The sequence below is a fragment of the Okeania sp. SIO2C9 genome (genome assembly GCF_010672455.1).
Classification (GTDB): Bacteria; Cyanobacteriota; Cyanobacteriia; order Cyanobacteriales; family Microcoleaceae; genus Okeania.
Genome location: NZ_JAAHGO010000017.1, coordinates 1 through 57,671, shown reverse-complemented (window position 1 = coordinate 57,671; position 57,671 = coordinate 1). Strand labels below are relative to the sequence as shown.

Below are 57,671 nucleotides of genomic sequence, written 5' to 3'. Positions count from 1 at the left end.
ATAACCCCTACCAAAGTAAGCAAGAGCATATTTGGGATTGAGTTGAATAGCTTGGTTCAAGTCAGCGAGCGCCAAATCATATTTTCCCTGCTTATAGTAAACAGCACCCCTGCCATTGTAAGCTTCAGCATATTTGGGATTGAGTTGAATAGCTTGGTTATAGTCAGCGAGCGCCAAATCATATTTTCCCTGGTTATAGTAAACAGCAGCCCTGTTGTTGTAAGCATTAGCATATTTGGGATTGAGTTGAATAGCTTGGTTATAGTCAGCGAGCGCCAAATCATATTTTCCCTGCTTATAGTAAACCAAACCCCTGTCACTGTAAGCAGTAGCATATTTGGGACTGAGTTGAATAGCTTGGTTCAAGTCAGCGAGGGCCAAATCATATTTTCCCTGGTTATAGTAAACAGCAGCCCTGTTGTAGTAAGCAGAAGCATATTTGGGATTGAGTTGAATAGCTTGGTTCAAGTCAGCGAGGGCCAAATCATATTTTCCCTGCTTATAGTAAACCAAACCTCTGTGTTTGTAAGCAGTAGCATATTTGGGATTGAGTTGAATAGCTTGGTTCAAGTCAGTGAGTGCTTTTTCATATTTTCCCTGGTTATAGTAAACCAAACCCCTGTTGTTGTAAGCAGTAGCATATTTGGGATTGAGTTGAATAGCTTGGTTCAAGTCAGTGAGTGCTTTTTCATATTTTCCCTGGTTATAGTAAACCAAACCCCTGTTGTTGTAAGCACTAGCAGATTTGGGATTGAGTTGAATAGCTTGGTTATACTCAGCGAGCGCCAAATCATATTTTCCCTGGTTATAGTAAACCCAACCCCTGTTGCTGTAAAGAATAGCAGGTTTGGGATTGAGTTGAATAGCTTGGTTATACTCAGCGAGCGCCAAATCATATTTTCCCTGGTCATCGTATACCAAACCCCTGTTGTTGTAAGCTTCAGCAAATTTGGGATTGAGTTGAATAGCTTGGTTATACTCAGCAAGCGCCAAATCATTTTTTCCCTGCTTACGATAAACATCACCCCTGCCATTGTAAGCAGTAGCATATTTGGGATTGAATTGAATAGCTTGGTTATACTCAGCAAGCGCTTTCTCGTATTCTCCCTGGTTATAGTAAACAGCACCCCTGCCATTGTAAGCAGTAGCATATTTGGGATTGAGTTGAATAGCTTGGTTATACTCAGCAAGCGCTTTCTCGTATTCTCCCTGGTCATCGTATATCAAACCCCTGCCATTGTAAGCATTAGCATATTTGGGATTGAGTTGAATAGCTTGGTTCAACTCAGCAAGCGCTTTCTCGTATTCTCCCTGGTTATAGTAAACAGCACCCCTGCCATTGTAAGCAGTAGCATATTTGGGATTGAGTTGAATAGCTTGGTTATACTCAGCAAGCGCTTTCTCGTATTCTCCCTGGTTATAGTAAACAGCACCCCTGCCATTGTAAGCAGTAGCATATTTGGGATCGAGTTGAATAGCTTGGTTCAAGTCAGCGAGCGCCTTCTCGTATTCTCCTTGCTTATAGTAAACAGCGCCCCTGTTATTGTAAGCTTCAGCATCTTTCGGATTGAGTTGAATCGCCTGGTTATACTCAGCGAGCGCCTTTTCATATTTTCCCTGGTTATGGCGATCGCTCACCCCATTATAGTAATTTTCAGGTTTATTGAAAAAAATGCCTATTCCTGCGCCGATAATTCCGATAATGGTGGCAACTATTCCGATTTTTAACAACTGATTATTTCCTTGGTAAAAAGTTTTGCTGCTTTTTATAGCAGTTAACATTTCTGTTGCAGTCTCGTAGCGATCGCTCAATTTTTTTTCTATCGCTCTACCTAAAATATCGGCAAATTTTGAGCTAATATTCCGTACATTTTTGCGCCAGGGAAGTTTACTATTGGGTATTTTTCCTGTTAAAAGATAAATTGCTGTTATTCCTAAACTATATATATCGCTTGCATGGGTAGGTTTACCTTTTTTTTGTTCGGGAGAAACAAAGCCTGAATTTCCAATACCCAGGACAGTATAAGTCATGTTTGGGTTAACTATGGTGTCAATTTCTTTGACCATACCGAAGTCTATTAATATAGATAATTTTTCTCCATTGAGCATAATATTACTCGGCTTAATATCCCGGTGAATTATTTTATTTTCTTTGAAAAATTCCAGGACTGGCAATATTTTTTTTAGTATATCTTTGACTTCTATTTCTGTTAGTTTCCCTTTGTGTTTAAGTTGGTGTTGGAGGTTACGTCCTGCAATCCATTCTTGAACTAAATAAAATTTATTATTTTCCGAAAAATAGCCATATAAATCTGGAATTTGTGGGTGTTTTCCTAATCTTTTAAAAATTTTTGCTTCTTGTTGAAATCTTTGTTCTAGTTCTTCTTGTAATTGGGGTTTCGAGGTCTTGAGTTGCTTGATGAAACATAGACGATTAAATCTTCTAGTGTCTTTTCCCTGGAATGTGATGCTCACATGAGTCTCATACAATTTCTTAATAATTTGGTATCGTTTGTCTAGAAGTTGGTTTGTGGTCATTGGTATTTTAAGTTGATTAGAAGATAACTTGATTATAGAGCGATACACAGAAACCGAGTTTATCGAGGAAAGTGTGGGAAGTGTTAGGAGATCAAATCTTGTCTGCTTTATAGTTAAGATATAATTCTGGATCAATTCATAAAGCTTTTATCTAAGCCAAAAGTAATCGCTGATAGCTAATATAAAATCCGGTTGAATAGTCGTCATTGTGACGATAGGAAGCAATCTCTTATCTTGAGGAGATTGCTTCCTTCCACTCCGTTCCAGTCGCAATGACTTAGCGATAGTAATTATCCTGATTCTATATAACGGCTGAATGCTTACGTTTTAGCACTACTAACTTCCTATCGAATAGACTTATTAATTGCATCCACCAAAAACAAGCGATCGCTAATAGATAATTCCCTAATAAATTTAACTAATTCCTGCCAAGATAAACTCCCAAACTCTGACTCAACATTTCTATTTCTTTGAGGCAACTTTCCTAACTGCAAGCTCTCTAGCAAATCATTACCAAATAATTAATAGTTAATAATTAATAATTAAATAATTCTGGTTTAAAGCCTCCCCAATTTTTCGGTAAAATTGAATCATTCAATATGGTTGTTTGCTTACTTTTCTTGCACACTGCTCCTTGATGCTTAATCAATAGGACGTAATTGTAGGTTTCTCTTTAACTGCATATATGGAGAAATATCTGTAGGATCGAACATCCAGTAGTCAGATAGAAACTTCCATCCTCTATCTTGTATTAGTTTGCGTTTCTCTTCTTCAGATAGCAGCATAAGTAGAATAAGCTCTCCACAATCTAATTGTTCAAACTGATATCCTGTTCCTAAAAGCATTGGGTTGATATCACTAGCCAAAATGAACGGATCGTCTGGTGGGCCATTGGGGACAAAACTGCAATGTACTGGAACAAAATTACAATACTTTAACTTAAATGAGATTTGTTCTTTACCTGATTCAACTATTTCATTAGGTATAAAATTTCCACGAGAAATTTTTGATAGTTCCTCTAGCAATTTAACAAAACCCTCAAATTGATATGGCGGCCAATCATCACCCCAAAAACTCTCCATATAAAAAGGAGTATAAATGACTCGCTTGGCATCAAGTTCAAGGATCTGATAATCCTTCTCTTCACCGAATAATTTATCCAATAATTTATGTTCTTTGCTTGGAGCTATAGGGGCTTCATAATAAAATTCATCTAGACTTAATTAAGTGGTCAAGTGCTAAACTTGAGTAATATTCTCGCCTTTCTGGGGAGGTTCTTTTGAGGAAGATTATTATTTTGATTAGCTCTTCGTCTGGAAGATTGGAGTAACTTTCAAAGAAACCTAGATCGCAAAAATATCTGGTAGTTTCAAGTAGCCATTCTACTGTGTACATAATCTTGCCCTCTGAATCTTTAATTACGGTTTGTTTGCCTACTTTCCTTGGCCACTGATCGGTAACGCTTACTCAATAGGGCGTAACTCTATAGAATGTAATTGTCGATTTTTCCTTTCCTCTAAAGTTGAAGGAAGCCATGGAGGCATAATAGCAGCCCCCCACCAATTAGGATCGAACATCGAGTAGTCTGGTGAAAACTCCCATCCCCTATCTTGCATGAGCTTCTGTTTCTCATCCTCAGATAACAGCATCAGCAAAATATGGTGATGAATTCGCAATTGTTCAAACTGATATCCTGTTTCTAGAAGTGCTGGGTTGACATCGCAAGCCAAAATGAGCGGATCGTCTGGTGCACCATTTGGAATAAGACGACAATGTATCTTATTTAACTTAAATGAGATTTGTTGTTCGCCTGATTCAACTATTTCACTGGTTATAAACTTTCCACGAGAAATTTTTGATAGTTTCTCCAGCAATTTAACAAAGTCCTCAAATTTATATGGCGGCCACTTTTCAAAATAAAGAAATTCTGCATCAGCACAAATAACTCGTTTGCCATCAAGTTCAATTATCTGCCAATCCTCCGCTTCATCGAATCCATATCTTTGCATTATTGGAACTATAGGGGTTTGACAACTAATTTCTATTAATTGCTCAGGTGTTAAATTTGAGTAGTAATCCAAACCAGGCAGACCGTCGTTGTTTCTATAAGAGTAGAGTTGCCTTTCGAGGAAGGTCATTATTTCAAATAGCTCTTCGTCTGGAAGATTGGAGTAACCTTCAAAAAAACCTAGATCGCAAAAATATCTGGTGGTTTCAAGCACCCATTTTTTTGTGTACATAATCTTGCCCTCTTAATCTTTTTATTAGTCAAGCATAATATGATTAAACCTTAATAAATGAGTGTCATTTACCAATTGATAATTGATAATTAATCCCTAGAGGTTAAAAGCAACTCCAGTGAAGGATAAAAAAGAGGCGTTGCTGAATTGAAGTATGAATGCGCGATTGTTTGGTTCTGGTCACAAGCCCCCTAAATCCCCCAAAATTGGGGGACTTTTAGAGTTTTATTCCCCCCAAAATTGGGGGGCTAGGGGGGCAAAATAAGATTTCCGCATTTGGTTCAATTATCTCAGTTTTAACTAGAGGTAATTATCAATTATCCATTATCAATTATAAATTAATGAATACTCCCTACTCCCTAAAATCAAATTTTAAGAATACCTTCTGGATTTACTGATAGTAATTTTCTCTTTTGTAAACCCTCTCGCTCAAAAATTTCATTTGCTGCCAATAACCCACTACTAACAGCTCTTTCCATTAAACCACAAGGAAATGGCATCTTTACCCAATCTCCAGCAAATATCAAATTATCAACACCACTATTAGTTTCTGGACGTTCTTGATAACTACCTGGAGGATAACCGGAAAAATTTTTCTGATTTACTAATTCCCGATGCAGCATATTAGCATCCTTTAATTCAGGCACAATTTCATACAATTCCTGTTCAAAAGTTGTCAGTAAATTTTCCTGAGTAGGAAATTCTTTTTCTTTGTAACAATAAGCGTGTAACTCTACTACACTACCGCCTGTTTTTTCATGCCATTTAATGAATTGTTCTTGAATACGATGATAGAGAGTAATACTATCAGTTAATTGATAGCCAGATAGAGAAGTAAAATTACTATTTTTCCACTCAAAGTCTCGGTCAAACCAAAAACGACAAACAGCAAATGGATCGGCTATCTTCAGTTTTTTTACCCGGTCTTTTACTTTTTGATTGACATCTCCCTCCATCACATTAAATAAGTTTTTAACTCCTGGAACATCCGTAGCAAATACATAATAATCTGCCTGAATTTCTGTAGGAACAATCTCTGATTTATTTTCTGTTATACCAACTAACTGCACCTGATTTTCTTGACTTTGAGTAATTTTGTAGCGCGATAAATTTCGTTTTGCTGGACCTACTAATACTTTTCCTTTACTATCATAAACTGCTCCATGACAAGGGCAATAAAATTTGTCATCTTCAGCTAACTTTACAGTACAACCTTGATGAGTACAAGTCAGAGAAATAGCCTCATCTGAACCAGGTTTAATAGCAAAAAGGCGATCGCTCGATCCAAAATAATCAACATCCTGTTTATTAATTTCTAAATTACGTTCTACCCAGAAAGGAATTAGACTTTTAGCCTCTCCTAACTGATAACTAATAGAATCAACTTTACCTTGTTTCCAATTAATTTTACTAATACCAATATCCGTAAAAATTTTGCCTCCCCGACTTTTAATTTCTTGAGCAATAGGTTGTACTAAACTTGTACCCATATCTTGCTTCGTACCATGAAAAGCTAAACCTTCTGGATTACCAAAAAAATAGAAGTGAAAAAACTGCATTAACTCTGCAACGCTCAATTTATCTGGAGCATTAAGACTTGATTTTGCAAAAGGTAAAAAATATAAATCATACAATCCTTGAGGAAAATCTTTTTCCACCCATTCAGCTACAGATAAATTGTCAAGTTTTTGGTAAGTATTCTCTACTTGAAAACCACCTATCGCTCGAAAAACTTCCCAATGTTTAGGCTTTGCCAAATTAATTCCCCATCTCAATCTATTAGGAGAAGAAATTGCTAAATCTACAATATTCCATGGAAAAGCAGAACTGCTAGGATGAAATACTTCTGGGTCATATTTCCCTTTCCTAAACACCATGGAATAAAACTCTAAAGACTTAAAATTATCCCTAATATTCAGCTCTGATACTAAACTTTTTAGATTGTAATATTGAGGAAAAAAACCGTGAAAGCCATGTTCCATCATGAATTTTTCTTCCCCAAAATCAACAGACCAACTAGCAATTTTTCCTCCTAGTTGTGGGGATTTTTCTAATAAAATAACCCTAAAACCTCGCTGACTAAGTTCATAAGCACAAGCTAATCCTGCTAATCCACCACCAACTACTACCACGCTTTTAGATTTGTTTAAATATCGTGGTAAATCCAGATTATCTTGTACAAAAACTGTTGGTTGTGGTTTGGAAAATCTAGTATAACCCAGTAGACCAGTGGCAGAAGCAACAGTCAATAATTTGAGTATTGTTCGTCGCGAAACTGATTGTAATGACTTGAGATTATTGAATTGATTCATCAGCAATTAATTGATTACTGTTTGAAATTTTAATTTGGCCGATTAGAGCTTCGATACATTGTAATTTAGTGCATGATTTTTGCCTATTAAAATATAGAATGCTTAAGCTTTTCTCAAGTTTTTGGATGACAAAGGATTGGAGAATATAGTCTAAATAAAGGCAAGCTTTTCCTGCGGAATGCGCTCGCATTTAACTTTTGAATGAATGAAGTAAAAATTCGTTTAACTTATACTACATTTTTCACCCATAAATTGAAGCACAATAAAAACTTGTTTTGAGTTTTTAACCCATACAATTCAAGCTAATGAAGCTGATAGCTCATAACCTAGTTCTGACCATAGGAGGCAAGCTGATGGCTGATACCAAATCTGCTTTAGCTAAACCACAAATAGGTCAAATAAAAGGGTGCATCTCAATTTTGAGATGCACCCTTTGGAGGAGATGTGTATTGAATACGAATTTAAAAATTCATGCTATTCAAATCCTTTCTTTCTCCTGACTCCTGACTCCTCAGCTATACAATAACTAATCATCCGGATTTGATATTATTTCTGTTCTTTACCAGTATTCAATAATGAATAATGAATAATGAATAATGAATAATTACCTCTTCTTTTCAAGGAGAGGATTGACAAATTCATGAAAAATTTTTCTTCACAGGAGTCGATTGGATATGGCTCCTTTGACCTCGCCATCCCATCCTACGGAATGCTCCGCTAACGACCGCTTATTATCCCCTTAAAAGGGGAGGCGCATACCCACAATTTTTCGGTAATTATATATACAAATTTTATCGGTGCAGTTACTAAGTTAGTTGCTGTCCTTAAATCTAGCGAAAGATGGAGTTAATCATTAAAAAAAATTAAATACTTGACTAAGTTTAAATTAAAGCTATAATATTTGAGAAATAAATTTGCTTTATTGCTGATAGATAATAGGAAGAAAAATGGTATAAAATTCTTCTATACTTTATAGTCTCTAAAAATTGTTTATCTAAGTATTAAAGCAGATTTGATATATACTAACTAGGAAAAATAAGTTTTAAGAGCTGTATATAATGACAGATTTAATCATCAATCATGCTCAAAAATTTGGATTTTTTTGTAATCATGATTTATTCGGTTCTTGGCAGATAGTATCCCATCCCAGAACACCTATATGGAAACTACTCCAGCAAAAAGAAGACTGGTTGCTATTCATCTCGGATGAACCTCATCTAATTTTGTTACCAGAAGAAGTTATTGCTTTTTTAAGATGGCGTTGGTCAACCAAGAAAAAATAATGGCGTTGCTGAATTATTGTATGATATTAATCTTAATTACTTAGGAGTCAGGAGTCAGGAGTTAGTAGGGAATAAATAATTAGAAGAAAAAGTGATAGAAGCAGAAAGTTTTTTGGTAGCGGAGCGCGGAACTGAATTCTATCGGTAATTATCTGGACATGATATCATACCTCAAATCACCAACGCCAAAATAATTAATATCTACAAATTATTCATTAATCTCTGTGCAGTGGATAATATCACTTAACTTAATAGCAACTGCCAGAGCAGTTAAAGCATAGAGTGATGATGAATTTTAGAAGGGGAAATATTTTTCCCACTTTTGCTTTGCCTACTATATGAATAATTTAGAACAGCTTAATGAATATATTCCACTATTTTGAACAGGCTTATTTGTTGAGGTTAAAAATGTTTGAAAAGCTTAATTTTTCATTTTTAACTCTCAAAATATTTAGGGTTTTTAGCAAAAATATTATTACTGGGCATAGATTCATAAATATTTGCTATAAATAGCTATAATTTTTCTAGGAGTCACCTAGTCAGAATAAATAGCTTAAATATTATTTATTATATCAAATCCGTTTAATTGAACATAAAAAAAATTCTCCAATTGCCATAACTATGCTCATCTTGTCTTATCTTTCTTCTCCTGACTCCTGACTCCTGATTCCTAGAGACTTAACCATTCTATAACTGTTTAACCGGATTCGATATTACTTGATAATTTCCCTCTTTTATCTCAAAAAATATCTTGCTAAAAATATTTTAATTCCTGTTATTATTAATCACGTTCTTTTTTTCAAAGCTAAAAACTGATAACTGATAACTGATAACTGATAACTGATAACTGAAATGACCCTTTGTATTAGATACCCAATGTCTTCGCAGACTCTTAATCATCAATCCCACAATACAAATTCAACAACTAATACTTTAGTCCCACCATCAACAGATAGTACTTGGCAAATTATGATTGAATCTGCTCCATCAGAATATGCCATATTTCAAGGAGCAAATGAAATTGTTGGTATTTCTGGATGTAGCATTAATCAAGCTAGAGAATTAATGAATAATTTGCCAGGAATATTACCTAAAGCACTTTATAAACATCAAGCTTAAAGATTAGTTATAACTTTGAAAAAAGCTTTTGTGAAAGCTAGATTAATCTCAGTATAAATCCCATTTTGGAACCATTAAAAATCAGAATATAGATATGATAAATTCATCTTTAACTGTAACGAATCTAATCATTTATTTTTAAGTTTTACCGAAAAATTGTGGTTTAAAGCCTCCCCTTTTAAGGGGATAATAAATAAAAATGTTCCTTTCAGTCAATCCTCTTCTTTTCAAGGATAGATAATTTTTAATTATTCATTATTCATTATTCATTATTAATTGTTGAAATCTCGATCATTTTGCTAAATGTTCATCTTGTTGGTAATTTTCATTGTTGAGATGAACACGAAATTGACTTAACAAACTATAGACCAAAGGAGACAAAAGAATTCCCATAGCTATGACAAAAACTAAACCACTAAAGAGTGCATAGAGAGAAGCAAATACTTTCGCGCTAGTAGTTGATAGGGGACTAATTGGTCCCATACCACTAAGAATCATTGAAGCTTCTACTAGAGAATCTATCCAACTCAAACCCGCTGCCCAATGATAACCTATAACGCCCATCATAAGTCCTAGAGAGATAAAAAGTGCAGACAGGCCCATGTAGCTAAGAAACTTCCACAGAAAGAGGAAAATTGACCTTGTTCGCTCTGATGAAGTCCAAGTTTTCGGTTCTTGAATCATATTTAAACCAGAGGAACGGATGAGAAATATGATAATTACTAAAATTAATAGTCCATATACGAGCATATTTCTAAAATCCACTTCACGATTATCTTATATATAGAGCTAAAACAAGAGAAACTACTGTAAGCGTTCCCACCAATTTTGTCATCCTTTTATGGTAGGATTTTCAAGTCCCTAGTTTCGAGCGTGGCATAGTCCAAAGCCTTAATTAGCATGAGACTGACTATAACTAATATCCAGGGTGAGTTGTTGAAAAACCATTAGACATCTCCAAAAAATAGGGAACAGGGAACAGGGAACAGGGAAAAATAATTGATAATTTCTGGATAAGAATTGATTTTATTTTTGATTTGGTAGTGGTGCATTGTAATTTTTTCGGTAACGGTATAGCAAGCATTTCAGCCACCATTCACCATTACTATACAGGACTACCTTTGATTTTTGGAGATGTTTATTATAGGTAGGATAGATTTGTAAATTTGTTGTAAGCATTCCGTAGGAAATGCTTACAAATTATCTAATTTTCCGACTCTGTTTGCAGAGATTTTTTATCAATTTCTCTGAGAAATAGGAAAAGAGGTAAACCAAAAGAAACACCAATAGTTAAAGTTCCTAAGATAGGGAAAATCAAATATTTAATTTTTCTCTGATTACCTTCGTAAAAAATAAAGCCCAACAAAACAATAGCAGAAATTAAAACATCTAACCAAGCAAAAGCACTAATACGAGATGATATTGCTTCTGAAAGTAGAAGATTAAGATTGATACCCTGTTCTAAAATCCAAGGAATAAATTGAGCATATGGCAAGACAAAGCCACATAAACACAACAACCCATAGAAATATTTCATTTAGTTTTTCCTACTGAAAAAATAGTTTACTCTGTATAGCAATTCCCAACAAATGTATGAATAGGAATTTAAAAATTCATGCTATTCAAATCCTTTCTTTCTCCATGACCAAAAAATAAGGTCTCAAGCCTCCCCTTGCCTCTGCCGCAAGCTACTCCCCTTAAAAGGGGATAAAAAGAAAAATTTTCCTTTTAATCAATCCTCTCGTTGAAAAGAAGAGGTAATTATTAATTATTAATTATTAATTATTAATTGTTAAACCATGTCTACCGATCATCGCAAACAAGTCCGCAAAGTTTTAATCATAACTTTACTACTAAATTTATTAGTGATGTTAATCAAAGCTGGAATAGCATTTTGGACAGGTTCTCTGAGTCTATTTGCTGATGCTTTGCACAGTGTCACTGACAGCGCTAATAACATTTTAGGGTTAGTCACAAATCATCTTGCTTCCCCTAAACCAGACCGTCAATATCCATACGGACATCAAAAATTTGATGCTATTGGCGCTCTAGGTATTGCTGCTTTCCTTGGTATTGCTTGTTTTGAAATTCTGAGTGGAGCAATACAACAAATAGTGGGCGGTAGTCAAGAGGTAAATATTTCCCCACCCGCACTATGGATATTATTAATTGTGCTTGGGATTAATATTTTTGTGGCATTTTATGAACGTCGGGTAGGACATAAAATCGGTAGTAGTATTTTAATTGCTGACTCCCACCATACAATGAGCGATATCTGGGTGACAGTAATTGTTATAGCTGGATTAATTGGTATTTGGCAAGGAAATATTTGGAATCTACCTATTTTCCATTGGTTAGATGTGGTTTTAGCTTTTCCCGTCGCTCTTTTAGTATTTCGGAGTGCTTGGGAAGTTTTGAAAGAAAATTTGCCTTGGTTAGTTGATTATATGGCAGTTGCACCAGAAGCTATTCATGCGATCGCGATGGAAGTTCCAGGAGTAGTTAATTGTCACGACATTGCTTCTCGTGGAATTATCGGTCGTCAGGTATTTATTGAAATGCACCTCATTGTTAATTCTAATGATATAGAAACTGCTCATCAAATTACTGAAAAGGTAGAAGCGCTTCTACAAGAAAGGTTTCATCCTGCCAGAATCATGATTCATGTTGAACCCCCTGCTTATCAATCAGAACATATTTCTTATGAATCTGATAGTTAAGCAAGTCTATAATTTTAATTTTAAATTTTCAGCTGTGAGATTTCTGAGTAGGATTCGGATTTTTAATTATAGCACTACGTCTTTTGGCGTTTGACAATTTGAATGAAAAGCAACACAAGTAATATCATGTCCGGTTGAATACTTATAAATAACTATGAAGGAGTCAGGAGTCATATCAAATCCGGTAGCATCGGTGTAATTAGATGGGGAGATGGGGAGATGGGGAGATGGGGAGATGGGGAGATGGGGAGATGGGGAGATGGGGAGATGGGGAGATGGTTGAACATTTTTTACGTGCCGAATTAAATGGATTTGATATCAGGAGGGAAGAAAGAACAACGGCGTTGGTAAATTAGTGTATCAGGACTTACGCAGTACCGCTATATATAGCGTATAACTTCGTCATTATTCTCAATACAATCACTATAATTAGTGCTGTTGCGTAAGTCCTGTGTATGATATTCATCTTAATTCTTTAGGAGTCAGGAGTCAGGAGGGAAGAAAGAAGAATAAAGAGGAGGAAAAGGAGAAAGTTTTTTGGTGGCGTAAAGGTCACGGAGTTCTATCGCGCTCTTATCCGGACATGATATCATACCTCAAATCACCAACGCTAGAATAAGAAAGAAAGAATAAAGAGGAGGAAAAGGAGAAAGTTTTTTGTTTGCAGGCGCACAACTTTCCTAAGGTCATGCTACCGTAAACGTTAACGCGGAGCGCGGAACGGAGTTCTATCACTAATTATCCGGACATGATATAACAATAGTCTTAGAGCTGATTTGTAAACTAAGCTGAAACCTCTTTCTAGACTAGACTTGCTGGAAATTATGCTCATAGGGTCTAGATGTGGCTAAACCCTTGCACTGTAAAGTATTCATTCTCTTAATATTTACTTTATAAATCAGCTCTAAAAAATTGATCGAGTCTGTTAAAATACTGTACGACTATATAAATATTCCTCCTTTGACATCCTCTGCGGCCTAAAGGCACGGAGATTCCTACTGAGCCTAGCTCTTCGGCGGGTTGACGCTTCTTAGACTGCTGCTACTTTGACAGTAGTCTTATGCTTGCCTCCACGTCCGCGCACGAGTTTCCGAGTGCCCCCCGGCAACTAATAATAGTGTAGCATATATTCAATTCACTTGCAAATAAAAAGTCGCCCGCTTATGGGCGAAGCTTTAAACCCAATTTTTCGGTAAACTTCTTCTTACCTTTACACCACCAATGACTAAAAACAATAAACCTAAGAATGATCAAGCATATGCGGAAGTTACCTCTGAGTTCTCAGTTTGGTTAACTCCACTAACTTACTTTTTGTCATGCTGTATATTAGTGCCATTTTATTTCAAAATAGAAATCAGGGGTCAAAAAAATATACCAAAAACAGATGCAATTATTCTTGCACCTACTCACCGTTCTCGCTGGGACCCTCTAATTATTGCTTATGCAGCAGGTTTGTTTGTGACTAACCGTAAACTTCGATATATGGTCTCCGAAGAACAAACACGAGGTTTTCAAGGTTGGTTTATTCGTCGCTTGGGTGGGTTTCCTGTTGATCGCGATAATCCTGGAATTTCTAGTATTCGCCATAGTGTTCAACTCCTAAAAAATCAGGAAATGTTGGTACTATTTCCTGAAGGAAGAATATATCCCGAAAATAACAAAATTTATCCTATTCAATCAGGAGTTTCTCGCATAGCACTACAGGCAATATCTAGCAAAAAGGAACTTAATCTAAAAATTATTCCTGTTAGCATTTTATATGATCGTCCAGCTCCTCCACCCTGGCGGTGTGGCGTTAAGATTAATATAGGTTCTCCTTTAGAAGTCAAAGATTATCTTGGTTATTCTAAAAAGCAAGCTGCTAAGATACTTACTGATAATATAGAACTTTCTATGACACAATTGCACAAAAAACATTAGGTTAGTTCAAGCTATCAAAGTAGCTAAAAATCAAGATAAATTATCGGTTTAAACTAAGTATGAGAAAATCAAAATAATAGTAGTTAAAATTTATCAAATAAGCTGAATTCATTAAACATAATAAAAAAATTATAATGAACAACCTTGATTGAATAGGGCATTCTATCACCTATAACATAATTGGTATATATGTATATTGGTATATATCTATTATTCTTTCCCTCGAATAAAGATAATAATTATAAATACTAAACTTAATTAAATCTTAACTATCTTTTATGACAGTTTTATTGTAGAAGTTAGTTATAGTTATTCGTAGCTAGATGGGCATATTAATATAGTCATGTCATCTCCACTATTAGCAGAAACAAGAATGAATGTTTGAAATTGCTCAACTCAACTTAATCCTAGCAATGGACATTTATTCTGCTTACTAAAAGACAAAAGATGTAGAATTTTGTATAAGGAATCTGAAAATAATGGTATCAACACCAGAAAAAATAGCTTCGATCAGTGCTTTTGGCCAGGCGCGTTCAACAGTGGAAGGAACGCCCCTGAGTTCTGATGAACTCTACAAAATGCAAGCTTTTTGGCGCGCTTCTTGCTATTTAATGGTAGGGATGATTTATCTTAAAAAGAATCCTCTCCTACAGGAACCTCTAAGCCCTGAACACATTAAAAGTCGAATTTTGGGACACTGGGGGTCAAGTTCTGGTCAAGCATTTATATGGATACATCTCAACCGGATTATCAAAAAATTTGACCTCAATATGATTTATATGTCTGGCCCTGGACATGGCGCACCAGGAGTATTAGCTCCAACTTATTTGGAGGACACTTACTCAGAAGTCTATCCTGACAAGGGTCAAAATATACAAGGTCTAGAAAAATTCTTCAAAGAATTCTCTTTCCCCGGTGGTATTGGTAGTCACTGTACACCAGAAACTCCTGGTTCAATCCATGAGGGTGGTGAACTTGGTTATGTACTTTCTCATGCAACAGGTTCAATTCTGGATAATCCAGATTTAATTTCTGTGCCAGTTGTGGGAGATGGTGAGTCAGAAACAGGACCTCTGGCTACATCTTGGCATTCCAATAAATTTATTAATCCCATTACAGATGGTGCTATCTTACCAATTCTGCATCTAAATGGTTATAAGATTAACAATCCTACAATTTTAGCTAGAATCAGCCATGAGGATTTAAAAAATCTATTTTTGGGGTATGGCTATCAGCCCTATTTTGTTGAAGGGTCTGACCCAGATAGTATGCACCAAGCAATGGCAGCTACCTTAGACCATTGTGTTCAAGAAATTAAAGCTATTCAGCAAGAAGCTAGGAGTTCTGGCAATGCCGATCTGCCACGGTGGCCGATGATTATATTCCGGACACCTAAAGGATGGTCAGCTCCTTCAGAAATTGATGGACACAGAGTTGAAGGTTTCTGGCGGGCACACCAAGTACCAATGACTGATGTTGCTAAAAATCCAGAACATCTAAAAATTTTAGAAGAGTGGCTGCGCAGCTACAAACCAGAAGAACTTTTTGATGAAAATGGCAAGTTTAAACCGGAATTAAGAGAAATAGCTCCTTATGGTGCTCGTCGGATGAGCGCTAACCCTCATGCCAATGGTGGTCTTCTCTGCAAACAATTGAATATGCCTAATTTCCAGGAATACGGTATACAGATAGATAAACCTGGAACAATAGAAGCAGAAAATACTCGTCCTTTGGGTGTATTTCTCCGGGATGTCATGGCTAAAAACATGAATAATTTCCGGGTATTCGGACCTGATGAAAATACTTCTAATAAGCTGAATGCCATTTATGAAGTTAGTAAGAAAACTTGGATGGCAGAGTTTCTACCGGAAGACTTGGATGGTGGAGAGCTTGCACGAGATGGTCGCGTGATGGAAATGTTAAGCGAACATACTCTCGAAGGTTGGATGGAAGGATACATATTGACGGGAAGACACGGCTTTTTCTCCACTTATGAGGCATTTGCTCATGTAATTGATTCGATGGTGGGTCAGCACACAAAGTGGATTGAAAAGTGCAATGAACTCAGTTGGCGTGAAAAAATTCCTTCTCTCAATTTGTTGATTACTTCTACAGTTTGGCGACAAGACCACAACGGTTTTACTCACCAAGATCCTGGTTTCCTAGATGTAGTTTCTAACAAGACTCCAGAGGTGACTCGGATTTATCTACCACCTGATGTTAACTGTTTGTTATCAGTTGCTGACCACTGTTTGCGGAGCAAAAACTATGTAAATGTGATTGTTTCTGACAAACAGAAGCACTTACAGTACATGGATATGGATGCTGCTATTAAGCATTGTACCAAGGGTATAGGCATTTGGGATTGGGCAAGTAATGACCAGGGAATAGAGCCTGATGTTGTGTTGGCAACTGCTGGTGATATTCCGACTAAGGAAGCTTTGGCTGCTATTGTTCTTTTACGGGAGGCTTTCCCTGACTTGAAAATTCGCTTTATTAATGTAGTCGATCTGTTTAAGTTACAACCAGACACAGAGCATCCTCATGGATTGAGCGATCGCGACTTTGATACTTTGTTTACTCTGAATAAACCAATTATCTTTAACTTCCACGGTTATCCTTGGTTGATTCATCGTTATACTTACCGTCGCACTAATCACAAGAATCTCCATGTCCGAGGTTATAAGGAAAAGGGTAATATTAATACACCTTTAGAATTAGCTATTCGGAACAATATTGACCGCTTCAGTATTGCGATGGATGTAATTGACCGAGTAGATAGACTAAAAGTTGCAGGTGCTCATGCAAAAGAACATTTCCGCAATGAGCAAATTTCTTGTCAAAACTATGCGTATGAGTATGGTGCTGACCGACCTGATGTTGTTAATTGGAAATGGCCTTACTAGCTGAAGTCAGAAGTGAGAAGTCAATCCGCCCCTTTTTCTCCTAAGTAGATGACAATGTAGGGACGTTTCATGCAACGTCCCTACAGGGTTATAATTTTTTGGCGTTGGTGATTTGAGGTATGATATCATTCCGGATAAGAACTCGATAGAACTCCGTGACCTTTGCGCGACCAAAAAATTTTCTCCTTCTACTCCTGTTTCTTCTTCACATTGTCCCTTAATGCCAGAAAAACATCATCTGATTAATGCCAAAACTATCGCGCAAATGAAACCAGGAGTGATGTTAATTAATACCAGTAGCGGTCAACTAATTGATACAAAAGCAGCAATTGAAGGCATAAAATCTGGAATAGTTGGTTATTTGGGAATTGATGTTTATGAACAAGAAGAACATATTTTCTTTAAAGATTTATCTGATACAGTTATTCAGGATGATACTTTCCAGTTATTACAATCTTTCCAGAATGTTTTGATTACTTCTCATCAGGCATTTTTCACTAAAGAAGCACTGAATGATATTGCTAGTACAACCTTATCTAATATTACTGACTTTGAACAAGGAAAGCTTCTGCAAAATGAGGTAAAGCTTCCTGAAAAAGTTCTGACTAAAGCATAATATCAAATGGTTGAATACTTATTATGTAGGGGAGTAGGGGAGTAGAGGAGATTGGATATGGAAGTAATTATAGAATTATTAAAGATATATCATATAACCGGATTCTATATAAAATGGGTACAGCGATACTATGTTTTTTGCCGAATAATTAAGGTTTAAAGCCTCTCCCTTAAAAGAGAAACAAGCAAAAAATTTTATTTGAGTCAATCCTATTCTTTTCAAGGAGAGGTAATTATTAATTATTAATTATTAATTGTTGAATATTGCCTGTCTCTACTCTATAAAAAAGGATATAGATGGGGATAAATTATACAAAAATAAAAAACTTTTCTATGTTTTATTGAGCGGTATAGAGGATTGGATAGGGACGTTGTATATAAAGTCTATATCCTAGTAAACATAAAAAGGTAGTCCTGTATAGTAATGGTGAATGGTGGCTGAAATGCTTGCTATACCGTTACCGAAAAAATTACAATGCACCACTACCCATAAAAATAATATACAATAACTGGCTAATAATCAATTTTGAAGTTATTGAACCCTAATAGTTACTTAATCATTGAAGTCTTGCATAAGTATAGCATTGTTTATAAGAAATGATATTACTTTTTAGTTAGACTTTTAAAAAGGATTCGATGATGAATAAGGAGATGTTTTGGTACAATTATGTCTCCACTGAGTTAGAACTTTTTCTCTATAAAGCATTCGGTTTCCTCGTTTATGAATAAATTCATTGTTATTAATAAAATACCCTATACCAGGATTAACAAAACCATTATAGGCAACTTCTACTGGAAAACTTTTCCAACCAGAATTGCTTCGATTTTTCCGCTCAAACCAAACTAATTTGTTACTATTTTCATATCTACAAATATGAATTACTCGACTTTCAGTGCGGAAAAATGCCTCTTGATATAAATTACGATTCATATTTTGGCAACTCGAATTATTGTCAGCAAAAGGAGGTTGATTATAATCATCATAAAATTCAGGTTGTGATGGTTTAGAAGCACCTTTACGGTTTTCATATTGACCATGTTTGAGGTAGTGATCGTAAGCAGACTGAAATTCTCCACGACGTATCGCATCTCTAACATCAGGGTTATGTCGCAAATATTCTTGCTCATCAAATATTTTGAAAGCTGGGGGGCGATTTTCATATTGCCCATATCTGACATAATGTTCATAACCAGATTGATATTTTCCTTGACGTACTAGCTGTGCAACATCAGGGTTTTGGCGTAGATATTTTTGTTCGTCAAATTCTCTGGTATAATTTTCGGCAAGTGCTAGGGGAGTGCTGCAAATAGTTAGAGCTACTGCAGCGATAGCTACTATATTTGTTTTTATCTTATTAATATTAAGCATTGTTGAACGCCTCAACCATATATTGTTCTTAATTATTAAGATATCTCCAAAGTTTTAGAGACTGTGGAGTATTTTAGGCAGTTAAAAATTTTTTTTGTGACTTGCCTAACTGCCTTAACATCCTGTTTCCTTTGAAATGAATTTCATAGTGCCAATTTGTGAAGTGTCTACTTGTCGGATGATTCTGCTTTACCATTTTCGTAGTAACAAGGTAGATTAATCTGATATCTGAGATGGTTTGATTCAGATAGTGGCATATATCTATCACTTTTTAGTGCTAAAAGTTCCTACAGTTAAAGCATAGAGTTAATCAAGGAATTTAGCAATGACATCTAATATCTGCCTCTCCCAGTCCGTCTCCTCTGCTACTAATATCGATACAGATACTTGTACTACTATTGCGTGGCTTGATTTAGTAGCATCAGCAGTAGACAATTTTGATGGAGATGATTGGTTAGCTCTGTGTGGTGATATTGACGAAGGTGAAATCTACCGAGATTGGTTTATTTGGCAAGATGTAGATTTTTCTCAAGAGTGGGAAGCTTACGATCTGACTACTAACAAGAGATTTGTAGCGACAGATTTATCTTTACTCAAAGCTCACATCGATCAAATAGAAGATGCAAGAAGCGCAATATCCATCATGGACAATAACAATTAGCACATCATGTATCATTTTGATTTTTCTGTCGTTGTTTCGTTTTCAGGGTTAGTTAGTGCAATATGAAAACCCCTATAAGAAAATTATGCTGAAAAAACAGTGAAAATGCAGGCATCAAGATTTACTTGTTACCTGCATCACTGAGTTTTCCTATTGAAAACCACATTTTCATCAATACATTATCACTCTAACAGGACTTACGCAAAGAAACTATATATAGCGTATGTCAAATAGAGCGATTGCTGACGCAAAGCTCCGCTAACGCTATAATTTTTTAAGCGATCGCCTGAACAAAAAAAATTATCATAACTAATACAAAGATACGCTCGTATAATTGATTTTAGCTCTATAATATATAGCTAATTGTAAATAAACTTTTCTAACATACCCTGATTATTGTAGAATAATATTATTGTTAATTTAAGCTAAAAAGATGAATTTTAACTATATTGATTATTGTCAGTATCTACTCAATTCTCATACAAATTATATTATCACACTCTTTAGCAAATCACCTAGAAAATGTTAGCCATGACAAGATAAATCGTTCTTTAAAAATTGAAAACTTTGATAACCAGGATTTGTGGAGAAATTTTCAAAAAGAAATTGTAACTAATACACTTATGTTATTTAATATTTGATGATACAGTTATTAAAAAGAAGCATAGTAATAAAATTGAATTGGTGCGGCGACAGTGAGCGTGGTAATGAGCATCAAGTAGTTTGCTGACGCAAGGCTACGCCAAGGTGGTATAGGAATAGTAAATTGTATATATTTTAATCCAAAAATCGAACAATTTTGGCTCATAGATTATCGCGCTTTATGACCCAGATACTGATAAAAAAAACATGAGTTAGATCATGTAGAGGAAATGATTTTATGTGTGGTAAATAAGAAAAAATTACCATTTAAGACTGTGTTAATGGATAGTTTGTATGCAACATAAAGGTTAATGGGATTGATAGATAACATGGAAAAAATTTATTACTGTCCCTTAAAAATAAATCGCGAGCGTAGATGATACTGGTGGTATAGAAAAATATAAAAATATTGGAGAATTAAGTTGGAATGAGTCAGAAAAAATATCAGGTAAAATAATTAAGATAAAAGGTTTCCCAAGAGATATAACAGTCGAAGCAAAGGTTAGGACAGATCAAAAACTTAAAACTCAGACAAGGTAATACTTTTCCTTCTTCCTTCTTCCTTCTTCCTTCTTTCTTCTGCTATAAAAAAGCGAGTGCGTAATTCTGAGGTCTCCTCAGAATGTAAGACGCACTCAAGACAGTCAAGGTATTCTGGGCAACTATTTCTACCAATAGGACAGAATATATTGCAACTAATGACTTATGTCAAGCTTCAGTAGATGCAGTAGAGTTTGAATCTCAAACCAGATGGAAAATTGAATAATTTCACGCCAGAATTAAACAATTAAAGGCAAGCGAATTCTGTCAATGTCGTCTCAGAAAAATTCAGAAAAATCATATAACCTGTGCTATATTAGTCTGGAATTTTTTGAAAAGATTAGCAGTAAAAATAGGAAAAACTATTTACCAAGTCAAGCATGAATTACTCTCAGATTATCTGAGACAAGAGCTGGAAAAGCCTACAATAAAGTTCAGAGCTATTTTTATTTTGTAGGTATTTTTGTTACTCTTGAATGAATGGCAAAAATCTTGAGGCGTTAGCGGAGCTTTGCGTCAGCAATCGCTACAATTTTTTAAGCGTTAGCGGAGCTTTGCGTCAGCAATCGCTCTATTTGATATACGCTATATATAGTGTCCTTGCGTAAGTCCTGTCTAATTTATTGATAAAAGTAACTATTGACTGATGGGATAAATCACACACATTTAATTTATTTTTACATATTATAAAAGTATAGAGGTAAATGATTTTCTGGCGTTGGTGATTTTGGCTATGATTGTGCTTTAATGACAATTGCCTAACTATTAACTGAAAAGCATTTTATATTTGGCTAAATTTAGGTTTCATACCTTGATTCACCAAGGCCGATTTTCTATCGTAAATTAATTAATTTATTAAAGTTTCCTCACAGAAAAACAACGGTTATTATGAGATATGCAGCTTAACTAGCTGCTTTTTTTGTGCTTTCTGAAAGTTATTTTCAAAAAAATAGCTTTTCTTGGTTGAATAAAGTCAAAAAAAATCAATTTTTTAGATATAATAAGCTACGAATTGACATCCTCCGGACGCTGCTCTACGAGACAGTGCGGGATTCCCTCACATCGCTGGTAGGGGCTTTCTGTTGCCTCTTGACAGAGGAGCTGCGCTAACATAGCACCAGCTTTCCGGGATTTACTCCCCTCTGGTCTAAAAGCGCGCTCCACAGACTGACACTGCTAGTCCAGCAGCCAAAATATTTATCGAAGCGTTTATGTCCCTGTCATGGTGACTACCACACTCTGGACGGGATTGCACATTATGGAATGATATTGCCAAAAATTAGTTTAGACTTTGACAAAAAAAACCTAATATTAATTATTCTAGCAATTGATTAATCCACAATCCAATTCAATCAAAAATCTCAAATCATTCGTCGCTGTGCAACGCCCTCTGGACAATTCCACTCTCTGATACTTAGAGGTAGTTTTTCCACTACATGACCACAATTAGAACAACGCTTAGAGCTAGGAAAGTATCGGTCAATCTTGATTAATTGCCATCCATACCAATCAGCTTTGTATTCTAACTGTCTTACAAGTTCTCCCCAGTTAGCATCACTACCCACCCCTCTTGCTCACCTCCCGGGAGGGGATGGGGGTGGGTTATGATTCTTGACCATATTTTTTACTGCTAAATCTTCAACTACAACTGTTTGATTTTCTCTGATTAGTTGTAGGGGAGCCGTCGGATTGGCGACGTATGTTAGCTTATGGGTATAATCAAGATTTATGAGACAAGGCGGGTGCATTACTAGATTTGATAATCCCTGGCAATTTCCTGAAAATAGTGTGATGATAGAAGTTGGAAAATAACTGACAACTGAGTATCGCGTTATTTCGATCCCGACGCGTGAGTCATCCCTAAATGGTTGCCAAGTCTTGAAAAAGAAAGCGCAAAATAAATACTCATGTGAGTTAGCCATAAATAAGTCAAAAAATAGCGCTTTGGGGATTTTCCTCGAAGCATTGCGAGATACCGCCTGCGTTGATGGTTTTGCCGTCACGTTGCTATGAACGGTTTTCCCGACTTTTGCCGGGAATTGCCGGGCTTGATGTATCTGTTCAAACCAATCTCATGATAATATCGAAAGTCACCCGCTTATGGGCGAGGCACCTACTCCAATTTTTCGGTAAAAATGTGTCCCAAGAACATTAACTCTGGCCATAATTATTTTACTTGTCCACTCGCCTTCCAGAAAAACAGTTTAGATCAAGTCAAATCAAAGCTATGACAGTTACACCCAACGGGAATAAATACTCTATTCGAAACTCCATAAATAAATTTATGGGGTTTCTTTGTTCCTTATTCAACTTTAACAAAAACTATGTAACATTGTTGTCTATAATTTTCTAGACATCAGATCAAGTCACTAATAAGGAATATGGTTTCTAACGGTCTCATCTTTATACTTTTTCTCATCTTTCTGATCCTCCTGTTTTTTGGCTCTTCTCTCTAGAGTATCGAGCTTATAAGAAAAAATTAGAGGTTTATAGTATAAATCATGGTCATAATAGTTATAAATTAATTATATTCTGGATATTTAGCTTCAGATATAGCAACTAGCACTCAGCTATATCCAGGACACTTTTTTTCCTAATGTTATCTTGCTTTTACGGCAGGTTAACCTACTGAATTAATATGTATTGCAGGGAAAAGCGGTGCAACCCCGCGTCGGTGGTAGACGCATCTGGTAGCGCACTCCTGTGAGAGAACAGTGAGAAAAACTTTTTCCTGTCTAAGCTTCATCATCAGCATAAGTCCTAACTATCCCGTTCTTTGCTATAAAATCTGATCAATATAAAATTTAAAGAACTTTTTCGGGACATCTGGCATTATAATATTAGACACATGACCTTCAAAGGATGTCCAGATGTTATCTCCAGATCAAGTTTCTCAGAACTCAGAAACTGAAACCATCCCCAGAATCTATCAAATTTTAGGATTTGAGCAAATACCTCAAAATATTTTGGAATTGCCCCAAGAACTACAAATAGTCAGTATAATTCGCCAGGGATTTTCCATAATTTCTGTGATTAAAGTAGCTGAATATTGTGGCATTTCTGAGTCACAAATGGCGACTTTATTAGCAACTTCTGAACGTACTATATCTAGGCGTAAGAAAGATCAGAAACCTCTAGATCTTTCAGAATCAGATAGACTGTATCGTGTTGCTAGAATTTTTACACAAACCTTAGATATATTTGAAAATGTAGAAATAGCAAGAGATTGGCTGAAAAAATCAAATCGTGCCTTGGGTGGCAAAACTCCTTTAGAACTATTAGATACGGATGCAGGTACACAACAAGTAGATGAACTTTTGAATAAAATAGAGTATGGAGTATATAGCTAATTATTCATTATTAATAGATTAATAGTTCATTTCTGTTAGTCGTGAATAAAAAAAATATATAAAGGCAGGTATAAAACCTGCCCACAGGTGTTTTTTTAAGAAAATAATTCAGGATTTACAAGCCGAAAAATAGATAGATATTATCAGCATTTTTATTCTATTGATTCTGTGGCACTGTCAAAATTAATCAAAGAATTGAATACTTCTGATCATCAACCGAGCTTATATGAATCTTGAATAAGGAGTCAGGAAAAAAATTAATTAGTAGCTAGTCTGAGTCTTTCAATCATTTATTCCGAACCCTAAATTTTTCTTCAATTTTAGTAGTTTACAAGATAATAATCATGAGTTTAATAGTATGGCGAATCTCTCATAAAAAACATATTAATAGTCCTTTTAAAGCTGAAGCTTCTAGTTGTAGCAGAGGGCGTTGGAATTCTAAAGGTACATCTTTGATTTATACTTCAGCCACATTATCTCTAGCGACATTAGAAACTTTAGTCAGCATGGAAATAGAAAATTTTGGCAATATATTTGTATCTATTGGTATAAAAATTCCTGATAATTTTCCGATTAAACAAGTAGATGAAAATTTATTACCCCATAACTGGCGTGATACTTCTCCACCTGCCGTTTTAGCCTCGATTGGAGATAAATGGTTAACTGCTAAAACAACAGCAGTTTTAAAGGTTCCTTCTGCTATTATTCCTCAAGAATATAATTATTTGATTAATCCTTTACATCCTGATTTTGAGAGAATTTCAATTTATCCACCTCAATCTTTTACCTTAGACCGCAATCTCAAAAGTATCGAAAAAAAATTATTGACGGAATCTTATACGGTAGTTCTAAATAAGTAATAATTTTGGCATTTTATCTCTTGATAATCAAAGGGATATCACAACCAATGTACTTATATCATGTCCGCTTAATACAACAATAATAAAGTTATTAGGTTGTAGGTTGTAGGTGGTAGGTGTAAATTCAAAAGGGAACACTGGAGGTGGCAAAAATTTGGAATATTCTTTCTAGATATCAGGGAGAAAATTTTTATTATACTTAATCATCCGGACATGGTATTACATATTTAGGCCTTGCTGATTAATTCTAAAAGCCTTTATCTGTAAATCCTTTAATATTTTTGATGAAAAAAAAGTGCAAGCTTTTCGCTCCAAAAAGCTGAAAATGTGAGGATTTTCAACAAACCTAGAGGGAAAAATCTTAGATAATTATTCCTCCTGACTGCTGAGGACTGACTCCTACACAAATACTTTTTCAGCAAACCCTATTTAGGACTATCTCTTATGCCATTTCTTTGTGACACACTTAATAATTTTTGCTCAGACTTTATTGCACTGATTATTTTCATCTTTTATTGAGTTTAGTTTCATGGAGAAATGGTATTAGTATTTGAAATAATAGAACTTATTGGATAGAAATTACTTTTTCATCTATATAATTATTTGTGTTACATTGGCAAGGGCTTAATATCAGGGTCATTTCATTCTAGATTTTGACAATTAATTTATTGATTTTCAGACAGCGAAAGATAAATTTCCTAAAGCTGTAAATAACGTGGTTTCGTCAATACATAAAATTCCACAGTTTAGAATGAAACAGCCCTGGCTTAATATGGCCTTTTATTGTGCTTTATATCGTTCTAAAAATTAGTTTCTTTGCTAACTTCTGAAATTAGATTAGCGTTCAGTGTAGATTCTTGAAAAGATGCTAATTTTAGAAAAGAGTAAAAATGAAATTTCAATCAATCTCACAATCTTTTTTTTTGAAAGTTGGCACAATAATTTTGTCTTTGTTACTAGGAATAATTATTTCTGTCGTTGCTTTACATCTCCTCGGTTTAATTAATGGTTAGGAATTTCCATTGAAGGGAGTTATTGCTTTTGCGGGAGGTAGTGGACTGGGTTGCTTTATAATTGCTTGGCTAATTGGCAAACAGACAAGAAAAAGATTAATTCATTTGGGGTTAATCCTGATAACTGTCATAAATTTGATGGCATTTATAACAGCTTACTCTTTAACTAATTATAAAAGTTATGGAGGGTTTTGTTTCGGCATTCCTCGACCTATAAATTCTAGAACTACAACTGATTTAGGACGGGAATTTGTCACTCAAAACATTCCAATTAACTCAAATAAATGGTTAGAAACTTGGTTAATTCCAGCAGCTTCTTCTAAAGGAACGGTAATCCTTTTTCCGGGACAAGGATCTGTTAAAGATAAGCAACTTCTCGCCCCTATAAAAATCTTTCATTCTTTGAATTATGATACAGTATTAGTCGATTATCAAGGAGTTGGAGGGTCGAGCGGAAGTAAAACAACAATTGGAGCAAAAAAAAGCGAAAGATGTAGCTTCAGCAATGACTTTTGTACGACAAATTCATCCAAATTAGCCAATTATACTTTATAGAATTTCTATGGGAAGTGCTGCTATTCTCCGAGCAGTTGCTCAAGAACAGATTGAAGCTAATGCTATTATTATATAAATGCCTTTTCTTCGTTTTTTGGACGCAGTGAAAATTCGGTTAAAGGATGCAAATATTCCTCCATTTCCCTTAGCATAATTGGATGCATCTCATATTTGCAAAAATACTTTTTTCCTATATATTCTCTATTTGCTATTCCCTGTTGCCTGTTGCCAGATGAACTGTTGCCTAAATAGCGATAAAATTTTGGCTTTATTCAAAATTGAGATGCACCCGCAGAATTGTTAGTTTTTTTGGGGAAGCATTCAACATGGTTTTAATGGTTTTACCTATAATCCAGTTTCTGATGCTAAACAGGTAAATTGTCCGACTTTACTGATGCAAGGAGAAGAAGATAAATGGGTAACATTAAATGAAATTAAGGAGTTATTCAATAATTTGAATGGTTTTAAGCAACTTGTTCTTTTTCCTAATACTGGACATGAATTATTGGTTAGTCTCGAAGGAGAAAAATGGTTTCAACACCTAGAGCAGTTTCTCAAAAATCTAGAAAAAAGTTAGTTTGTTGGGTATTATACCAGTTTGATAAATATTTGCTACAAATAGGTAGGCTATTTCTTAGGAGTCAACCCACCCCTAAACCATCCTAGGAGGGGAAGTCAGGAGTCGTATGGGAATGGCTTAGAGATTATTTTTGAGGTCGGAACTTATCTTTTTAACCAAAGAAATATCTGCTTTAAAGTCTTTCTAATCACCCAAATTATTCGTAACATTCTTTTTTTTAATGGTATTAGATAATACCATTTATCAACAATAAAAATAAAAATTTACCGAAAAATTGTGGGTATGCGCCTCCCCTTGGATAGGGGATAATAAGCGGTCGTTTGCGCAGCATTCCGTAGGATGGGATGGCGAGGTCTCGGAGCTGTCCGACCATCGACTCCTGTGAAGAAAAATTTTCATGATTAGTCAATCCTCTTCTTTTCAAGGAGAGGTAATTATTCATTATTCATTATTCATTATTAATTGTTGAAGGCGTTCGGGAACTGAAGGAAATTTTTTAACTCAAATGTATAGGGATTGTAATGATAAATTCTGTATATTTTTCCTTTTGAGAATGACATTCTAGTTTTCCTTTATGTTTTTCGACAATAATTTGATAACTAATCGAAAGTCCTAACCCAGTCCCTTTTCCAACTGGTTTTGTTGTAAAAAAAGGATCGAATAAATGAGAGAAAACTTCTTCACTAATTCCTCCTCCATTATCAGTAATACAAATTTGTACTAAATTGTCCGATATTCTTTGAGTTTTAATGCGAATACAGCCAGAATTAAATTCAATTTTTTGAGAATTTTGATCATCTTTAATCGCATAAATTGCATTGCTAAGAATATTCATAAATACTTGATTAAGTTGTCCAGGATAACAGTCTATCAGAGGTAGTTGACCATATTCTTTTATGATTTGAATCTCTGGATATTCAGATTGAGATTTAGCTTTGAAGTGACTCTGTAAAATCATTAAAGTACTCTCAATTCCTTCATGTAGATCGACTTTTTTGATTTCAGCTTCATCACAACGAGAAAAGATGCGCAGTGATTTGACAATCTCCCGAATTCGCTCTGTTCCCACTTCCATAGACTTAAGGATTTTTTTGAGGTCTTCTTGAAGAAAATTTAATTCGATCACTTCAATTTCTGCTTCAATTTCTTGATGGGGATGAGGATAATAATTTTGATAGAGTTGAATTAAATTTAGCAAATCTTGAATATAATCTTTTGCATAAACAATATTTCCATGAATAAAGTTCACCGGATTATTAATTTCATGGGCAACTCCGGCAACCATTTGACCTAAACTAGACATTTTTTCACTTTGAATCATCTGAGCTTGAGTCTGCTGAAGTTCTTTTAATGTTTGCTGAAGTTCTTGTTTTTGTTCTCTTAATTTAGCTTCCGATTCTCGTAGCGAATTCTCTGCTTGTTTACGCTCTTTAATTTCTAAAAGTAGTTGTTCTTGAGTATCATTTAACTCGTGTAAAGTGCGAATTTTTTCCTGAAGTTGTTCTTCAAGTTCGTCAGTTTGAATAATCACTTGACCTGCTAATGGACGCAATAGTAAAATCATCCCACCTGCTCCCATAAAACTTAAAATAACTATGATAATTCCAATAGTAATAAACTGATGATTAACAGAAGCATATAATTCCTGGCGATCAATTTTAATAACAAGTCCCCAATTCACTTTTGAGAGAGGTTTAAAGGCAATTATTTGGCCATAATTCCAAAATTTAGGTTTGATAAATGTAAGTCCTGATTCTTGAAGAACTACTGTTTTTTCCAAAGCTTTAATAATAGCTTCTGATAAAGTTTTAGTTTCATTTCTGGAGGATAAAAATAATTTTACTTGTTGGTTTTGAAAAGTTCCCAAAAAAATTTCTCCTGTTTGACCTAGTCCAGTATAATCTGTGATAATTTTTTCTAAATCCTCAGTTTTAAATAATACTAAATCTTTACCCTGTTGTTGTTGATTCGAGTTGAAAATTTTTTGGCTAACAATTATATAAGATTGATTTTTGAGGCGAATTGGATTACTAATTTGAGTATTTTGAGAATTCTGAATGGGAAAATCCCAAAATTTTTGAGGGATAGGTAAACCAAGTTGAACTATCGATTGATTATTTTGATCGAAGCGAGTAATACCAACTACATCTTCGCTTTGATTTAGAGCATCGCTCAGATAGCGTGTAATTTTAGAAACACCAGAAGCACGATTATTTGGGTTGCGGTTATAAGCTTCTAATTCTAGTCTTGCTTGGGTACGACTGGCAATTTGTTTTGCAATGCCTTTGGCTTTTGAAAGAAATTCTTCTACTGCTAAAGTTCGAGTTCTTAAAGCTGACTGTAAATTGCTTTCTTCGTTTCTTTTGAGTTGCTTATATAGAGGAAATATACTGACTATTGCAACCAGAACACTAATAGCAAATATTCCTGCCACAGAATAAAATATTAAAAGTCTTTGTAATTGTTTAGAATTGATAGATGATTTATTCATAGATGATTTATTTGACAGATTAGGTGAGCTTTATCATGTATATAAATCATATTTTAGTCGTGCAAAAATATATGATGAAACTAGAAAAATTTTGTAAATTTTTCATGGTTTTTATCTATTTTTTTATTTTCAATAAATTATTTAATATTGCTATAGCAGATCCACAAGTTCACCTATTTCCTGAAATTGTATTTTATGTGACATAATCTGCTTTTTCGCATTCTCGATAGCTATCTAATTCAGAATTTATTTATCTATATTTTTAACATAGAGTTTAAGACCCCCACGCTTATTTGAAGAATTAGTTGTGGGTTTTGATAACGGCTCTGTAGACGTGGAGCGACAACATTCAGTATATCTCATCATAAACCTAATAACTGATACAGCATTTGAAGGAAAGGTTAGGACATATCAAAAGCTTAACACTCGGATAACGCAAGATTTTTCCTTCTTCCTTCTCTACTAGATAACTAAAGCCTTCTTCCTTCTACTATACAGAGTATTTCAAGTTTATGACATACAGTAACCATAATTTATAAAGCAGTTTTAAAAATACTTGGAGTCGATCAAATTAATAAGTTTACTTCATTTACTTGCAATCTTATTTAACTAATTAAATGTGCATTATTTGCAGTTAATATTGACAGTATTGATGAGTAAGTTGTCAGATAAAATAAACATTAGACCTCTGTTACTTATATAAAAAAAAGACAACTTATCAAAAAAAAATGATCAATTTATATTTCCTAATAAATCTACTATAGTATTTCTCAGATAAGTCAGGTACAGTTGTGATTCTGATACCATTTCACTTGAAATATAGCGCTGTGCGCAGCTCATCTGGCAACAGGCAACAGCTCATCTGGGGAAATAAATTGCTGATAATATAAGACTTTTAGCTATTTTGCCCCTCCTGCAATTTGTAAATATACCAGCGCTCATTGCTATATGTCACAAATAGTTTCATAGCTCAATATGTGAAATAATCGTTTTAAATTATTGTCAGTAAAAATTTTCAGCTTGTAAAATCTCACTTTTAAGGAGATAAAAAGCGGTCAATCTTCGGAGCTTCCCCTAGGGTGGGATAGCGAGGAAACCTCGCCATATCCAATCGACCAAGAGAAAGAAAATTATCCACTTCTTGCCTCCGTATTGCAGGAGGTACTGATAGTGTAGCTCCTCTATAAGAGGCTAACGCAGTTCCTCTGTAAAAAAGCTAGCTGATAAGTGATAACTGAATTAACTTCCGTGAAATGGTATTATTTTCTATTACCTATTCCTTAAAACCTAGAACTTTGTACCTCATCAGTATTAAAATAGAATCGCTATACCGTTAATTGCTAAGTAACTAAAAAAAGCAAGTAATTCTATATACACACAAGCTTAATCCACCACTATTGCACTTGACTACCGTGAACTCTCGGATCTGCTTGACTTGCTTTAATTGGTGCCACTGAGCTGTTAAATGTAGATCCTTGACCAACAGTACCATCGTATGGTAATAAGTTCCCAGCAATTAAAGCCTCTATATTTGCTGCCATCACAGATTTTGGCATCTCTCCGATAGTCTGGCCAACCTCAGATCCATCTCGATCCAAAAATACAAAGTGAGGAATACCGTCTACTCGATATTTAGCCAACTCTGGTAACCACTTACTATTATCAACATTTAGCATCACAAAGTTGGCATTTTCACCATACTGTTGTTTAATTTCCTCCAATTCAGAAGCCATAGCTTGACAAGTAGTACACCAATTAGCATAAAATTCAACTAGACTCGGCTTACCATTACTTAAGGCCACATTCAGAGGTGTTGCAGCTTCAGCCATTTCACCCAAAGAGACCGAAGAAGTCTCCGTTCGTAATCCGATAAAAATGGTCACTGATAAAGCGATCGCTACCAACGCAACAATGAAATTTCTCAGGCGCGTTGTGAAAGGGGAAGTATTTGTAGAATCAGATGGGTTTACACTCATTGTCAAAAAATTCAAGAATTATTACAATTAAAAACTATAGCTATTAGTTTAGCAATTGCCATCTTAAAACAAAGAGCATAAAAATTAATTCCATAATTAAGAATAAATAAAAACATCAAAAATCACGAAGGAAAAAATATTGAATTTTGACTTTTAGAAACAGTCTAATTATTCTGATTGGGGGACATAACTATGAAAAAACGAGTAACTCTAACATTTCCACAACGTTCAATTCATATGCCAATTACCTATAGGTTGGCAAAAGATTTTAATGTTGCGGCTAATATTATTCGTGCTCAAGTAGCACCAAATCAAGTAGGTAAATTAGTGCTAGAATTATCGGGAGATATTGATGAATTAGATGCTGCTGTCGAATGGATGAGACTAAAAAATATAGATGTATGTTTAGCTAGTAGGGAAATATTAATTGATGAAGATAGCTGCATAGACTGTGGTTTATGTACTGGTGTTTGCCCTACAGAAGCTTTAATATTAGAACCTGATACCTTTCGTCTCAATTTTATTAGAGCTCGTTGTATCGTATGCGAACAATGTATTCCTACCTGTCCAGTGCAAGCAATCTCTACTAACTTATAAATTTAATGTGAAACTAATACCTTTACTTTCTTTAATCCTACTTTTAATTACTTACACTATTTTAGGCTGGAGACTAGCTAGTATTCAACCTTCTAAATTATTATATCTAGCCATTATAGCTGCTATTTTTTTATTAGATATTATTTTAACTGTTCCTCTACCTAATTTTAAAGAAATAATTAAACCCTGGTTTCAATCTGATATTACGACTTTTATTTCTGTGATTATTTCTGCTTTTTTATTTGTAGTTATCATTAGGTGGATTAGTCTTTCTGTCGATGCTTTAGTATTAATATCTGCGGGAATATTGGTAAGACTGGATGCTCAAGTTTGTGGCTTAAAAAATTGGCAGTCTTTTGTTATTCTACTAATTATTTCTCAAGCAAGTTTAGGGCTAGGAATTATACTTTATAGACTTAAATTTTAGCATAGTAATATGCTTTTAGTTGTGAGATATTGGATACTTTTGTTTTAGGTATGGAGGGAATAGGGAATAGGGAATAGGGAAGAATAAAAAACGAATACATAAGAATAAGATAACTGCTATATTCTATACTTCAAAGGAACACCTCAATTCTCACATCTGATTCCCGATCGCTATATCAAATAAGATAACTGCTATATTCTATAATTTAACTTTCCTGGCGGGAAGTCCCGCGCTGTAATATTTGATTCAGCGCCGTATGGGAGAGCCAGAACATGGTATACTTATAGACACAGGGGGAGGACATCACCTCTGTATAAACTGCAACTCCTTTGGGAGTTGAAAAATCCTACGTTGTCGCTCAAGGGTAGCGTCGGGAGTATGTCAAGAAATTGTCAAATATATAACAACTAATCATAGTTGATTTCTGAGATAATCTAAAGAATAAGCGTTTAACTGTCCTTGCTCCCTACCTAATTTATGGTGGGGGTCTTTTTATTAAAATCTACAAAATTTTCATATATTCATCCCAGATATTATTTAGCTGAATCGGTGGCAAATTGAATGGGTTCGATGCCCATTCAATTTGCATGCCATCCCAGCAGAAGCTTTCGCCCTAGTTGAAAAACTGTAAGCATTTCCTGGGGAATGCTGCGCAAACAGCTATTAGCTGTCAGCTCTCAGCTCTCATGAGGGGGTTTAAATTAATATAGACTTTTTCAGCCAGCTTTTGTAGTAAGTATAAATTCTGACTCAATGAGTAAAGCTTTTATCTAAAACTAAAAGCAATAGCTGAAGTTCGCAGTTCCTCCGTAGGAGGCTAGCTGATAGCTTACAGCTGAATGCTTACGAAAAACTTGTATGATTATCTTGCAATAATTCCGAAAATTTTCCACCATGGGCACTGCCTACCAATATAAATTAAGGCCCAACTCATACCAAATAGCCACAATAGAAATGTGGTTGGAATTGTTGCGTCGGCAGTACAACTATCGGCTAGGTGAAAGGTTCTCGTGGTGGTCAGAAAACCGTTGTCCAGTTAACGTCTGTCCCAAGGTGCATGCCAATTCCTCAACTAAGAGATAATCCAGATTATTACTCTCAAAAACGAGATTTGGTCAATACCAAGGATAAGTTTCCTGACTACAGGCTAATTCATTCTCAAGTTTTACAGGATTGCATTAAACGAGTGAAATTAGCTTTTGATAGGTGGTTTAAAGCCGATAAAAATGGGCAGCGTTTGGGGAAACCAAGGTTTAAGGGAAAAGGACGTTATCGCAGCTTTACTTATCCTCAAATCAAACTTGACTGCATTGAAGAAAATCAAATTAATTTGCCCAAAATAGGAAAGGTAAAGTTAATTCAGCATCGTCCAATACCAGAAGGGTTTATCATTAAAACTGTGACGATTAGTCGTAAAGCAGATGGTTATTATGTGACTTTATCCCTAGAAGACAAATCAGTTCCAGCTTTGAGTTGTGAAGTTGAACCTACATTAAAAAACACTCTGGGAATCGATATGGGGCTAAAGGAATTCTTAGTAACTAGTGTTGGAGAATCTGTCCCAATACCTCAATACTATCGCTCATCTCAGAAGCGATTAAAGACTTTGCAAAAACGTTTATCTCGAAAGAAAAAAGGTAGCAAAAGGTGGCTCAAGGCTGTTAAAGCTCTAGCCAAACAACATAAAAAAGTTGCCGATCAACGTAAAGATTTCCACTTTAAAACAGCTAATGAATTGTTATCAAAAGCGAATGTTATTGCCCATGTAGACGCGGAGCGGCGTGCCGGAGGCAAACTTAAACATTAAAGGGCTAGCAAAGACTCGTTTGAGTAAATCAATTAATGATGCGATTTGGGGGACAATTCCTAACTATTTTGACTGTCAAAGCCGAAAATGCTGGACAGAAAACCATAGCAGTGAATCCCAAAAATACCAGCCAAGATTGCTCAAACTGTGGGGAAAAAGTCGATAAAGAATTAAACATACGAACTCATTCTTGTCCGCATTGCTGTGTTGTAATAGACCGCGACTTGAATGCGGCGATAAATATAAAAAATAGGGCGGTAGGGCATTCCGTCTTTAAAGCTCGTGGAGCCCGATGCAGTAGCAGGACTACGAAACGAGAAGCCCACACTATAGCGTCAGCTTAGTGTGGGAGTATGTCACATTATTTTCTAACTCAAACCTGGGGATGAACCTTTCAATAACTAATTTAGTACCGGGGATTTTACCACTTTTTTTACTTCTGCTAAGACTAACATTGTTAACTGTTCCGGAGTAGATTTAGGCTCCACATGAATATGAACATCTGCATTAGCATAAAGTGGCCGTCGTTCCTCCAAAATAGCCTGAAGTTTACCTAGAGGGTCTTTATCCTGAAGCAGAGGTCTAGTTTGATCGCCCTGTAAACGACTATGCAATACCTCTATAGGCGCATCTAACCAGACGACAATACCATGCTGTAAGTAGCTCCAGTTAAAATGGTTCAATATAATACCACCACCTGTTGCAATAGTCAAATTTTTATAACTAGATACTTGTGCCAATACATTTGTTTCCAACTGCCGAAATGCTGCTTCACCATCATCAGCAAAAATTTCATTGATAGACTTGCCAGCAACTTGAGAAATCAAACTATCCGTATCTAGAAAACGATATCCTAAACTCTGGGCAAGCAACTCTCCCACTGTTGTTTTACCTGCCCCCATCATCCCAACTAAATAAAGATTTACTCCTTGTAACAACTTCTTATTACTAATATTCATAAGTTATTGATGAAAAAAAACTATTAAATAAAAGCCAAACTTATTTTGGATCTTCTGACTGATTATCTTTGTCAGAAACTTGCTCATCTTCTTCCTTTTGAGTAGGTATAGATGTATTTGCAGGAGGAGGAGTAATAATCCGATAATCTGCATCATAAACAGATTCAGTTTGACCAACACCTGAACTGCTACTATCACGATAACCATAAGAATATACAGAACCAGACCAAGAACCTGTTTTTGGCTGTTGTTCTGTTTCATAATTTTTAGTAGCACTTTCATTCACAGATTCCTGTATTTCTTCTGAACCTTGCTCCTCTGTGGTGCCATCCCAAGAACGATTCACCCTGGGAGGTCTTGGTTCCCAATCATCATAATTTTCATTTTTCCTAGGTGGTTCTGAATCTTTATTCAAGTTAAAAGAGCTTTGAGAATCTGAAGCTACTTGAGGTTGTGAAGCATCCCAAACTTCCTCAGTTCCATCTTGATAATGAGACTTTCTAGAACGAGGTCTAGCAGGTTGTAAATTCTTTTTTAACAGGTAATTTGAAAGTCTGAAAGTACCATAAATCAACAAGTAAGTAATCACACCTGCAACAAAAGCACCTAAAATCCATAGAGACAAAGGTAGAGGTATAGATCGTAACCCCAAAAAAGTTAAAGACAAATTAGGGGACCAATTTTGCCAAGAAAACAAGGCCAACCCAACGATTATCAAGATTAAAACTACTAACAATAGTAAATTCCGAGATCTATTCATGGCCTATCCACCGTTTTATAGGAACACAATCTAAACCAAATTGGTCTAGAGCACGAGCTACCACAAAGTCTACCAAATCCTCTATAGTTTGGGGATTATGATACCAAGCTGGGATTGCCGGGACAATTCTTGCTCCTGCTTCTGCTAGAGTAGTTAAGTTTCGTAAATGAATCAAACTAAAAGGTGTTTCCCGAGGCACCAATATTAGTTTACCACCTTCTTTTAACTGTACGTCTGCTGCACGCTCGAGTAAATCTGAGCTGAACCCAACAGCCAATTTACTCGCTGTTCCCATGCTACAGGGAATAATTATCATACCCTGAGTTCTGTAGGAACCACTAGCAATATTAGCTCCTATATCTTGCCAAGGATGACAACGGAGTTTGCCATTGTTTTCTTCTCCTGCTTGCTCTCGCCAGAATTTTTCTTGTTTAGTTGGTTCGGCAGGCATTTTAATATTTTGTTCTGCTTGCCAGACTGAGTAGCTAGCTTTTGAGGCTACTAAATCAATGGTGTAATTGGATGCTAATAAAAATTTAATAGTTCTGACAGCGTAAATGAGTCCTGATGCTCCTGTAACTCCGATCGTTATCGGTATTTGCGGAGTAGATACAAAATTAGTCATGTTTAAATTAGGTTTAAAGAGAAAAGAAAGCACACACGGATTTGGCCACAGATGTACGGATGGATTTGTAGGTTGGGTTGAGTAAACGAAACCCAACAATAGTAAGGCGCGTTTTAGGTTTCACTATCGTTCTACCCAACCTACTAAACCTTACGGATAACCCATCTTGTAGGGGCGAATGGCATTCGCCCTTATAGGTATTGATAAGCTTTCGGAATCAGTTATCAGTTATCAGCTTTTTTTCAGTTAACAGTTATCAGTTATCAGTTATCAGCTTTTTCAGTTATCAGTTACAACAGATTTCAAGCAAATGAGGTACAGGGTAAATGGTAAAAATATTGTAGTGCGGGCATCTTGCCCGCTTCGGGGTGTACCTCACGGGCAACGGAAAGCGCTGTATCAGTTATCAGTTATCAGCACCGCAGTATCTGGGATAGGCGGTGCGTTACATTTCATTAACGCACCCTACTAAAACAACTAAATTCACCAATGCCGATAATTAATATCTATAAGGATGACTAGGGGTAGAAAACTCATCATCATCAAAAGCAATGCTACCACCACCCACTGCAACTAAGTCAATTTGCTGGCGATAATAATCAACACTCTTGACCTGTACTTCCACCATATCCCCCAGTCGATACTGGTTACGATTTTTGCGTCCCACAAGAGTTTGTTGTCGAGAACGATATTCATACCAATCATCTTTGAGAGAGGATACATGAACTAAACCTTCTACTCTGAAAGTTTCTATTGACTCAGATTCAATTTCAATTTCTACAAAGAAACCGTAAGACTGCACCCCTGTAATCAAACCTTGGAAAGTTTGCCCCGTGCGTTCCTTCATCAATCCAGTTTTAATTAATCCCTCCAGGTCTTCTTGAGCATCCTGTGCTACATTTTCTCGTTCTGTTAAATGTATAACTACTGATGTTAGTTGTGCTTCCAACTCTTGCTGTATTTCTGGAGGTAGAACATTCCACGTGATTTTGCCATGACAGGAAGAGTGACTGAGTTCTACGCCTTCTTTGGAACGACTCGAACGGCGATCGCGTCCTTCATTAAAGATGGTATGTAATACTCGTGAAATCAGCAGATCAGAATATCTGGAAACTGGTGATGTACAATGAACATAGCCATGTTGCAATGCTAGCCCAAAATGGGGTTGAGCTATGGTGCTATAAATAGCTGCTTTCAAAGTGTCTTCGAGCAAGTATGCCAGAACTCTTTCTGATTTTTGTGCAGTAAATTCTTCAATAAATGCTTGATAGTCAGCAGGTTGTACATCTTCTTCATCTTCTAGATATAACTCAGCTCCAAGATTACTGGCTAATTTAATAAATTCTTGAATGTCTCCTGGATCTGGAGTGTTTTGGACTCGATAAATTGCTGGTACCCCCAGTGCGAGTAAGTGACTTGCTATTGCTTGGTTCCCTAGGACGATTAATTCTGCTACCATGGATCTTGCCGGGAATAGTTCTGGAACTATCATTGCTCCCAATTCTCCCTCATCACTGTAATAGCTTTTTTCATCTGGTAAATTTAGATCGAAACCACCTCTTCGTAATCTTGCATTGCGGACTGCTTGACTGACATCGTTGAGTTTATTAATTGTACTCTCAATTTGATCTGAAGGCAGATTAACTAATTCCTCTGTGTTACCATTGATAATTTCTTTCGCCTGTTCATAGCTAACATGGCAATCTACCTTGATCACACTAGGTTCAATTTCAAACTCAACTATTTGACCATTTTTATTGACCGTAATTAGGATCGATATAGCGAGTCTATCTTTTTCTGGTAGTAAAGAACAGTAATCACTTGATATGATATTTGGCATGATCGGAATTACTGTATCCCGCAGATATATACTAATACTTCGCTTACGAGCTTCCTTGTCTAGTTGTGACTCTGGCTTAATAAAGTATGCTACATCAGCAATATGAATTCCCACTCGCCAATAACCAGAGGAAGTGGTTTCTATGCTTAGAGCATGACTAATGTCTTTCTTATTAGCATTTCCAAAAGAAACTGTGAGTAGTTCGCGCAAATCTAATCTATTTTTTTGATCGGCCTTGGTGGAGTGCTTTACCAAAGACTCAGCTTCTTTGAGAACGGCATCAGAAAAAGACCGGGGCAAGTCATGTTTGCAACATACTATATCCAGATCGTCTGCTGCTTCTGCATCTGAACCTAGAATTTGAACTACTTTTCCTATTGGACGTTTTTCTCCCAGGGGATAGCGCAATACTTCGACATGGACGAGGTGATCGATGGCATTCGCTAGGTCAGGACTTTCTGGTACTAGGTCTAGTTCAAATAGTAAGCGATCGTCTAGGGGAACTGCCCGATAATAGGGTTCCCCATTATGTCCATTTATTTGTTTGATTCTGGCTAATAAGGAGGGGTTAGCACGTTCTAATATTAACTTTACTTCTCCTTCTGGACTCCGACGACGACTGCCTTCTTTGATGATTTTGACTAAGACGCGATCGCTATTCCAGGCGTTACTCAGATGACTTTCTCGAATATAAATATCTTCAGTTCCTTCTGAGTCTTGTATTGCGAAGCAAAATCCTTTACTGGAACAGCGAAGTTTTGCTTCTACAATTGCCTCTTCAAACAGTCGTCGATAACGACCTTTATCTTTGGCTAAAACTCCTATTTTTTCTAGAGCATCCAAAGCAATTTGTAATTTATGGATACTTCGATCGTCTTGACAATCTAGTTTTTTCTCCACTGCTTTGGGAGCGACTAATTTGTCTTCACTAAAATTTGCTAGGAGTGTAGCGATGGAAAATTTCATGCAGCGTTTTATCCTTTTTTTTATCGGTTCAGCTATCCTATAAATTAGTCTGCCTTGACTGTCTCACCTAGATAGTTGTGTTAATCAGCTTTCCCTAGTTAAATGCTTAATGGTGCTCTTAAGCTAATTTTGGCAAGACATTTACTGAGTAGAGTTATTTCATCGTAGACAAAACCGCCCAGCTATCTAGATATTTACCACTATCTTTACTACTTTTTGTTAATGTATTACGATAAATGGCTTGTACCTTTGTGTCTTCACCGTGGTTTATGGGAATCTTATTCTTTGGTGATTAAGATCTATGGCGTGCGACTAATTTAATCGTTTATTTATTCTATAAGAAAAGGTAACCAACTTTGGACTGTATTGTTTATCAAGTAGCTAGTCCCATAGCTTTCCGGACATCAGATCTGCTGATTGGGCGCGCTCTCCTGTTTCATCTGCCAATACTTAAGTTACCCATAAGTTAAGCTATTAATCATAACATTATTCATTGAATATCCATCAGGATTAGCAGCTTTTTGGGATGATTTTAGTTAGGTGGAGCTATTTCTACTGGTGGAGTGAGAAGAACCTTTAGACAAAGAAGAGTTTGCTACAAATCTGCTTGATCCTCCATAGCTACTTTTGTGATGTTGGGTTTCCCTTTTCCTGATTCAGCCGTATCATAGTTTGTTGTAATTTACCTTTTTAGATAAATTGTTTAATGGCCTCAAATTTTGAGTTAGCTATAAATTTACTCTATATTAGAATAGCTTTAAATTATAATTTTGGCAAAAGTAATTTTTGGCAAGGAAAATTCAGATGTTTTTAGCTAAATCGCTCTTGAGCCTCACGCCATAATCTGTGATTTGGCGACCAGATGAATCGGCGGTAAATTAATGGGGTGATTATGCCTCATTAATTTACAAATTTTTATGTGATCATTGAACTATGCTGGTTTGAGCTAATCGCCGCCAGTAATGAACCATGAAAATTTAATAGGATATGGGGTTGTTGGCCCAAATTCCTAGTCAACTGTGGGAAAACGTAAAATCTTATTCCGGAACTAGGTGAGCAGTTTTTTATGTGCAAAAAGAGCGGTGGGGCATCTCGTTCTTAAAGCACGCGCTTGTCCGACGGGATACCGGGACTGTCAAACGAGAAGCCCACACTATACCGTCAGGTTAGTGTGGGAGTATGTCACAGCATTCCTAACTCTTCTGATCGTCTATAAATCTTGAAATTTGTGCTGTGAATTCTATGGAAATAGCTCTTAAGTTTTGGGCAAATGTACTAAAATGGACTTTTGACTCGATCTAGGTTTCACTAAGTAGACAATTATGTTAGAACGTTTTCGAGCTTGTTACCCTACAGGTTGCTTAATCTCTGAGTTAATTACTATTCATAATGGTAAGTATGTGGTTCGTGTCCGAGTGGAGGTCAATGGTCAAACTTTGGCCAGTGGATTAGGGGCGGCTGATACTGTGGAGTTGGCAGAAGACCAAGCTAGAAAGCGATCGCTTGCCATTCTTCCACTCGATCAATCTATTTCTACACCTCAAAGTTCTGTTCCAATTTATCCTACTCAATCTGTTAGTATTCAGCATATACCACACAATAAAACTTATGTCAATACTTCTTTAGAACAAGAAATAGAGGAAGTACCACCAGCAAGGTCGAATTTAGATGTTAATGAGGTTCCTGATAGTTCAACTATTTCGTCTGAGTTGGAAGAATCAGATATTTATACCCCGGTGGAAAAAGAGGAATTACAAGTAGTAGAATCTAGTATTAACTATGATGAAGTTCCTGATTCTACTCAAAATCCAAGTGAATTTGATAATAGTTGGTTAGAGACTGACTATGGTATGGAACAGAAGGAGGAAAAGATTGAGGAGACGACAGAAACATTAATAAGCTCTGGAGATGATAATGGTATAGATAGTGAAATAACTATATCAGAATCTATTGATTCATCAGTAGAAATAGCTCAATCAATTGATATTAATGATGAAATTTATTCACCAAGTTCATCATACGATGTATCTGATGATAATGTAAAAATAGATATTTTGATTGATAGTTTAGGCTGGACGAAAGAAAAGGAGCGAGAGTTTATAGAACAAAATTATCATCAAAAAACACGCCAATTTTTAACAACAGAAGAATTATTTAATTTCCATCAATATTTAGATATACTGCTGAAAGTGACAAAAGAAAGTAAACATCAGGGATGGAAGCTTAAGCAACAACAAGATTATTTAGAATATAGTCATAATAAAGAGTCTTTAGAACAGTTAAGTGTAGATGAGTTACAAAGCTTTTTGGAGTATTTAGAAGTATTTGGTAAAACTACTAATGAAATTAAGCGTTTAGGTTGGAGTCCAACAAAAGGAAAAACTTATCTCAAAAAAAACTATGGAGAGGAAGGGCGTACACGTCTTTCCTTTGAAAAATTGCAAGATTTCTTACAAAATTTAGAAGAGTTTGATACGCCTTGAATTGAATAAGGAATAAGGAATAAGGAAGAAGGAAGAAGGAAAAAATGGATGGGGACTCAAACCCCAACCAGTTGTAAGCATCGTGTAGACGGCGGGGTATTCAACCCAAAAGAAAAAGACAAAAATTTAGTGGGAATCAAGAAAAAATTGGTTAAGAATTAGAGGGGTTACGGTTATAAACTTGGTCAATTAAACCGTATTCCATTGCTTCTGTAGCTGACATAAAAAAGTCTCTTTCTGTATCTTCTACAATTTTTTCTATGGGTTGACCTGTGTGGTCTGCTAAACAGTCATTCAGGTATTTTTTGAGGTATAAAATCTCCCTAGCTTGAATTTCAATATCTGTGGCCTGACCCTGTGCTCCACCTAATGGTTGGTGAATCATAATTCGAGCGTGGGGTAGACTCATTCTTTTGCCTTTTGTTCCTCCACTGAGAAGAAATGCTCCCATACTGGCGGCTATTCCCATACAAATAGTACAGACATCGGGGCGAACGTGTCTCATGGTGTCATAAATACCCATCCCTGCACTGACCGATCCACCGGGGGAGTTGATATAGAGATAAATATCTTTTTCTGGGTCTTCTGAATCTAAATATAATAATTGGCCGACGATTAGATTGGCCAAGTCAGAGTCTATGGCTTCTCCTAGATATATTATGCGATCGCGTAGAAGTCTAGAATAAATATCGAAGGCTCTTTCGCCACGGCCAGATTGTTCAATAACGGTTGGAATCATATTTTTTAAGTCAAAAGTTAAGTGTCAAAATTTTTGACATTTATATATCTTAGCGATTCTGGTTGAAGTTTAGCAAATTTATTAGGAAGTAAGGTAGGGTTTATTGGTATTTAGGCAGAATTTAACTAGGCAATTGCAAAGATAAAATAGTGGATAAGTTGTTTACTTTTCATTCTTATTTTGACAAGATTTAGAGATATTTTCAAGTTTAAAATTAAAGGTTTTTGACATTAATATATTAAGGGCGACGTAAGCATTCAGCTATTAGCAGTCAGCTATTTCTGCGGAATGCGTTCGCATTCAGCTTTTGAATGAATGAAGCAAGTATTCGTTTAATTTATACTACATTCTCAACCAGATATTCGTACTCTGAAGCTTTGATAAAATTGCTTTTTTTTCTTTAAAGGTAATAAAGCTGTTTGCGCAGCATTCCGTAGGAATAGCTGACTGCTGAATGCTGAATGCTTACAGGACTACTATGGTTTAAATTTGGGTGCATCTCATATTTGTAAAAATACTTTTTTCCTATATATTCCCTGTTGCCAGATGAGCTGTTGCCAGATGAGCTGTTGCCTAAAAGCGATACATTTTTGGCTTTATTCACGCATTGAGATGCACCCTTAAATTTAGCTAATTTTTTTGGAAATAAAGGTAGGGTTTATGGTAGTTATGCATAGTAATGGTATATTTAGTAATACAGTTCAGTTAAGGATTTTTTTGGCAGTTATGTAATCTTAAAAGCTACTCTAATGGTTCCATATCTTACGAGTTTTTACCGAAAAATTGTGGGTATGCGCCTCCCCTTTTAAGGGGATAATAAGCGGTCGTTTGCGCAGCATTCCGCAGGATGGGATGGCGAGGTCTCCTCGCCATATCCAATCGACTCCTGTGAAGAAAAATTTTCATCTCTTTGTCAATCCTCTTCAATTCATAGAGAGGTAATTATTCATTATTCATTATTAATTATTAATTGTTGAACTTATCTGAACTGTATTGGTATATGTGGATGAACAATGGCGCTTCATAGGATAATTTTGCTTCTACTATTCTTCCCCTTGAGCAAAATAATTATAATGCACGACTACCGAGTTTATTAGTATTTAGGCAGCAGATTATAATAAAATGACAAGGCTAAAATCGTGCATCAATGCTCGGAATACAACTAAATTAATTAGGGTTTGCTGATTAAATATAAAAGCATTGATATATAAAGATTTTAGCATTTTTTAGTTTTAAAAAATTCCAAGTTTTTAGGTCGCTTAGGTTCAAAAAATCAGCATTTTAGGCAAGAGTTGCGCAGAAAAATCAAAGGAATATCTTCAATAGGTAATAAAATACCATTACTATTTATTCTTAGCTGAATGTGTGCTGGAAAGTTTTTTACTCTAGCAAAGTTACCAAATTTTTCCAGAAAATTTGTAAATTTATTAAGGTGACTTTCAATAATTTATTTCGATGAAAAATCAAGGCTGTCATTGACACTATTATCTGAAGAAAATATATGTTTAAAAATTCCCAGGATAACTGGTTCGCCAATGGAGTTATAATAAGCATCAATAGCAAACTATTCACCATTGATATACTCTTCAATGATAAATGAATTAGTATTTAATACACTTTCAGGATATAAATTTTTAGTTTGAGCTATTTCCTCTTTGATTAAATCGATGGTTTTCATCCACTCCTCATAACTGGAAACTTTATAGACTTTCCGGCTATCAATACCAATTGTTGGTTTGATAATAAATGGTAGTGGAATTTGATTAAATTCAATTCTTTTTAGGTCTTTTTTAGGTATCTCTCTGAAGTAGAAGTTGGGAAAGATTGATTTTGTTAGTTTCCGGAATTTATACTTATTCTTAAATAGCTCTATTTTTTCAGGAATATCACTGAAATATAAATGTTTTGATATCCAATGATAGGAATTTTCAGAGGTAGCTTCATTACAGCGGTTTTCCTGCACGGTAGACCACAGTAGGGGCGATTCGCGTTTGCGGAGCATTCCGTAGGAAATCGCCCCTACAAAGTTTTGCTTGTGAAGATGTGGTTCATCAATTTGAAAAGCGCTGTAATGGATAATTGATAATGGATAATTGATAATTACCTCTGGTTAAAACCGTTACGGAATTGAATATAAGGAAATATTATTTCTTTTCTTGGTCGATTGGATATGGCGAGGAGACCTCGCCATCCCATCCTACGGAATGCTGCGCAAACGACCGCTTTTTTTCCCTTAAAAGGGGAGGCTTCAAGGCGCGAATTATTTAATTATTAATTAGTTAATTATTCGGTAAATAGTTGGATTATCTAATTGTTTAACTATCTCAATTGCTCGTTCTTCAGTAATTATGTTTGTGCCATTGTAAAGGCTCATTTTTTGAGCTATATAGCAGAAGAAAGAAGGAAGAGGGAAGAAGGAAGAAGGAAAAGTATTACGTTATCTGAGTTTTAAGCTTTTTATCTGTCCTAACCTTTGCTTCGACTGCTATATCTGTACCTACTACAGGAATGGCGTTATCTCTGACAGTAGCTTTGAAAAATTCTGAGACCTATGGTTTATCTACAAAAAACATAATTAATTTTTGAGATATAAAATAATAAGTATGCTTTACGATAGTCGCAGATACAACGTAAGCATTCAGCGGTCAGCTATCAGCTATTCCTACGGAATGCTGCGCAAACAGCTTTATTACCTTTAAAGAAGAAAAAAGCAATTCTCTGCTTGAAAATGTAGTAGAAGTTAAACGAATGGTTGCTTTATTAATTAAAAAGCTGAATGCGAGTCCATTCAGCACCGAAGAGCTGAGTGCTGACCGCTAATAGTTGAATGCTTACGATACAACTATAATCTGGTGTTAATAAATTTCTTAATTTATATTAAAACATGATCATTTTTTAATATTCCTCTAAAATATTTCAATTGCATCAAAAACTTAACATCAATCCTAAATATATCAACCTATTTATTGACTGTTATAAATTCACTTAGGTTTGAATCTATGATGTTTTTAATTTCCATAAAATTATCCTCTCTAGTTTCTATAAACAAGATGCCAAAGATAGGATATTGTTTGTAATCTATCTTTCTTAATTCTAAGGGATTTTCAAATTTTTCTAGCAATTTATCATAATCAAATGATGTAATTTCACTGACATTTTTTCCAGTAGAATTATCTAATATAACCATACTAAATAATTTTCTATCTTTTCCTTGAAGAGCTTTACACCAATCTGGTTTTTTTTGGTAGTAAAAATGTAAGTAGGAGTTAAAACCATGAGCTAAGAAAGATAAGTATGCGGTACTACACCAACCACCAAATCGAATGGGATTTACTTCAATAGGTAATAAAATATCATTACTATTTCTTCTCAGCTCAATATGTACTGGAAAGTTTTTTATTTTAGCCAAATCACCAATTTTTTCGAGAAAATTTGTAAATTCTTCAAGGTTACTTTCAATAATTTATTTCGATGAACAATAAACTCTTTGACTGACACTATTATCTGAAGAAAATATATGCTTAAAAATTCCTAGGATAACTGGTTCGCCAATGGAATTATAATAAGCATCTACAGCAAATTCTTCACCATCAATATATTCTTCAATGATAAATAAATTGGTGTTCAATACACATTCAGGATATAAGTTTTTAGTTTGAGCTATTTCTTCTTTGATTAAATCGATTGTTTTCACCCATTCTGAGTAACTGGAAACTTTATAAACTCCCATGCTAAAAAAGCCAGTTATTGGTTTGAGCATAAATGGTAGTGGAATTTTATCAAATTCAATTCTTTTGAGGTCTTTTGTAGGTATCTCTCTGAAGTAGAAGTTGGGAAAGATTGATTTTGTTAGTTCCCGGAATTTATACTTATTCTTAAATAGCTCTATTTTTTTAGGAATATCGCTGAAATGTAAATGTTCTGATATCCAATGATAGGAATTTTCAGAGGTAGTGTAAATAGCTGGATTATCTAATTGTTTAACTATCTCAATTGCTCGTTCTTCAGTAATTATGTTTGTGCCAGTATAAAGGCTCATTTTTTGAGCTATATCTGTACCTACTACAGGAATAGCGTTATCTCTGACAGTAGCTTTGAAAAATTCTGAGACCTATGGTTTATCTACAAAGAACATAGTTAATTTTTGAGATATAAAATAGCAAGTATGTTTGATGAAAATCGCAGATATAACTATAATCTGGCATTAAGAAATTTTATTAATTCCTATTAGGAGATTTTGATTTTGATAGGAATTTTCAGAGGTATTGTAAATAGTTGGATTATCTAATTGTTTAACTATCTCAATTGCTCGTTCTTCAGTAATTATGTTTGTGCCAGTATAAAGGCTCATTTTTTGAGCTATATCTGTACCTACTACAGGAATAGCGTTATCTCTGACAGTAGCTTTGAAAAATTCTGAGACCTATGGTTTATCTACAAAGAACATAGTTAATTTTTGAGATATAAAATAGCAAGTATGTTTGATGAAAATCGCAGATATAACTATAATCTGGCATTAAGAAATTTTATTAATTCCTATTAGGAGATTTTGATTTTGATAGGAATTTTCAGAGGTATTGTAAATAGTTGGATTATCTAATTGTTTAACTATCTCAATTGCTCGTTCTTCAGTAATTATGTTTGTGCCAGTATAAAGGCTCATTTTTTGAGCTATATCTGTACCTACTACAGGAATAGCGTTATCTCTGACAGTAGCTTTGAAAAATTCTGAGACCTATGGTTTATCTACAAAGAACATAGTTAATTTTTGAGATATAAAATAACAAGTATTTTTTATGACAATCGCAGATATAACTATAATCTGGTATTAAGAAAATTGCTGAACCCTTTGTTAATTTAGACTTTTCTGAAAAATTTATTCCACTACTGATATTTGTAGCTTTTTGTGAGAAAAAAAAGGTAAGCATTGAGTGTTAACCTCTCAACTATCAGCTTCATTACCGAAAAATTGTGGGTATGCGCCTCCCCTTTTAAGGGGATAAAAAGTGGTCGAGGCGAGGTCTCCTCACCATATCAAATCAACCAAGAGAAAGAGAATATTCCTGATTTCAAGCCTCCTTATTGCAGAGGTACTTTTAACGCAGTTCCGACCACAGGAGGCTAACTGATAACTGATAACTGATAACTGATAACTGAAATGACCCTATCAAATCATCTTGAAAGTTTATCCTAATTCTAAGCTAGTCACACCAAAAATATTTTTCCAATTAATATTTGGTTCTAGACCGGAATACATTCTGACACATTCAAAAACACATTGCATTTGATAATTTTCAACTAAATTAATAGCTTGTTGATTAATATTAGGAACATCAATATAAACATTTTGATTATCCGAATAACTGCACAAAGCTAAAAATAACTTTTCTGCTATTTTTTGGTTTTCGGCAAATATAGGACCTATCCTAAATCCTTCTTTTGCTTTTCTAATAACCCCATAACCAACTAAATTTCCATCATTAATTATTCCATAACTTTTACCATTTGATTGATTAATCCATGCTTTGAGAAAATCAGGACGGTCGGCAGGAAAATAAAGGCGATCGTAATTACAAAGTTTCTCAAAATTAATAGTCTTTAAGTCTTTGATATCTTGAGATATTTCACCAGGAATTATTCCTTGATAACGTAGATGACTATGAGCAATTTCAAAGCCAGATTTACGGTAAGTATTAACTTGTGCCAAAACAGCATCTAAAGCAGCAGGTTGATTATTAATTAACTTGAAAGCTTCCTGCCAAATTTTTAAGCCAAATCCTTTTTTTCTCCATTCAGGTTTGACAATATAAAAACCAATAAAACTAAACTTTTTACTATATCTAACTACAGAAATACAACTTATTGGTTGCCCGTTTAATTCTCCAATTAAAAAACCTTGAGGGTCAGCTACATAAAAATTATTAGGATCATCAATTCCGGGGTTCCATCCTTCATCACCAGCCCAACTTATAGCTAATTTTAAGTCAGCTAGAGTCATTGGACGGACTATAAAATTATCTTGGTTAATGTTCATTTTCAAATCTGTTTATATTTAACTAAAAATAAAAATATCAGGACTTATCGAATAATTAAGGTTTAAAGCCTCTCCTTTAAAGAAGAAACAAGCGGTCGATCTTCGGAGCTTACCGTAGGGTGAGATGGATGGGTTTCCTAACCATATCCAATCGACCAAGAGATAAAAAATTTTCCTTTTACTCAATCCTCTTCCTTTTAGGGAGAGGTAATTATCAATTATCAATTATCAATTATTGAACCTGATTATTGTTTTTCATATCAATATCTATCAGACCACATTGACAAATTTTCTAGACTAAATTGAATAATAATAGGTAAGCATTCAGCAGTCAGCTATTAGATATTTATAAACACATATATTTCCCGCCAAAAGTTGTATAAATTGAACTCAAACTCATCGTTATTGTGGTTCATTCTCTGATTAAAAATGTAATATAAGTTAAACCAATGCTTGCTTCATTGATTAAAAAACTAAGAACTGTTAGCTCCGCAGTCCGCAGGAAATACTTACAATAATAGCTTATTTGATTTTTATGGCTGACTGCTGAAGCGCTAATAGCTGTTAGCTCCGCATTCCCCAGGAAATCCTTACTTTCTGACTACCAATATTGATTAAACTTTAAGAAACCAACCTCGACGATACATAAATTCAGAAATTCCCCACCAAAATAACACATTAACAATAGCAAAGACCAAAGAACCATTTAATGACCCTGCCCAGGATTGAAAAAAATTTTCATATATCCAAGTTTTGACGGTAGGAGAATTTTCCCCACTACCAATATTGTGATAAATCATCATTCTGGCCAAAAATCCAGAAGCAACAAATATAAAAATGGCATTCAAACCCATCACTTCAAATGGCCGTCCCCATTTTTGCCAACCTCGGACTTCGATCGCTTCATAACAAGTGGCCAGTAAAATTAAAGCCCATCCACCAGTAAATATCACATAGGAACTTGTCCATAAAGCTTTATTGATGGGAAAAAATAGTCCCCAGATATACCCAACTACTAAACAACTAAGACCGAAAATGACCAGATTTAAGCTGGTGCGACTTTTGATTGGTTGATGCTTCAGCCATTCTCCTGTAAAGTAACCAATCAAAACGGTTACTACAGCAGGTAAGGTACTAAATAGTCCTTCTGGGTCGTATGGTTTTCCGGCCCACAAATGTTGTTGGGTAAGAATAAGGCGATCAATATAAGCACCAAGATTTCCTTCTGGGGAAAAGTCGCCAGCGCCATAACCGGGAACGGATATTAATTGCATGGCTATCCAGTATCCAATTAGTAATATAGCGGCAAGTCCATAAAGTTGTTTTCTCGAAAGGTTAAGGATGGCGATCGCTGCAAGGAGGTAAGCTAAACTAATGCGTTGCAATACTCCCATAATTCTAATATTAGCTAAGTCATAATTAGGAAAGCCATTTAGTAGTAAACCTAAGAGGAAAAGTATGAGACATCGCTGTAAAATTCGCCGATAAATTTGTGGAGTTGGTTGGTTTTTATCGGTGTATTTTGACAGGGAAAAAGTCATTGCTACACCTGCGATAAATAAGAAGAAGGGAAATACTAAATCGGTGGGTGTACAGCCATGCCATTTTGCGTGAAGTAAGGGTGAATAAACATAATTCCAACTGCCTGGGTTATTAACAAGAATCATACTGGCAATTGTGATGCCACGAAATACGTCGAGAGATTTTAAGCGCATTTTTTATAAGTTTTTGTGTAAGCATTCAGCTATCAGTTCTTAATACCAATTCCCAAAAGTAATGCTATACTTAGGTGACACTTCAGTTATTAAGTAATTAACACAGTGTAGAATAATCTTTCTGTTAATTTGAGCCAAATTAATGTTAATTATTCTTATTTTTACCGAAAAATTGTGGTTTAAAGCCTCCCCTTTTAAGGGGATAATAAAAAAAAAATTTCATTATTAGTCAATCCTCTTCTTTTCAAGGAGAGGTAATTATTCATTATTCATTATTCATTATTAATTGTTGAATACTCCCCTACTTCCCTACTCCCCTACTCCCCTACTCAAGAAAATGTAGAAAAGTTTTTGATAAACGGTATGAGCCATCAACTATTAATTTAATATGTTTGAAAGAGGAAGTAAAATTGAAAATTCGAGCAAAAATTCAAAGTTACTTTCAAAGTAGATTATCTAATGTTCCTCATTAATGAAAAAGCTATTAATGCAGGATAGCGGAAATAACTGACCAGTTACAAAATCCTAAAACAATTACAAATCAAAAATGATTAACTTTTAACTTTTTACTTTTAACTTTCGTGTAGCGGTATTAGTGGATTATAATCTACAAAAAGGAGAATGCTTATGTTTTTGTAGTAGGGCACTATACTATTTTATTTTGATTATTTTTTGGGAATACTGACTATTGGATCATTAATATTGAACAGCTATTGAGAGAATTTTTAAGGGAGTATCAGGGAGACAAACAGATCATTCAAAGCAGACATTAGAAAAAGTCTTAAAGCTAGAAAACATCCTAAAACATCCAACATTATGTTCATGTTTGGGATGTGGATTTGATCTATCTGTTGTAGTGGCTAAAAAAGGTGTTGATGATTTTGGGTATGATTTGTATTTTTTGCTGATAATACTCCCCATCGCTACCGCCAACGGTACACTATTGAATGACAAATATTAATGACAAATATTTGAGATTATTCAGCTTTTATTTTCATACCTTGATTCAGCAAAACCCCAAAAAAATAATCAAGGGATAAGCATTTTATATACTAATGTGTGATATTGAATTATGTCTTCGTCACCCTTAGTTAATGTTCCTCCACTTAACCTGCAAGTAATCGTAGGAAGTGTCATTTCAGTTATCAGTTATCAGTTAGCCTCCTCCGGAGGAGCTACACTAACAGTACCTCTGCAATAAAGAAGTTTGAAATACGGAATATTCTTTTCTCTTGGTCAATTGGATATGGCGAGGAAACCTCGCCATCCCTCGACCGCTTTTTATCCTCGTAAAAGAGGAGGCGTAACTACCCAAATTTTTTGGTCAAAGAATGATAAGTTTCATCAAAGAGATTTATACCAAATTGAAATGAAGCTGCATAGAATAATACTTAAAGCACAATTGACTGTAGATAGACGTAGATAAAGATAGATCAATGAATGAATTTTGTAATTCTATGCAACCTCATATAAAATTTGTACTAGTAAGTATTTAGCTTTTGAACGTAATAAATTATTAAGGTCAGCTGATAACCTTTTATTCATAAATTTTAATTGACTTTGGAGACTAATTCCTCCTGCCAAAATAATAAGTTAATAACTCATAGTTAATAGCTGAAAGTTGAATGCTTAATAAATTTTAATTGACTTTGGAGACTAATTCCTCCTACCAAAATAAATAGCTGATAGCTGACAGCTGAATATTTACGAGATTTGTTTGTTTAGCCACAACTTAAATGACCTTATCAAAATAATTGGGTCGCGCAACCCCGCCTTTTAAGGCGATCGGGTTTTTGGAGCAAAGCTCAAATCTCTGTTACAAAAATAACTTCTAACTTCTAACTTCTGACTTCGTTAATGAGGTACTTCTTTGTCATATAAATCAAACTTCTGTGGCGTTCCATTTAATTCAGAGATAAATTTTTCATATAGCTGTTGATTACCATTTTCTACATCCCATACTTCATCGACCCAGGTGAGCAAAAAAGCTTCAGTTTGATTAACTTCACCATCATCTTTTGTAAAAGATCCCTTACGCAATCTTTCTCTCACCCCATCACTATTAGAGAGAAGATGCTCTAAAATATCTTTAGATACAAAATCCAACTTATTTTCCACGTGTGGGTAAGCTTCAAGAACTTCTTTGATTAGGAGGTCGAATACTTCTTTATGAGTGATTTTTGCCATGATTAGGAAAGTTTTTAATTGGTTTTATTTAAGATAAGTTTTTTTGGGGTGCTTTCCCTATATCTTTGTATTTTTTTAATATTCAAAAAATTAAGTAATTTTGCTTTACTCTCGTTGTTAATGCTATTTAAAATATCAAATCGTGGGGTATTTAGATAATATTTATAGCTTAATGCTGAGATGAAGATAGAATTACCAATTGTTTTAGGTTATCTCATAGAAGTAGTATCTGGAAAATCTTTGGCTCAGTTTTTACAGGAACGTATTTTTGCTCATTTAGGAATGGATGATACTGGGTTTTTTATTGATAAAAATCGTTTCAATAGTTTAATGGTTGCTTATACTCCTAAATATTAATAGAGTTTGAGAACCAATTGGTGAAAAAAAACGCGAATTATCCCCTGGTACTTTTGTTGATCAAACTTATCCTTATTTGACAGGAGATACTTATTTTTCAGGGGTTGCTGGTTTAGTTTCTACCCTTGATGACTTGGTTCGTTTTTTACAAATACTACTTAATGGAGGAGAATTAGAAAGTAAAGATAAGCAGCAAATTGTGAAAATTCCTGCTCCAGAAACTATTCAAAGCGGAGCTGTCCGTAGGATGATATGCTGAGGAAACCTAGCCATATCCAATCGACTAAGAGAAGAAAAAAAAATAATTTTGGTCAATCCTATTCGTTTTCAGGAGAGGTAATTATTAATTATTAATTGTTAATTATTAATTATTGAATGTCTTTTTATAAGCAGTCTATTACACAAAATATGAACAAGTTTAAAAGATTCTTATTAATCGTAATAATATCAGCTTTGGTTAATCTGCCGCTGGTAGTAAAAGTTCAGGGTTTTACTACAGTAGATAACCCAGAATTAGTAGGACTTTCTTCAGTCATACTCAATGCTTTAACAGAAGATATTCAAAACTTTGTAGATACTGGAAAAATTGCTGGTGCAGTAGGTTTAATTGTCAAAGATGGCAAGATAGCTTATCGTCAAACTTTTGGGTTTAGCAGTCTGGAAAACAAAGTTCCAATGGTAGAAAATAATATTTTTAGGATGGCTTCTCAAACTAAAATTGTCACTGGTTTTGCTACTTATTTATTAGCTGAAGATGGATTGATTAAATTAACCGATCCGGTTTCTAAATATATTCCTTCTTTCGCTAATATGAAAGTGCTGGTGCAAGGTAATTCGGGAAATAGAAATGATTATACTACCACCCCTGTAAAAAATCAGATTACTATTGAGCAACTACTCAATCATACTTCGGGAATCTCCTATAATTTCCAAAATCAACCAATTCTTTTTCCCTTATTAAAAGCTGCTAATATTTCTGATGGTCTTTCAACTACTTCAGGAACTATTGGCGAAATGGTAAACCGTTTAAGTAAAGTTCCTCTAGCTTTTGAACCAGGTACAGATTATCTTTATGGTCTTAACTCAGATGTTTTGGGTTATCTAATAGAAGTTGTTTCCCAAAAACCTTTTGATCAGTTTTTGGCAGAGCGAATTTTTACTCCTTTAGAAATGGATGATACTGGTTTTTTTGTGACTAAAAATAAATTAAATCGTTTGGCAGTTACTTATACTCCAAATGCCAATGGAAATTTAGAACCTATAGGTGAGAAAACCAGAGAATTAAAACCAGGTTTATTTATTGATGAAGCTTATCCTTATCTTACAGGAGATACTTATTTTTCAGGAGGTGCTGGTTTAGTTTCTACTCCTAATGACTTTGCTCGTTTTTTGCAAATGCTACTTAATGGGGGAAATTTAAAGAGTAAAGATGGGCAGCAAATGGTAAAAATAGCTAATCAAGAAACCATTGAAACATTTCTCTCTATTCGTCCTCAAGATCGTTTCAAAGATCGTCCCATAAGTGTTGGTTATAAATATACTAATGGATTTGAAGTTAAGGAGAATTCTGAAATTTCAACTGCACTTAGTTCTGTCGGTAGTTTTAGAGGAGGAGGTTTATTTGGAACTAATTATTTTGCCGATCCAGAAAAAGAAATGATTGGTATTATTATGAGTCAAGTCTATCCTTCTATTTGGGAATTAGCTGATACTTTTGAAACTCGTGCTTATCAAGCTGAGGTAATTAAGGAAAAAATGAACAAATAACTGGCATTTGATATTTATGGGATGATAAATAATTGGTAATTCCTAATACCGGAATATTTACTAGAAGATTTACTACGGATATTCCCTTTTTATGGGGAAGTGTTGATTTGATTATCACTAGATAAAAGTTGTATCATCAGAAATCTTATCCATATTGCTAAAGTTAGTTAACAAAAAGTATAGGGTTATAATATAGTATCTGGCAACAATTAATTAGCCCTGTCTTTTTTCAATAAGTTGTCCGGAAGCAGTAAAATTAATTATTCTATTTATAGCAGTTTTCACAAAAGTAGACTACAGAAATTTGACTAATATTGCTGCTATTTTTTATGAGCAGGGAAAAGTTGATATAGCTGAAGCTTGTTATCAAGCTGTTGTTAATTTAATTCCTACTTCTGCTGATCCTCATATAAATTTTGGTTTTCTGTTAAGTCAACAGGAAAAACATGAGGAAGTAATTGAATGTTATAACACTGCATTAAAGCAGGATAAAAATTCTGTTAATGCTATGGTAGGTTTAGCATAAATTTTAGGGAAACAGTCTCATTGGGAAGAAGCAATAAAGCTATATCAGAAAATTATTAAACTTAATTATAATTCTGCTGATGCTTATGCACAACTAGGAATAGCTTTACGATAAATAGGTAAATCTGAAGAAGCGATCGCTCAATTTGAAAAAGCGATAAAGATTAATCATAGACATATCAAAGCTTATGCTCATCTGGGTTTAGCTTTGCAAGATGTAGGTAAAAAGTCTGAAGCTGAGTCTATTTTTGACTGCTCAGAATTAGTAGCTAAATACCAGTTTGCCAATGTAGAAGGATGGGAGAATTTGGCAGCTTATAATAGTGATTTTAAAGATTACATTGTTCGACATCCTACTCTTTTAAAAGATCGACCAGATAAACCGATAAATAGAGGTAGTCAAACCTACGAAATTTTTACAGATAATAATCCTGTAATGGCTGCTCTGAGTAAAAAAATTAATAGTTCTCTGCATGATTATTTTAGTCGTTTTACTGATAAGTCTAATTATCAATTTTTCCAGAATTTACCCTCAGATTAGAAGTTAAGTGGTTGGGCAGTTGTGTTAGAGTCCGAAGGATTTCAAAATTATCATATTCACCCTGAAAGTTATTGCAGTGGCGTTTATTATATTCAAGTTCCGAATAGTATAAAATAAAATCATTATGGCTCTGGTTACTTAAATTTTGGTACTTCTTTTCCCTCAGTTCAAGACAGGGAAAATCAAGAGAAATATCTAATTCAATCAGAAGCAGGATTATTAGTAATTTTTCCTTCTTATTTTTGGCACTCTACTATTCCATTTACTGGAGATAGCGAACGAATTTGTATTTCATTTAATTTGATTCCTCTAGATAGCTAGGTAAATCAAAAATGAGCTTTAGGCAAATACTTAATCTTTTAGGTAGAGGCGAGTTTAAATATAAATCAATTTTTCCTTATCCTCTCTAACAACATAATTCTGGAGTAGGTTACTAAAATTTTCCTACTTCTTTTTCCCTCAGAGTAAGACATGAAAAATCAACAGAAATATAAGTTGAGACTAAAAGCAGGATAATAAGTAATTTTTCCTTGTTATTTTTAGCGCTCTACTATTCCATTTGTTGGAGAGAGTGAACGAATTTGTATTTCATTTAGTTCGAGTCCTTGAGATGGATAAAATTATCTGAAGTTTGGGGAAATACTAATCATCTATTAGGGGTGAGTCTAATAAATCAATTTTTCCTTATTCTCATCCTCTCTAACAAACTAATTCTGGAGTAGATTAGGAAAATTTTCCTACTTATTTTCCCTCAGAGTAAGAAAAGGAAAATCAACAGAAATACCTGACTTAACCAGAAGTAGGATAATGAGTAATTTTTCCTTATTATTTCTGGCGCTCTACTATTCATCTATTAGGTAGGACTGAAATTTTGCTACTTCTTTTCCCCTCAAAGTAAGACATGAAAAATCAACCTTCTTTTTCCTGAGAGTAAGACAGGGAAAATCAACAGAAATATTTAATTCAACCAGAAGCAGGATTATTAGTAATTTTTCCTTGTTATTTTTTGCACTCTACTATTCCATTTGCTGGAAATAGTGAACTAATTTGTATTTCATTTAATTTGATTCCTCTAGATAACTAGGTAAATCAAAAATGAGGTTTGGGCAAATACTTAATCTTTTAGGTAGAGGCGAGTTTAAATATAAATCAATTTTTCCTTATCCTCTCTAACAACATAATTCTGGAGTAGGTTACTAAAATTTTCCTACTTCTTTTTCCCTCAGAGTAAGAAAAGGAAAATTAACAGAAATATAACTGGAGACCAAAAGTAGGATAATCAGTAAGTTTTCCTTGTTATTTTTGGCGCTCTACTATTCCATTTACTAGAGATAACGACCGAATTTATATTTCATTTAGTTGAATTCCTTGAGATGGATAACATTATCTGAAGTTTGGCAAAATACTAATCATCTATTAGGTAGGGGTGAGTTTAAGAAATCAATTTTTCCTTATCCCAATCCTCTCTAATAACATAATTCTGGAGTAGGTTACTAAAATTTTGCTACTTCTTTTTCCCTCAGAGTAAGAAAAGGAAAATCAACAGAAATATAACTGGAGACCAAAAGTAGGATAATCAGTAAGTTTTCCTTGTTATTTTTGGCGCTCTACTATTCCATTTACTAGAGATAACGACCGAATTTATATTTCAT

At 34.9% G+C, this 57,671-nt stretch carries 47 protein-coding genes and 4 pseudogenes (1 of these 51 running past the window's edge); 27 read left to right on the top strand and 24 right to left on the bottom strand.

Features of this window, described 5'->3' with window-relative positions; genetic code table 11:
- The 5 genes from F6K23_RS16050 to F6K23_RS16030 form a co-directional block, all read right to left on the bottom strand.
- A protein-coding gene (locus F6K23_RS16050) for a serine/threonine-protein kinase (protein WP_293157265.1) crosses the window boundary here: on the bottom strand, window positions 1–2,538 show its 5' portion. 237 nt of this gene lie to the left of the window's left edge; the window shows 2,538 of its 2,775 coding nt (coding positions 1–2,538); its start codon is at window positions 2,536–2,538; its stop codon lies off the left edge, out of view.
- A 344-nt stretch (window positions 2,539–2,882) separates the two neighbouring features.
- Window positions 2,883–3,017, bottom strand: coding sequence for a hypothetical protein (locus F6K23_RS16045; RefSeq protein ID WP_293157262.1), 135 nt, complete (start codon window positions 3,015–3,017; stop codon window positions 2,883–2,885).
- Between the two features lie 162 nt (window positions 3,018–3,179).
- The gene (locus tag F6K23_RS16040; RefSeq protein WP_293157258.1) at window positions 3,180–3,701 is read right to left on the bottom strand and encodes a hypothetical protein; all 522 of its coding nucleotides are present in this window, start codon (window positions 3,699–3,701) and stop codon (window positions 3,180–3,182) included.
- Window positions 3,702–4,001: 300 nt separating this feature from the next.
- Complete coding sequence (locus tag F6K23_RS16035) at window positions 4,002–4,778, bottom strand: hypothetical protein (RefSeq protein WP_293157256.1); 777 nt, start codon at window positions 4,776–4,778, stop codon at window positions 4,002–4,004.
- Window positions 4,779–5,143: 365 nt separating this feature from the next.
- Window positions 5,144–7,090, bottom strand: a complete 1,947-nt coding sequence (locus F6K23_RS16030; protein WP_293157253.1) for an FAD-dependent oxidoreductase — start codon at window positions 7,088–7,090, stop codon at window positions 5,144–5,146.
- Between the two features lie 1,058 nt (window positions 7,091–8,148).
- On the opposite strand from F6K23_RS16030, the gene F6K23_RS16025 reads away from it, so the two are divergent.
- Together F6K23_RS16025 and F6K23_RS16020 are read left to right on the top strand one after the other, a co-directional pair.
- Complete coding sequence (locus F6K23_RS16025; RefSeq protein ID WP_293157250.1) at window positions 8,149–8,373, top strand: hypothetical protein; 225 nt, start codon at window positions 8,149–8,151, stop codon at window positions 8,371–8,373.
- An 876-nt stretch (window positions 8,374–9,249) separates the two neighbouring features.
- Entirely contained in the window at window positions 9,250–9,492 is a 243-nt protein-coding gene (locus F6K23_RS16020) for a hypothetical protein (protein WP_293157247.1), read from the top strand.
- Window positions 9,493–9,783: 291 nt separating this feature from the next.
- On the opposite strand, the gene F6K23_RS16015 is transcribed toward F6K23_RS16020, so the two are convergent.
- Window positions 9,784–10,059: a hypothetical protein gene (locus tag F6K23_RS16015; RefSeq protein WP_293157244.1), complete on the bottom strand. Its 276-nt coding sequence runs from the start codon at window positions 10,057–10,059 to the stop codon at window positions 9,784–9,786.
- 637 nt (window positions 10,060–10,696) lie between these two features.
- Window positions 10,697–11,029, bottom strand: a complete 333-nt coding sequence (locus F6K23_RS16010) for a DUF2834 domain-containing protein (protein WP_293157241.1) — start codon at window positions 11,027–11,029, stop codon at window positions 10,697–10,699.
- A 262-nt stretch (window positions 11,030–11,291) separates the two neighbouring features.
- Between F6K23_RS16010 and F6K23_RS16005 the strand changes: the two genes are divergently transcribed.
- The 5 genes from F6K23_RS16005 to F6K23_RS15985 all read left to right on the top strand — a co-directional run bounded on the left by F6K23_RS16005 (window position 11,292) and on the right by F6K23_RS15985 (window position 17,654).
- Window positions 11,292–12,212: a cation diffusion facilitator family transporter gene (locus F6K23_RS16005; RefSeq protein WP_293157238.1), complete on the top strand. Its 921-nt coding sequence runs from the start codon at window positions 11,292–11,294 to the stop codon at window positions 12,210–12,212.
- A 203-nt stretch (window positions 12,213–12,415) separates the two neighbouring features.
- Window positions 12,416–12,568, top strand: coding sequence for a hypothetical protein (locus F6K23_RS16000; protein ID WP_293157235.1), 153 nt, complete (start codon window positions 12,416–12,418; stop codon window positions 12,566–12,568).
- A 973-nt stretch (window positions 12,569–13,541) separates the two neighbouring features.
- Window positions 13,542–14,132, top strand: coding sequence for a lysophospholipid acyltransferase family protein (locus F6K23_RS15995; RefSeq protein WP_367267719.1), 591 nt, complete (start codon window positions 13,542–13,544; stop codon window positions 14,130–14,132).
- A 479-nt stretch (window positions 14,133–14,611) separates the two neighbouring features.
- On the top strand, window positions 14,612–17,038 hold the full coding sequence (locus tag F6K23_RS15990; RefSeq protein WP_293157229.1) for a phosphoketolase: 2,427 nt from the start codon (window positions 14,612–14,614) through the stop codon (window positions 17,036–17,038).
- A gap of 112 nt (window positions 17,039–17,150) precedes the next feature.
- Window positions 17,151–17,654, top strand: coding sequence for an NAD(P)-dependent oxidoreductase (locus F6K23_RS15985; protein ID WP_367267718.1), 504 nt, complete (start codon window positions 17,151–17,153; stop codon window positions 17,652–17,654).
- A gap of 621 nt (window positions 17,655–18,275) precedes the next feature.
- Here the strand turns inward: F6K23_RS15985 and F6K23_RS15980 are convergent.
- On the bottom strand, window positions 18,276–19,022 hold the full coding sequence (locus tag F6K23_RS15980) for a hypothetical protein (protein ID WP_293157226.1): 747 nt from the start codon (window positions 19,020–19,022) through the stop codon (window positions 18,276–18,278).
- A gap of 325 nt (window positions 19,023–19,347) precedes the next feature.
- Here F6K23_RS15980 and F6K23_RS15975 point away from each other — a divergent pair, with 325 nt between their 5' ends.
- On the top strand, window positions 19,348–19,683 hold the full coding sequence (locus F6K23_RS15975) for a hypothetical protein (protein ID WP_293157223.1): 336 nt from the start codon (window positions 19,348–19,350) through the stop codon (window positions 19,681–19,683).
- A gap of 2,329 nt (window positions 19,684–22,012) precedes the next feature.
- On the opposite strand, the gene F6K23_RS15970 is transcribed toward F6K23_RS15975, so the two are convergent.
- Window positions 22,013–22,120, bottom strand: coding sequence for a zinc ribbon domain-containing protein (locus tag F6K23_RS15970; RefSeq protein ID WP_293157221.1), 108 nt, complete (start codon window positions 22,118–22,120; stop codon window positions 22,013–22,015).
- Between the two features lie 106 nt (window positions 22,121–22,226).
- Window positions 22,227–22,430: a zinc ribbon domain-containing protein gene (locus F6K23_RS41845; protein WP_367267717.1), complete on the bottom strand. Its 204-nt coding sequence runs from the start codon at window positions 22,428–22,430 to the stop codon at window positions 22,227–22,229.
- A 1,305-nt stretch (window positions 22,431–23,735) separates the two neighbouring features.
- Between F6K23_RS41845 and F6K23_RS15960 the strand changes: the two genes are divergently transcribed.
- The 5 genes from F6K23_RS15960 (at window position 23,736) to F6K23_RS15940 (ending at window position 27,220) form a co-directional block, all read left to right on the top strand.
- Complete coding sequence (locus F6K23_RS15960; RefSeq protein WP_293157218.1) at window positions 23,736–24,215, top strand: antitoxin Xre/MbcA/ParS toxin-binding domain-containing protein; 480 nt, start codon at window positions 23,736–23,738, stop codon at window positions 24,213–24,215.
- Between the two features lie 344 nt (window positions 24,216–24,559).
- Window positions 24,560–25,075, top strand: a complete 516-nt coding sequence (locus F6K23_RS15955; protein WP_293157215.1) for an RES family NAD+ phosphorylase — start codon at window positions 24,560–24,562, stop codon at window positions 25,073–25,075.
- Between the two features lie 890 nt (window positions 25,076–25,965).
- Entirely contained in the window at window positions 25,966–26,088 is a 123-nt protein-coding gene (locus tag F6K23_RS15950; RefSeq protein ID WP_293157212.1) for a hypothetical protein, read from the top strand.
- A gap of 9 nt (window positions 26,089–26,097) precedes the next feature.
- Window positions 26,098–26,643, top strand: a complete 546-nt coding sequence (locus F6K23_RS15945; protein WP_293157209.1) for a hypothetical protein — start codon at window positions 26,098–26,100, stop codon at window positions 26,641–26,643.
- Between the two features lie 319 nt (window positions 26,644–26,962).
- Window positions 26,963–27,220 (top strand): alpha/beta hydrolase, encoded by a 258-nt coding sequence (locus F6K23_RS15940; RefSeq protein ID WP_293157406.1) that lies wholly within the window; start codon window positions 26,963–26,965, stop codon window positions 27,218–27,220.
- A 499-nt stretch (window positions 27,221–27,719) separates the two neighbouring features.
- Here F6K23_RS15940 and F6K23_RS15935 read toward each other — a convergent pair whose 3' ends face one another.
- Together F6K23_RS15935 and F6K23_RS15930 are read right to left on the bottom strand one after the other, a co-directional pair.
- Window positions 27,720–29,714, bottom strand: a complete 1,995-nt coding sequence (locus F6K23_RS15935; protein WP_293157206.1) for a sensor histidine kinase — start codon at window positions 29,712–29,714, stop codon at window positions 27,720–27,722.
- Window positions 29,715–31,108: 1,394 nt separating this feature from the next.
- A complete protein-coding gene (locus F6K23_RS15930) occupies window positions 31,109–31,690 on the bottom strand; it encodes a thioredoxin family protein (protein WP_293157203.1) in 582 nt (193 codons plus the stop codon).
- 192 nt (window positions 31,691–31,882) lie between these two features.
- On the opposite strand from F6K23_RS15930, the gene F6K23_RS15925 reads away from it, so the two are divergent.
- The 5 genes from F6K23_RS15925 (at window position 31,883) to F6K23_RS41835 (ending at window position 34,865) form a co-directional block, all read left to right on the top strand.
- The gene (locus F6K23_RS15925) at window positions 31,883–32,287 is read left to right on the top strand and encodes an NIL domain-containing protein (protein ID WP_293157200.1); all 405 of its coding nucleotides are present in this window, start codon (window positions 31,883–31,885) and stop codon (window positions 32,285–32,287) included.
- Between the two features lie 7 nt (window positions 32,288–32,294).
- Window positions 32,295–32,714: a hypothetical protein gene (locus tag F6K23_RS15920; protein WP_293157197.1), complete on the top strand. Its 420-nt coding sequence runs from the start codon at window positions 32,295–32,297 to the stop codon at window positions 32,712–32,714.
- A gap of 894 nt (window positions 32,715–33,608) precedes the next feature.
- A complete protein-coding gene (locus F6K23_RS41840) occupies window positions 33,609–33,797 on the top strand; it encodes a helix-turn-helix domain-containing protein (RefSeq protein WP_367267716.1) in 189 nt (62 codons plus the stop codon).
- The gene (locus F6K23_RS15915; RefSeq protein WP_367267715.1) at window positions 33,712–34,521 is read left to right on the top strand and encodes an RNA-guided endonuclease InsQ/TnpB family protein; all 810 of its coding nucleotides are present in this window, start codon (window positions 33,712–33,714) and stop codon (window positions 34,519–34,521) included. The genes F6K23_RS41840 and F6K23_RS15915 overlap by 86 nt, the downstream gene beginning before the upstream one ends.
- Window positions 34,522–34,556: 35 nt before the next feature.
- On the top strand, window positions 34,557–34,865 hold the full coding sequence (locus F6K23_RS41835) for a zinc ribbon domain-containing protein (protein WP_367267714.1): 309 nt from the start codon (window positions 34,557–34,559) through the stop codon (window positions 34,863–34,865).
- Window positions 34,866–34,922: 57 nt separating this feature from the next.
- Here F6K23_RS41835 and F6K23_RS15910 read toward each other — a convergent pair whose 3' ends face one another.
- From F6K23_RS15910 to F6K23_RS15895, 4 genes are all read right to left on the bottom strand, one after another.
- On the bottom strand, window positions 34,923–35,480 hold the full coding sequence (locus tag F6K23_RS15910) for a shikimate kinase (protein WP_293157194.1): 558 nt from the start codon (window positions 35,478–35,480) through the stop codon (window positions 34,923–34,925).
- Between the two features lie 40 nt (window positions 35,481–35,520).
- A complete protein-coding gene (locus F6K23_RS15905; RefSeq protein ID WP_293157191.1) occupies window positions 35,521–36,240 on the bottom strand; it encodes a hypothetical protein in 720 nt (239 codons plus the stop codon).
- Window positions 36,233–36,865 (bottom strand): flavin prenyltransferase UbiX, encoded by a 633-nt coding sequence (locus tag F6K23_RS15900; RefSeq protein ID WP_293157188.1) that lies wholly within the window; start codon window positions 36,863–36,865, stop codon window positions 36,233–36,235. The genes F6K23_RS15905 and F6K23_RS15900 overlap by 8 nt, the downstream gene beginning before the upstream one ends.
- Window positions 36,866–37,364: 499 nt before the next feature.
- Window positions 37,365–39,671 carry a ribonuclease R family protein gene (locus F6K23_RS15895; protein ID WP_293157185.1) on the bottom strand — a complete coding sequence of 769 codons (2,307 nt, stop codon included), beginning with the start codon at window positions 39,669–39,671 and terminating at the stop codon, window positions 37,365–37,367.
- Window positions 39,672–40,993: 1,322 nt separating this feature from the next.
- Between F6K23_RS15895 and F6K23_RS15890 the strand changes: the two genes are divergently transcribed.
- The gene (locus F6K23_RS15890) at window positions 40,994–42,154 is read left to right on the top strand and encodes a hypothetical protein (RefSeq protein WP_293157182.1); all 1,161 of its coding nucleotides are present in this window, start codon (window positions 40,994–40,996) and stop codon (window positions 42,152–42,154) included.
- 151 nt (window positions 42,155–42,305) lie between these two features.
- Here F6K23_RS15890 and clpP read toward each other — a convergent pair whose 3' ends face one another.
- The 8 genes and pseudogenes from clpP to F6K23_RS15850 form a co-directional block, all read right to left on the bottom strand.
- A complete protein-coding gene (gene clpP / locus F6K23_RS15885) occupies window positions 42,306–42,893 on the bottom strand; it encodes an ATP-dependent Clp endopeptidase proteolytic subunit ClpP (protein WP_293073325.1) in 588 nt (195 codons plus the stop codon).
- A 1,273-nt stretch (window positions 42,894–44,166) separates the two neighbouring features.
- Window positions 44,167–44,895, bottom strand: a pseudogene (locus F6K23_RS15880) (ATP-grasp domain-containing protein).
- Window positions 44,896–45,852: 957 nt separating this feature from the next.
- Window positions 45,853–46,932, bottom strand: a pseudogene (locus F6K23_RS15875) (ATP-grasp domain-containing protein).
- A gap of 165 nt (window positions 46,933–47,097) precedes the next feature.
- Window positions 47,098–47,244 (bottom strand): hypothetical protein, encoded by a 147-nt coding sequence (locus F6K23_RS15870; protein WP_293157179.1) that lies wholly within the window; start codon window positions 47,242–47,244, stop codon window positions 47,098–47,100.
- A 165-nt stretch (window positions 47,245–47,409) separates the two neighbouring features.
- Entirely contained in the window at window positions 47,410–47,556 is a 147-nt protein-coding gene (locus tag F6K23_RS15865; RefSeq protein WP_293157179.1) for a hypothetical protein, read from the bottom strand.
- A gap of 522 nt (window positions 47,557–48,078) precedes the next feature.
- Window positions 48,079–48,927, bottom strand: coding sequence for a GNAT family N-acetyltransferase (locus F6K23_RS15860; RefSeq protein WP_293157176.1), 849 nt, complete (start codon window positions 48,925–48,927; stop codon window positions 48,079–48,081).
- Between the two features lie 614 nt (window positions 48,928–49,541).
- Entirely contained in the window at window positions 49,542–50,642 is a 1,101-nt protein-coding gene (locus tag F6K23_RS15855) for an acyltransferase family protein (RefSeq protein ID WP_293157173.1), read from the bottom strand.
- A gap of 1,854 nt (window positions 50,643–52,496) precedes the next feature.
- Entirely contained in the window at window positions 52,497–52,829 is a 333-nt protein-coding gene (locus F6K23_RS15850; RefSeq protein ID WP_293157170.1) for a hypothetical protein, read from the bottom strand.
- 180 nt (window positions 52,830–53,009) lie between these two features.
- Between F6K23_RS15850 and F6K23_RS15845 the strand changes: the two genes are divergently transcribed.
- The 8 genes and pseudogenes from F6K23_RS15845 to F6K23_RS15810 form a co-directional block, all read left to right on the top strand.
- Entirely contained in the window at window positions 53,010–53,186 is a 177-nt protein-coding gene (locus F6K23_RS15845; protein ID WP_293157167.1) for a serine hydrolase, read from the top strand.
- 76 nt (window positions 53,187–53,262) lie between these two features.
- Window positions 53,263–53,445 (top strand): hypothetical protein, encoded by a 183-nt coding sequence (locus F6K23_RS15840; protein ID WP_293157164.1) that lies wholly within the window; start codon window positions 53,263–53,265, stop codon window positions 53,443–53,445.
- 194 nt (window positions 53,446–53,639) lie between these two features.
- Window positions 53,640–54,953 (top strand): serine hydrolase, encoded by a 1,314-nt coding sequence (locus tag F6K23_RS15835; RefSeq protein ID WP_293157161.1) that lies wholly within the window; start codon window positions 53,640–53,642, stop codon window positions 54,951–54,953.
- 304 nt (window positions 54,954–55,257) lie between these two features.
- The gene (locus F6K23_RS15830; RefSeq protein WP_293157158.1) at window positions 55,258–55,479 is read left to right on the top strand and encodes a tetratricopeptide repeat protein; all 222 of its coding nucleotides are present in this window, start codon (window positions 55,258–55,260) and stop codon (window positions 55,477–55,479) included.
- Entirely contained in the window at window positions 55,480–55,593 is a 114-nt protein-coding gene (locus tag F6K23_RS15825; protein WP_293157404.1) for a tetratricopeptide repeat protein, read from the top strand.
- Entirely contained in the window at window positions 55,594–56,019 is a 426-nt protein-coding gene (locus F6K23_RS15820; RefSeq protein ID WP_293157401.1) for a tetratricopeptide repeat protein, read from the top strand.
- A 21-nt stretch (window positions 56,020–56,040) separates the two neighbouring features.
- Window positions 56,041–56,340: pseudogene (locus F6K23_RS15815) on the top strand (putative 2OG-Fe(II) oxygenase).
- A 631-nt stretch (window positions 56,341–56,971) separates the two neighbouring features.
- Window positions 56,972–57,103, top strand: a pseudogene (locus F6K23_RS15810) (putative 2OG-Fe(II) oxygenase); the annotation flags it as partial.
- Between the last annotated feature and the right edge of the window lie 568 nt (window positions 57,104–57,671).

Coding starts and splice junctions, on each gene's coding strand:
- F6K23_RS15980 (WP_293157226.1), bottom strand. CDS start 19,022: ATGCTTAATATTAATAAGATAAAAACAAATATAGTAGCTATCGCTGCA.
- F6K23_RS15925 (WP_293157200.1), top strand. CDS start 31,883: ATGAAAAAACGAGTAACTCTAACATTTCCACAACGTTCAATTCATATG.
- F6K23_RS15960 (WP_293157218.1), top strand. CDS start 23,736: ATGTTATCTCCAGATCAAGTTTCTCAGAACTCAGAAACTGAAACCATC.
- F6K23_RS16015 (WP_293157244.1), bottom strand. CDS start 10,059: ATGATGGGCGTTATAGGTTATCATTGGGCAGCGGGTTTGAGTTGGATA.
- F6K23_RS16000 (WP_293157235.1), top strand. CDS start 12,416: ATGGGGAGATGGGGAGATGGGGAGATGGGGAGATGGGGAGATGGGGAG.
- F6K23_RS15900 (WP_293157188.1), bottom strand. CDS start 36,865: ATGACTAATTTTGTATCTACTCCGCAAATACCGATAACGATCGGAGTT.
- F6K23_RS15935 (WP_293157206.1), bottom strand. CDS start 29,714: ATGAATAAATCATCTATCAATTCTAAACAATTACAAAGACTTTTAATA.
- F6K23_RS16020 (WP_293157247.1), top strand. CDS start 9,250: ATGTCTTCGCAGACTCTTAATCATCAATCCCACAATACAAATTCAACA.
- F6K23_RS15865 (WP_293157179.1), bottom strand. CDS start 47,556: ATGAGCCTTTATACTGGCACAAACATAATTACTGAAGAACGAGCAATT.
- F6K23_RS15930 (WP_293157203.1), bottom strand. CDS start 31,690: ATGAGTGTAAACCCATCTGATTCTACAAATACTTCCCCTTTCACAACG.
- F6K23_RS15975 (WP_293157223.1), top strand. CDS start 19,348: ATGACATCTAATATCTGCCTCTCCCAGTCCGTCTCCTCTGCTACTAAT.
- F6K23_RS15850 (WP_293157170.1), bottom strand. CDS start 52,829: ATGGCAAAAATCACTCATAAAGAAGTATTCGACCTCCTAATCAAAGAA.
- F6K23_RS15860 (WP_293157176.1), bottom strand. CDS start 48,927: ATGAACATTAACCAAGATAATTTTATAGTCCGTCCAATGACTCTAGCT.
- F6K23_RS15870 (WP_293157179.1), bottom strand. CDS start 47,244: ATGAGCCTTTATACTGGCACAAACATAATTACTGAAGAACGAGCAATT.
- clpP (WP_293073325.1), bottom strand. CDS start 42,893: ATGATTCCAACCGTTATTGAACAATCTGGCCGTGGCGAAAGAGCCTTC.
- F6K23_RS15910 (WP_293157194.1), bottom strand. CDS start 35,480: ATGAATATTAGTAATAAGAAGTTGTTACAAGGAGTAAATCTTTATTTA.
- F6K23_RS16005 (WP_293157238.1), top strand. CDS start 11,292: ATGTCTACCGATCATCGCAAACAAGTCCGCAAAGTTTTAATCATAACT.
- F6K23_RS15845 (WP_293157167.1), top strand. CDS start 53,010: ATGAAGATAGAATTACCAATTGTTTTAGGTTATCTCATAGAAGTAGTA.
- F6K23_RS15895 (WP_293157185.1), bottom strand. CDS start 39,671: ATGAAATTTTCCATCGCTACACTCCTAGCAAATTTTAGTGAAGACAAA.
- F6K23_RS16035 (WP_293157256.1), bottom strand. CDS start 4,778: ATGTACACAAAAAAATGGGTGCTTGAAACCACCAGATATTTTTGCGAT.
- F6K23_RS16030 (WP_293157253.1), bottom strand. CDS start 7,090: ATGAATCAATTCAATAATCTCAAGTCATTACAATCAGTTTCGCGACGA.
- F6K23_RS41840 (WP_367267716.1), top strand. CDS start 33,609: ATGGGCACTGCCTACCAATATAAATTAAGGCCCAACTCATACCAAATA.
- F6K23_RS16025 (WP_293157250.1), top strand. CDS start 8,149: ATGACAGATTTAATCATCAATCATGCTCAAAAATTTGGATTTTTTTGT.
- F6K23_RS15955 (WP_293157215.1), top strand. CDS start 24,560: ATGAGTTTAATAGTATGGCGAATCTCTCATAAAAAACATATTAATAGT.
- F6K23_RS15990 (WP_293157229.1), top strand. CDS start 14,612: ATGGTATCAACACCAGAAAAAATAGCTTCGATCAGTGCTTTTGGCCAG.
- F6K23_RS41835 (WP_367267714.1), top strand. CDS start 34,557: ATGATGCGATTTGGGGGACAATTCCTAACTATTTTGACTGTCAAAGCC.
- F6K23_RS16010 (WP_293157241.1), bottom strand. CDS start 11,029: ATGAAATATTTCTATGGGTTGTTGTGTTTATGTGGCTTTGTCTTGCCA.
- F6K23_RS15950 (WP_293157212.1), top strand. CDS start 25,966: ATGAAATTTCAATCAATCTCACAATCTTTTTTTTTGAAAGTTGGCACA.
- F6K23_RS15890 (WP_293157182.1), top strand. CDS start 40,994: ATGTTAGAACGTTTTCGAGCTTGTTACCCTACAGGTTGCTTAATCTCT.
- F6K23_RS15905 (WP_293157191.1), bottom strand. CDS start 36,240: ATGAATAGATCTCGGAATTTACTATTGTTAGTAGTTTTAATCTTGATA.
- F6K23_RS15855 (WP_293157173.1), bottom strand. CDS start 50,642: ATGCGCTTAAAATCTCTCGACGTATTTCGTGGCATCACAATTGCCAGT.